General features: G+C 69.2%; 52 protein-coding genes and 1 pseudogene (1 of these 53 cut by a window edge). 29 read left to right on the plus strand and 24 right to left on the minus strand.

Going from position 1 to position 55,558, the window contains the following annotated elements; genetic code table 11:
• The 4 genes and pseudogenes from ACO2SS_RS24675 to ACO2SS_RS24690 form a co-directional block, all read left to right on the plus strand.
• Positions 1–255, plus strand: a pseudogene (locus tag ACO2SS_RS24675) (hypothetical protein); the annotation flags it as partial.
• 53 nt (positions 256–308) lie between these two features.
• Positions 309–572, plus strand: coding sequence for a FitA-like ribbon-helix-helix domain-containing protein (locus ACO2SS_RS24680; RefSeq protein ID WP_423280509.1), 264 nt, complete (start codon positions 309–311; stop codon positions 570–572).
• Complete coding sequence (locus tag ACO2SS_RS24685; protein ID WP_423280510.1) at positions 569–991, plus strand: type II toxin-antitoxin system VapC family toxin; 423 nt, start codon at positions 569–571, stop codon at positions 989–991. Before ACO2SS_RS24680 ends, ACO2SS_RS24685 begins: the two co-directional genes overlap by 4 nt.
• A 64-nt stretch (positions 992–1,055) precedes the next feature.
• Positions 1,056–4,502, plus strand: a complete 3,447-nt coding sequence (locus ACO2SS_RS24690) for an error-prone DNA polymerase (protein WP_423280512.1) — start codon at positions 1,056–1,058, stop codon at positions 4,500–4,502.
• A 2-nt stretch (positions 4,503–4,504) separates the two neighbouring features.
• Here ACO2SS_RS24690 and ACO2SS_RS24695 read toward each other — a convergent pair whose 3' ends face one another.
• The 3 genes from ACO2SS_RS24695 to ACO2SS_RS24705 all read right to left on the minus strand — a co-directional run bounded on the left by ACO2SS_RS24695 (position 4,505) and on the right by ACO2SS_RS24705 (position 7,742).
• A complete protein-coding gene (locus ACO2SS_RS24695) occupies positions 4,505–5,422 on the minus strand; it encodes an amidohydrolase family protein (RefSeq protein ID WP_423280513.1) in 918 nt (305 codons plus the stop codon).
• Entirely contained in the window at positions 5,415–6,725 is a 1,311-nt protein-coding gene (locus tag ACO2SS_RS24700) for an MFS transporter (RefSeq protein ID WP_423280514.1), read from the minus strand. Before ACO2SS_RS24700 ends, ACO2SS_RS24695 begins: the two co-directional genes overlap by 8 nt.
• Positions 6,726–6,845: 120 nt before the next feature.
• Complete coding sequence (locus ACO2SS_RS24705; protein ID WP_423280515.1) at positions 6,846–7,742, minus strand: helix-turn-helix domain-containing protein; 897 nt, start codon at positions 7,740–7,742, stop codon at positions 6,846–6,848.
• 120 nt (positions 7,743–7,862) lie between these two features.
• Here ACO2SS_RS24705 and ACO2SS_RS24710 point away from each other — a divergent pair, with 120 nt between their 5' ends.
• Positions 7,863–8,246, plus strand: coding sequence for a HesB/IscA family protein (locus ACO2SS_RS24710; RefSeq protein ID WP_423280516.1), 384 nt, complete (start codon positions 7,863–7,865; stop codon positions 8,244–8,246).
• Between the two features lie 9 nt (positions 8,247–8,255).
• Here the strand turns inward: ACO2SS_RS24710 and ACO2SS_RS24715 are convergent, their stop codons facing one another.
• A complete protein-coding gene (locus ACO2SS_RS24715) occupies positions 8,256–8,786 on the minus strand; it encodes a YceD family protein (protein WP_423280517.1) in 531 nt (176 codons plus the stop codon).
• Positions 8,783–9,229, minus strand: coding sequence for a ubiquinol-cytochrome C chaperone family protein (locus ACO2SS_RS24720; RefSeq protein WP_423280518.1), 447 nt, complete (start codon positions 9,227–9,229; stop codon positions 8,783–8,785). The genes ACO2SS_RS24715 and ACO2SS_RS24720 overlap by 4 nt, the downstream gene beginning before the upstream one ends.
• 209 nt (positions 9,230–9,438) lie before the next feature.
• On the opposite strand from ACO2SS_RS24720, the gene ACO2SS_RS24725 reads away from it, so the two are divergent.
• On the plus strand, positions 9,439–9,894 hold the full coding sequence (locus tag ACO2SS_RS24725) for an outer membrane protein assembly factor BamE (RefSeq protein ID WP_423280519.1): 456 nt from the start codon (positions 9,439–9,441) through the stop codon (positions 9,892–9,894).
• 131 nt (positions 9,895–10,025) lie between these two features.
• Positions 10,026–10,997: a S1C family serine protease gene (locus tag ACO2SS_RS24730; RefSeq protein WP_423280520.1), complete on the plus strand. Its 972-nt coding sequence runs from the start codon at positions 10,026–10,028 to the stop codon at positions 10,995–10,997.
• A 34-nt stretch (positions 10,998–11,031) separates the two neighbouring features.
• Here the strand turns inward: ACO2SS_RS24730 and pcaF are convergent, their stop codons facing one another.
• The 4 genes from pcaF to ACO2SS_RS24750 all read right to left on the minus strand — a co-directional run bounded on the left by pcaF (position 11,032) and on the right by ACO2SS_RS24750 (position 15,776).
• Positions 11,032–12,234, minus strand: coding sequence for a 3-oxoadipyl-CoA thiolase (gene pcaF, locus ACO2SS_RS24735; RefSeq protein ID WP_423280521.1), 1,203 nt, complete (start codon positions 12,232–12,234; stop codon positions 11,032–11,034).
• Positions 12,235–12,349: 115 nt separating this feature from the next.
• The gene (locus ACO2SS_RS24740; protein ID WP_423280522.1) at positions 12,350–13,477 is read right to left on the minus strand and encodes an NADH:flavin oxidoreductase/NADH oxidase; all 1,128 of its coding nucleotides are present in this window, start codon (positions 13,475–13,477) and stop codon (positions 12,350–12,352) included.
• Positions 13,478–13,529: 52 nt separating this feature from the next.
• A complete protein-coding gene (locus tag ACO2SS_RS24745) occupies positions 13,530–14,276 on the minus strand; it encodes an SDR family oxidoreductase (RefSeq protein ID WP_423280523.1) in 747 nt (248 codons plus the stop codon).
• A gap of 24 nt (positions 14,277–14,300) precedes the next feature.
• Positions 14,301–15,776: an aldehyde dehydrogenase family protein gene (locus ACO2SS_RS24750; protein WP_423280524.1), complete on the minus strand. Its 1,476-nt coding sequence runs from the start codon at positions 15,774–15,776 to the stop codon at positions 14,301–14,303.
• A gap of 194 nt (positions 15,777–15,970) precedes the next feature.
• Here ACO2SS_RS24750 and ACO2SS_RS24755 point away from each other — a divergent pair, with 194 nt between their 5' ends.
• Together ACO2SS_RS24755 and ACO2SS_RS24760 are read left to right on the plus strand one after the other, a co-directional pair.
• On the plus strand, positions 15,971–16,378 hold the full coding sequence (locus tag ACO2SS_RS24755; protein ID WP_423280525.1) for a response regulator: 408 nt from the start codon (positions 15,971–15,973) through the stop codon (positions 16,376–16,378).
• A 311-nt stretch (positions 16,379–16,689) separates the two neighbouring features.
• Complete coding sequence (locus ACO2SS_RS24760) at positions 16,690–17,091, plus strand: response regulator (protein WP_423280526.1); 402 nt, start codon at positions 16,690–16,692, stop codon at positions 17,089–17,091.
• A gap of 15 nt (positions 17,092–17,106) precedes the next feature.
• Here ACO2SS_RS24760 and ACO2SS_RS24765 read toward each other — a convergent pair whose 3' ends face one another.
• Genes ACO2SS_RS24765 through ACO2SS_RS24775 form a run of 3 tightly spaced genes read right to left on the minus strand, consistent with a single transcriptional unit; the run spans position 17,107 to position 19,263 of the window.
• Positions 17,107–17,931 carry an SGNH/GDSL hydrolase family protein gene (locus ACO2SS_RS24765; protein WP_423280527.1) on the minus strand — a complete coding sequence of 275 codons (825 nt, stop codon included), beginning with the start codon at positions 17,929–17,931 and terminating at the stop codon, positions 17,107–17,109.
• Complete coding sequence (locus ACO2SS_RS24770; protein WP_423280528.1) at positions 17,862–18,977, minus strand: OpgC family protein; 1,116 nt, start codon at positions 18,975–18,977, stop codon at positions 17,862–17,864. Before ACO2SS_RS24770 ends, ACO2SS_RS24765 begins: the two co-directional genes overlap by 70 nt.
• Before the next feature lie 25 nt (positions 18,978–19,002).
• Positions 19,003–19,263, minus strand: coding sequence for a hypothetical protein (locus tag ACO2SS_RS24775; RefSeq protein ID WP_423280529.1), 261 nt, complete (start codon positions 19,261–19,263; stop codon positions 19,003–19,005).
• Here ACO2SS_RS24775 and ACO2SS_RS24780 point away from each other — a divergent pair.
• From ACO2SS_RS24780 to ACO2SS_RS24790, 3 genes are read left to right on the plus strand one after another with little or no spacing between them, the layout of a single operon-like run.
• A complete protein-coding gene (locus ACO2SS_RS24780; protein ID WP_423280530.1) occupies positions 19,262–20,140 on the plus strand; it encodes a polyprenyl synthetase family protein in 879 nt (292 codons plus the stop codon). The genes ACO2SS_RS24775 and ACO2SS_RS24780 overlap by 2 nt on opposite strands.
• Positions 20,141–20,167: 27 nt before the next feature.
• Positions 20,168–20,650, plus strand: a complete 483-nt coding sequence (locus tag ACO2SS_RS24785) for a sterol desaturase family protein (RefSeq protein WP_423280531.1) — start codon at positions 20,168–20,170, stop codon at positions 20,648–20,650.
• Positions 20,647–21,402 carry a fatty acid desaturase gene (locus tag ACO2SS_RS24790; protein WP_423280532.1) on the plus strand — a complete coding sequence of 252 codons (756 nt, stop codon included), beginning with the start codon at positions 20,647–20,649 and terminating at the stop codon, positions 21,400–21,402. The genes ACO2SS_RS24785 and ACO2SS_RS24790 overlap by 4 nt, the downstream gene beginning before the upstream one ends.
• Here ACO2SS_RS24790 and ACO2SS_RS24795 read toward each other — a convergent pair.
• The 5 genes from ACO2SS_RS24795 to ACO2SS_RS24815 all read right to left on the minus strand — a co-directional run bounded on the left by ACO2SS_RS24795 (position 21,384) and on the right by ACO2SS_RS24815 (position 27,237).
• Complete coding sequence (locus tag ACO2SS_RS24795) at positions 21,384–22,319, minus strand: phytoene/squalene synthase family protein (RefSeq protein ID WP_423280533.1); 936 nt, start codon at positions 22,317–22,319, stop codon at positions 21,384–21,386. The genes ACO2SS_RS24790 and ACO2SS_RS24795 overlap by 19 nt on opposite strands.
• The gene (locus tag ACO2SS_RS24800; protein WP_423280534.1) at positions 22,316–23,818 is read right to left on the minus strand and encodes a phytoene desaturase; all 1,503 of its coding nucleotides are present in this window, start codon (positions 23,816–23,818) and stop codon (positions 22,316–22,318) included. The genes ACO2SS_RS24795 and ACO2SS_RS24800 overlap by 4 nt, the downstream gene beginning before the upstream one ends.
• Entirely contained in the window at positions 23,815–24,990 is a 1,176-nt protein-coding gene (gene crtY / locus ACO2SS_RS24805; protein ID WP_423280535.1) for a lycopene beta-cyclase CrtY, read from the minus strand. The genes ACO2SS_RS24800 and crtY overlap by 4 nt, the downstream gene beginning before the upstream one ends.
• Positions 24,978–26,297 carry a glycosyltransferase gene (locus tag ACO2SS_RS24810; protein WP_423280536.1) on the minus strand — a complete coding sequence of 440 codons (1,320 nt, stop codon included), beginning with the start codon at positions 26,295–26,297 and terminating at the stop codon, positions 24,978–24,980. Before ACO2SS_RS24810 ends, crtY begins: the two co-directional genes overlap by 13 nt.
• Positions 26,298–26,376: 79 nt before the next feature.
• Complete coding sequence (locus ACO2SS_RS24815; protein ID WP_423280537.1) at positions 26,377–27,237, minus strand: EamA family transporter; 861 nt, start codon at positions 27,235–27,237, stop codon at positions 26,377–26,379.
• Between the two features lie 245 nt (positions 27,238–27,482).
• Between ACO2SS_RS24815 and ACO2SS_RS24820 the strand changes: the two genes are divergently transcribed.
• The 6 genes from ACO2SS_RS24820 (at position 27,483) to ACO2SS_RS24845 (ending at position 32,686) form a co-directional block, all read left to right on the plus strand.
• Positions 27,483–28,292, plus strand: a complete 810-nt coding sequence (locus ACO2SS_RS24820; RefSeq protein ID WP_423280538.1) for a polyphosphate kinase 2 family protein — start codon at positions 27,483–27,485, stop codon at positions 28,290–28,292.
• A 121-nt stretch (positions 28,293–28,413) separates the two neighbouring features.
• Positions 28,414–29,334: an NAD(P)/FAD-dependent oxidoreductase gene (locus ACO2SS_RS24825; protein WP_423280580.1), complete on the plus strand. Its 921-nt coding sequence runs from the start codon at positions 28,414–28,416 to the stop codon at positions 29,332–29,334.
• Positions 29,335–29,338: 4 nt separating this feature from the next.
• Positions 29,339–29,908, plus strand: coding sequence for an NUDIX domain-containing protein (locus tag ACO2SS_RS24830; protein WP_423280539.1), 570 nt, complete (start codon positions 29,339–29,341; stop codon positions 29,906–29,908).
• Positions 29,909–30,067: 159 nt separating this feature from the next.
• Positions 30,068–31,249 carry a transglycosylase SLT domain-containing protein gene (locus ACO2SS_RS24835; RefSeq protein ID WP_423280541.1) on the plus strand — a complete coding sequence of 394 codons (1,182 nt, stop codon included), beginning with the start codon at positions 30,068–30,070 and terminating at the stop codon, positions 31,247–31,249.
• Between the two features lie 100 nt (positions 31,250–31,349).
• The gene (locus ACO2SS_RS24840; RefSeq protein WP_423280542.1) at positions 31,350–32,081 is read left to right on the plus strand and encodes an arginyltransferase; all 732 of its coding nucleotides are present in this window, start codon (positions 31,350–31,352) and stop codon (positions 32,079–32,081) included.
• Between the two features lie 8 nt (positions 32,082–32,089).
• Positions 32,090–32,686 (plus strand): YdeI/OmpD-associated family protein, encoded by a 597-nt coding sequence (locus tag ACO2SS_RS24845; RefSeq protein ID WP_423280543.1) that lies wholly within the window; start codon positions 32,090–32,092, stop codon positions 32,684–32,686.
• An 84-nt stretch (positions 32,687–32,770) separates the two neighbouring features.
• Here ACO2SS_RS24845 and ACO2SS_RS24850 read toward each other — a convergent pair whose 3' ends face one another.
• Positions 32,771–33,868, minus strand: a complete 1,098-nt coding sequence (locus ACO2SS_RS24850) for an FkbM family methyltransferase (protein ID WP_423280544.1) — start codon at positions 33,866–33,868, stop codon at positions 32,771–32,773.
• An 86-nt stretch (positions 33,869–33,954) separates the two neighbouring features.
• On the opposite strand from ACO2SS_RS24850, the gene ACO2SS_RS24855 reads away from it, so the two are divergent.
• Positions 33,955–34,872 (plus strand): DMT family transporter, encoded by a 918-nt coding sequence (locus ACO2SS_RS24855; protein WP_423280545.1) that lies wholly within the window; start codon positions 33,955–33,957, stop codon positions 34,870–34,872.
• A gap of 8 nt (positions 34,873–34,880) precedes the next feature.
• On the opposite strand, the gene ACO2SS_RS24860 is transcribed toward ACO2SS_RS24855, so the two are convergent.
• The 5 genes from ACO2SS_RS24860 to ACO2SS_RS24880 form a co-directional block, all read right to left on the minus strand.
• A complete protein-coding gene (locus ACO2SS_RS24860) occupies positions 34,881–38,657 on the minus strand; it encodes a cadherin-like domain-containing protein (RefSeq protein WP_423280546.1) in 3,777 nt (1,258 codons plus the stop codon).
• Between the two features lie 268 nt (positions 38,658–38,925).
• The gene (locus ACO2SS_RS24865; protein ID WP_423280581.1) at positions 38,926–40,665 is read right to left on the minus strand and encodes a TRAP transporter large permease; all 1,740 of its coding nucleotides are present in this window, start codon (positions 40,663–40,665) and stop codon (positions 38,926–38,928) included.
• On the minus strand, positions 40,665–41,333 hold the full coding sequence (locus ACO2SS_RS24870; protein ID WP_423280547.1) for a TRAP transporter small permease subunit: 669 nt from the start codon (positions 41,331–41,333) through the stop codon (positions 40,665–40,667). Before ACO2SS_RS24870 ends, ACO2SS_RS24865 begins: the two co-directional genes overlap by 1 nt.
• 86 nt (positions 41,334–41,419) lie before the next feature.
• On the minus strand, positions 41,420–42,544 hold the full coding sequence (locus tag ACO2SS_RS24875) for a TRAP transporter substrate-binding protein (protein ID WP_423280548.1): 1,125 nt from the start codon (positions 42,542–42,544) through the stop codon (positions 41,420–41,422).
• Positions 42,545–42,711: 167 nt separating this feature from the next.
• On the minus strand, positions 42,712–43,026 hold the full coding sequence (locus ACO2SS_RS24880) for a hypothetical protein (RefSeq protein WP_423280549.1): 315 nt from the start codon (positions 43,024–43,026) through the stop codon (positions 42,712–42,714).
• 242 nt (positions 43,027–43,268) lie between these two features.
• Here ACO2SS_RS24880 and ACO2SS_RS24885 point away from each other — a divergent pair, with 242 nt between their 5' ends.
• The 9 genes from ACO2SS_RS24885 (at position 43,269) to ACO2SS_RS24925 (ending at position 54,839) form a co-directional block, all read left to right on the plus strand.
• The gene (locus ACO2SS_RS24885; protein WP_423280550.1) at positions 43,269–44,117 is read left to right on the plus strand and encodes an FAD binding domain-containing protein; all 849 of its coding nucleotides are present in this window, start codon (positions 43,269–43,271) and stop codon (positions 44,115–44,117) included.
• Positions 44,107–47,163, plus strand: a complete 3,057-nt coding sequence (locus ACO2SS_RS24890; RefSeq protein ID WP_423280551.1) for a molybdopterin-dependent oxidoreductase — start codon at positions 44,107–44,109, stop codon at positions 47,161–47,163. The genes ACO2SS_RS24885 and ACO2SS_RS24890 overlap by 11 nt, the downstream gene beginning before the upstream one ends.
• On the plus strand, positions 47,160–48,662 hold the full coding sequence (locus ACO2SS_RS24895; protein WP_423280552.1) for a 6-hydroxynicotinate reductase: 1,503 nt from the start codon (positions 47,160–47,162) through the stop codon (positions 48,660–48,662). The genes ACO2SS_RS24890 and ACO2SS_RS24895 overlap by 4 nt, the downstream gene beginning before the upstream one ends.
• Positions 48,659–49,528: a UPF0280 family protein gene (locus ACO2SS_RS24900; RefSeq protein WP_423280553.1), complete on the plus strand. Its 870-nt coding sequence runs from the start codon at positions 48,659–48,661 to the stop codon at positions 49,526–49,528. The genes ACO2SS_RS24895 and ACO2SS_RS24900 overlap by 4 nt, the downstream gene beginning before the upstream one ends.
• Positions 49,528–50,112 carry an amino acid synthesis family protein gene (locus tag ACO2SS_RS24905; RefSeq protein WP_423280554.1) on the plus strand — a complete coding sequence of 195 codons (585 nt, stop codon included), beginning with the start codon at positions 49,528–49,530 and terminating at the stop codon, positions 50,110–50,112. The genes ACO2SS_RS24900 and ACO2SS_RS24905 overlap by 1 nt, the downstream gene beginning before the upstream one ends.
• 48 nt (positions 50,113–50,160) lie before the next feature.
• On the plus strand, positions 50,161–51,369 hold the full coding sequence (locus ACO2SS_RS24910) for an ABC transporter substrate-binding protein (protein ID WP_423280555.1): 1,209 nt from the start codon (positions 50,161–50,163) through the stop codon (positions 51,367–51,369).
• Positions 51,370–51,475: 106 nt separating this feature from the next.
• Positions 51,476–53,359 carry an ABC transporter permease gene (locus tag ACO2SS_RS24915; RefSeq protein ID WP_423280557.1) on the plus strand — a complete coding sequence of 628 codons (1,884 nt, stop codon included), beginning with the start codon at positions 51,476–51,478 and terminating at the stop codon, positions 53,357–53,359.
• A complete protein-coding gene (locus ACO2SS_RS24920; RefSeq protein WP_423280558.1) occupies positions 53,356–54,138 on the plus strand; it encodes an ABC transporter ATP-binding protein in 783 nt (260 codons plus the stop codon). Before ACO2SS_RS24915 ends, ACO2SS_RS24920 begins: the two co-directional genes overlap by 4 nt.
• Positions 54,135–54,839 carry an ABC transporter ATP-binding protein gene (locus tag ACO2SS_RS24925; protein ID WP_423280559.1) on the plus strand — a complete coding sequence of 235 codons (705 nt, stop codon included), beginning with the start codon at positions 54,135–54,137 and terminating at the stop codon, positions 54,837–54,839. Before ACO2SS_RS24920 ends, ACO2SS_RS24925 begins: the two co-directional genes overlap by 4 nt.
• 43 nt (positions 54,840–54,882) lie before the next feature.
• Here the strand turns inward: ACO2SS_RS24925 and ACO2SS_RS24930 are convergent, their stop codons facing one another.
• Complete coding sequence (locus tag ACO2SS_RS24930; RefSeq protein ID WP_423280560.1) at positions 54,883–55,134, minus strand: hypothetical protein; 252 nt, start codon at positions 55,132–55,134, stop codon at positions 54,883–54,885.
• A gap of 268 nt (positions 55,135–55,402) precedes the next feature.
• Between ACO2SS_RS24930 and ACO2SS_RS24935 the strand changes: the two genes are divergently transcribed.
• Positions 55,403–55,558 carry the 5' portion of a hypothetical protein gene (locus ACO2SS_RS24935; protein WP_423280561.1) on the plus strand. The gene runs 87 nt beyond the window's last position, so only the first 156 of its 243 coding nucleotides appear in the window; the start codon lies at positions 55,403–55,405; its stop codon lies beyond the right edge, outside the window.

The following is a 55,558-nucleotide window of genomic DNA, read 5'->3' on the forward strand; positions in this document are numbered from 1 at the left end:
GTGACCTGGCACTTCGAAAAAGACGCGCCGCTCTTTGTCGAAACCCTGGGCTCCACTATTGCGGCACTCCACGCCATCCCGAGGGCAGCAGCCATCGAGGCCGGCATGGCGCCTCATACGGTCTCCGACGCCGAGACCGCCGCGCTGCGCGACTATTACCGCGTGGAGGACGAGAAGGGCCGCCGCTTCTGGCTCTTCCGCAACGCCCCCGCGCCCGAAGGCACGCGCTGGTGGCTGCACGGGCGCTTCGCGTAAGGCGAGCATCCTCCTATGTTAGAGTTGCGTTGGACATTGCAGGAGGGGACGAGGTGGCATCCCTCACCATCGATAATCTCGAAGACGGGGTCCTCTCGCGCCTGCGCTCGCGCGCCGATGCGCATGGCACCTCCGTCGAAGACGAGGCCGCAGCTATTCTTCGCAACAGCTTGGCTGAGCCTTCTCGCCCAACGGGCGCCGATCTGGCCGACGCCATCCACGAGCTGTTCGCGCCTTTCGGCGGAGTCGAGCTCGAGATCCCCCCTCGAGTCCCACTGCGTGATCCGCCCAGGTTCGACGAAAGATACGATCCTTGATCGTTCTCGATACGAATGTCCTCTCGGAATTGATGCGCGAGACGCCGGCACCGGTCGTGCGGAGTTGGATGCACCGCTTCGATCTTCACGATCTTTGGACGACGGCGATCAGCGAAGCAGAGGTGATGGTCGGCATCGAACTCCTGCCCGCCGGACGCCGCAGGCAAGGTCTGGACGATGCAGCCCGGCAATTGTTCGACAGACTGTTCGCCGGTCGCGTGCTGCCCTTCACCGGCGAGGCTGCCCGTCGCTATGCCGAAATCGTTGGATTGCGGACCCGTCGCGGCGCTGGGGTCGCAACCCTCGACCTGATGATCGCAGCAATCGCGAAGGCGAACGGCGCCGCGGTTGCAACGCGCAACATCTCCCATTTCGAGAATTGTGGGGTCGTGCTCCACGATCCCTGGCGAGACGGCTAGGCAAGCGCGCACACGCCCTCCCCCTTGAAGAGGGCTGGGCGCCCCCCCGCGAGGCTCGGCGGCCATGATCCCCGAGCTCCAGGTCACCAGCCATTTCTCCTTCCTGCGCGGGGCGTCCTCGCCGGAGGAGCTGTTTGCGGCGGCGGCGCTGCTCGGCATTCCGGCGCTCGGGATGGTCGATCGCGGCTCGCTCGCCGGGATCGTGCGCTGCTGGGAGGCCGCGAAGACGACCGGCGTGCGCATGATCGTCGGCACGCGGCTGGACCTCATGGAGGGCGCCGCGCTCCTCGTCTACCCGACGGACCGCGCCGCCTATTCGCGCCTGACGCGGCTCCTGTCCCTCGGCAAGGCGCGCGCCGGCAAGGGCGGCTGCACGCTCGGCTGGGACGATGTCGCGGCCTGGAGCGAGGGCCTGCACGCGATCCTGCTGACGGATCTCCCGGACGAGGCGCTCGCGGCCGATCTCGCGCGGCTGCGCCAGGTCTTCGGCCGGCGTGCCTCCTGCGCGCTGGCCCGCCGCTTCCGTCCGGACGACGGGCTCCATCTCGACGCCATCGCCGCCATGGCGGGTGCGGCCCGCGTGAAGACGGTCGCGACCGGCGACGTGCTCTACCATTGCGAGGAGCGGCGCATCCTGCAGGACGTCGTCACCTGCATCCGCCTCGGCCTGAAGATCGAGGAGGCCGGCTTCGCGCTCGAGCACCATGCCGACCGGCACCTCAGGAGCCCGGCCGAGACCGAGCGGCTCTTCGCCCGCTACCCGGAGGCGATCGCGCGCGCCGCCGAGATCGCCGATGCCTGCCGCTTCGACGTCGGGGAGCTCCGCTACCAATACCCGTCCGAGGTCGTGGAAACAGGCCTCTCCGCGCAGGAGACCCTGGAGCGCCTCACCTGGGAGGCCGCCCGCACCCGCCATGGCGGCGATGTGCCGGAACGGCTCGACGCCCAGATCCGGCACGAGCTCAGGCTCATCCGCGAGCTCGACTACGCGCCCTATTTCCTCACCGTCCACGCGATCGTGCGGGCCGCCCGCGCCATGGAGCCACCGATCCTCTGCCAGGGCCGCGGCTCGGCCGCGAATTCGGTCGTCTGCTACATGCTGGGCATCACGTCGATCGACCCGATCGAGCAGGAGCTGCTGTTCGAGCGCTTCGTGAGCCAGGAGCGGCGCGAGCCGCCCGACATCGACGTCGATTTCGAGCACGAGCGGCGCGAGGAGGTGATCCAGTGGGTCTACGAGACCTATGGCCGCCACCGGGCCGCGCTCTGCGCGACCGTGATCCGCTACGGCGCGCGCGGGGCCGTGCGCGAGGTCGGCAAGGTGCTGGGGCTGCCGGAGGACGTGACGGCCGCGCTTGCCGGCCTCGTCTGGGGCTGGAGCCGCGACGGCGTCGGCGAGAAGGAGGCGGCCGCGCTCGGCCTCAACCTCCACGACCGCCGCCTCCGCCTGACGCTGGAGCTCGCCAGGGAACTCATCAACACGCCGCGCCACCTGTCGCAGCATCCGGGCGGCTTCGTGCTCACCGAGGAGCGGCTCGACGACCTCGTCCCGATCGAGCCCGCCGCCATGGAGAACCGGCAGGTCATCGAGTGGGACAAGGACGACATCGACGCGCTCAAGTTCATGAAGGTCGACGTGCTCGGCCTCGGCATGCTCGGCTGCATGCGGCGCGCCTTCGACATCTTGGAGGAGGTCACGGGCGAGACGCACGACCTCTCCACCGTGCCGGGCGACGATCCCGCGACCTACGCCATGATCCAGAAGGCCGACACGCTCGGCACCTTCCAGATCGAGAGCCGGGCACAGATGGCCATGCTGCCGCGCATGAAGCCGCGGAAGCTCTACGACCTCGTCATCCAGGTCGCGATCGTGCGGCCCGGCCCCATCCAGGGCGACATGGTCCACCCCTACCTGCGCCGGCGGGAGGGCCGCGAGCCGGTCGAGTACCCCACGCCCGAGCTGAAGCGGGTGCTGCACAAGACGCTCGGCGTCCCCCTCTTCCAGGAACAGGCGATGCGGGTCGCGATCGAATGCGCGGGCTTCACGGCCGGCGAGGCCGACCAGCTCCGCCGCGCCATGGCGACCTTCAAGCTGACGGGAAAAGTCTCGCTGTTCCGCGACAAGCTCATCAATGGGATGGTCGGCAACGGCTACACGCCCGAATTCGCGGAAAAGACCTTCAAGCAGCTCGAGGGTTTCGGTTCATACGGTTTCCCGGAGAGCCACGCCGCCTCCTTCGCGCTCATCGCCTATGCGTCGGCCTGGGTGAAATGCCACCACCCGGACGTCTTCCTTGCCGCGATCCTCAACTCGCAGCCGATGGGCTTCTACGCGCCCGCCCAGCTCGTCCGGGACGCGCGCGCGCATGGCGTCGAGGTGCTGCCGCCGGACGTGAACCATTCGGGATGGGACACGCGGTTGGAACCCTCCTCTCCCCGTGCAACGGGGAGAGGTCGAGTTGCCCGGGAGGGCAACCGGGTGAGGGGCGGCGACCTGCCCGAGATTTGCCCCTCATCCGGTCGCTCTGACGAGCGACTCGACTTCTCCCCGTTGCACGGGGAGAAGAGACCCCTCCGCCCCGTGCGCCTCGGCCTGCGCCTCGCCCGCGGCCTTTCCAACGAGCATGGCGCCCGCATCGTCGCCGCGCGGGCAGACCAGCCCTATTCCTCGATCGAGGAGCTGTGGCGTCGGGCCGGCGTGCCGGTCGCCGCGCTCACCCGTCTTGCCGAGGCGGATGCCTATGGGTCGCTGGAGCTCAACCGGCGCGATGCGCTCTGGGCCATCAAGGGCCTGTCGGACGAGCCCCTGCCCCTCTTCGCTGCGGCCGACGCGCGCGAAAGCCGCCTCGCCCCGGAGATCGTGGAGAGCCCCGTCGTCCTGAGCCCCATGAGCGAGGCCCGCAACGTCGTCGAGGATTACCGCGCGAGCGGGCTGTCGCTCCGCCGCCATCCGGTCGGGTTCATGCGCGATGACCTCGCCCGAAGCGGCGCCGTGCCCTGCGCGGCGCTGAGGAGGATGCGCAACGGCCGGCGCGTCACGGTGGCGGGGCTCGTGCTGGTGCGGCAGAAGCCCGGCTCGGCCAAGGGCGTCATGTTCATCACGATCGAGGACGAGACGGAGGTCGCGAACCTCGTGATCTGGCCCTCCCTCTTCGAGCGCCAGCGCCGCCTCATCCTCTCGTCCGGCATGATGGCGGTGCGCGGCAAGGTGCAGCGCGAGGGCGACGTCATCCACGTGGTCGCCGACCACCTGATCGATCTCTCGGACATGCTGCGCCGGGTCGGCGACCGTCCGGACGACGAGGCTTTCCCGCTCCGCACCGGGCGCGGGGACGAGGCGAAGCATGGCGGCTCGCCGGACCAGCGGGACGACAAGGCACTGCGCCGCCATCCTCCCGCCGAGCCCGCCTCCGAGCCGGAGGCGGCCTTCGGCCGAAAGGCACGCGACATCTACATCCCGGACCTGCGCCTCGGTTCAGGCATCAAGATCCCGACGCGCGACTTCCGGTGAGCTCAGCCCAGGGCTGCGAGAGGCTTGTGCCCGCCGAAGCCGTAGAGCCGGTGCGGATTGTCGACGAAGAGCTTCTGCCGCCGCTCCTCGTCCGGAACCCAGTCCGCGACGAGGTCGAGCAGCTCGCCCACATTCGGCATCGGCCCCCAATTGGCGACATGCGGCCAATCGGAGCCCCAGACGCAGCGGTCGGGCGCCGCGTCGGAGAGGGCGCGCGCGAACGGGATCGTGTCCGCATAGGGCGGCCCCTCGACGGAGTTGCGGAAGGCGCCCTGCAGCTTCACCCACCCGCCGTCGCGCACCAGGGACACCAGGGTCCGGAAGCCAGGATCGTCGAGGCCGGCCGAGGTCGGGAAATGGCCCATATGGTCCACCACGAAGGGGACGGGCAGCTTCGCGACCTCCGAGGCGATCGGCGGCAGGTCGCGCGCGTCCACCAGGAACTGCAGGTGCCAGCCCATCTCGCGCGCCAGGGCGCCGTAGGATGCGAGCTGGTCGAACCCCACCCCGCCGCCATAGAGCACGTTGAGGCGCAGCCCCACCACGCCGGCGCTCTGCAGCTCCGCGAGTTCACGATCGGAGAGGCCAAGCGGGATCACGGCGATCCCGCGCAGCCGCCCGGGATGGGCCCGCAGCGTCTCGAGCATGCGGCGGTTGTCCGTGCCGTGGACGCTGACCTGGATCAGCACCCCGTAATCGAACCCCGTCGCATCCAGCATGGCCAGGTAGGCCTCGGGGCTCGCCTCCGGCGGCGTGTAGCTCCGCGGCTCGACGAAGGGGTAGTCGGGCGGCAGCCCGATGACATGCGCATGGGTGTCGACCGCGCCCCGCGGCACCGCGTAGCGGGTAGGGCCGCGCGGATCGGGTTGGGGCGCCGGACAAGCCGGCGCCTCCATGCTCGACGGGAAGGCCTCACGCATCGGCGTGCAGCACCTTTCCGCGGGTCTCCGGCAGCGCATAGGCGGCCACGAAGAACAGGGTGTAGGCGCCCGCGGCGAAGATGCAGATCGCGTTCGCCAAGGTCGTCGTCTGCGACAGGTAGCCGACCAGGAACGGGAACAGCGCGCCGATCCCGCGGCCGAAATTGTAGCAGAAGCCCTGGCCCGAGCCGCGCAGCCGGGTCGGATAGAGCTCCGTCAGGAACGCGCCCATGCCGGAGAAATAGCCCGAGGCGAAGAAGCCGAGCGGGAAGCCCAGCACCCACAGCACCGCATTCGAGAGCGGCAGCTGGGTGTAGGCGACCACCACGGCGATCGCGCCGAGCGAGAAGACCAGGAACAGGTTACGGCGCCCGAACCGGTCGGCGTACCAGGCGCCGACGAGGTAGCCGACGAAGGAGCCGATGATGAGGGCGGCGAGGTATCCCGTCGACGACACGATCGAGAGCTGCCGCTCCGTGGTCAGGAACTGCGGCACCCAGAAGGTGACGGCGTAGTACCCGCCCTGGCAGCCGGTTGCGACGAGCGAGGCCAGGACGGTCGTCTTCAGGATGGGGCCCTGGAAGATCTCCCACACGGACGGCTTGTCGCCCGTGCTCGCCGCCTTCGCCATCGTCTTCACGGAGACTTCCGGCTCCTTCACGTAGGCGCGGAGGTAGAGGACGAGCAGCGCCGGCAGGGAGCCGATGACGAACATCCAGCGCCAGGCCTGCTCGGCCGGCAGATAGGAGAAGAGCGCTGCCTGGGCGAGCACGGCCATTCCCCAGCCGATCGCCCAGCCCGACTGGACCGAGCCGACCGCCCGCCCGCGATACTGCGCCCGGATCGTCTCGCCCATCAGGACCGCCCCGGCCGCCCATTCGCCGCCGAAGCCGAAGCCGAGGAGCGCGCGCAGGATCAGGAGCTGCTCGAAATTCTGCGCGAACGCGCAGAGGAGGGAGAAGAACGAGAACCACAGGATGGTCAGCTGGAGCGTGCGCACCCGGCCGATCCGGTCGGCGAGAAAGCCCGCCGCCCAGCCGCCGAGGGCGGAGGACAGGAGCGTCACGGTGCCGGCCAGGCCCGCGGTCCCGGGCTCGACGCTCCACATCTTGATGATCGTGCCGATCACCAAGGGGTAGATCATGAAGTCCATGCCATCGAGCGCCCAACCGGCCCCGCAGGCCCAGAAGGTGCGGCGCTCGGGGACGGTCATGTCGCGGTAGAAGCCGGTGAGGCTCGTGTCCTCGATCGCGACCGTGTCGGGAGCGCCCGAGCCAGGGGGCGCTTGTGTTGAAGCAGACATCAAATCCTCCCCCGTTGCCGCGACAGGGCGGCTGGAGATGCGCGGGAAGATGGTGGGCGGGAAATCCCGCGTCTGTCAGAAATCGCGCGAGCGCCGCCGAGTTCTGTCAGAAAACTGACCTCAGCTGCGCCGAATGCGGCGATATTGGGCAGGACTGGTGCCGATAATCGAGCGGAATGCCGCCCCGAGATGCGACTGGGAGGAAAAGCCGCAGGTCACGGCGATCTCGGCGATCGGCTCGTTCGTCCCCGCCAGAAGCTCCTGCGCCATCGCCACCCTCTCCCGGATCACGAACCGGTGCGGCGTGAGGCCGGTGCTGCGCTTGAAGGCCCGGATGAGATGGGAGGCGCTCAGGCCGCTGATGCGGGCCAGATCATCCGTCGTGATTTCCGCACCCGGCGAGGCCCGCACGAACTCAACGACCTGCTTCAGGGCCCGCGAGGAAAGCTGCGGCGACGAGGGCGGGGCCGTCCGGTGGCCCGTCGCAGCGTAGCGTTGCGTGACGTGGCAGGCGAGCGACAGCGCGAGGGTCTCCGCGAACAGCCTGCGCCCGGGAGGAGCTGTATCGCTCGCCTCCACGAGGCGCTGTGCGGCCTGGGCCAGGAAGGGATCCTCGGCGTCCCAGGCGTGGTCGGCCAGTTCGATCGGCTCAGGCCGGTCGAGGGCCGCGGCCGCCTCGCGACGAAGCCGGTCACCGAGATAGAGCAGGACGAGCTTGCCCGACACTGCGTCCGGAACCGCGTCGACCAGCACGTTCCGGCTCGGCTGCCCGATCCGAAACCGCCCCGCACGCACGCTCCCGTCCCGCCGGACCCGGCCGTCCTCGATCAGGACATGGCGGCGGACATTGTAGAGCGTGATCGCGACCGTCGGGACCGAAAGGGCGCCGAACTCGTAGACATGCGGGCCCGTGACCTCGCTGAGGGCCGCAGCGAAATTCCAGTCCGGCCAGAGATCGAGCAGGGCCGATTGCTTTCGGCCGGTCACATGTTCGGCGTGTTCGCCAGGATCCAGCATGGCCGGATGAGGTCCTCACTTCCGGGCCATATGCGGGCCCGCGTCTTCAAAACAGCCCTCGGCGGGGCTACATTGCAGCAAACGGGGCGTTCTTGCCCCCATCTGCAAGGATCACGCTTCATGGCCCTGCCGCGCATGAAGGTCATCACCCTGACGGATGCGGCCGCTAGCCGCGTGAGGGACATCATGTCCCGCTCCGAAAAGCCGATCGCCGGGCTTCGCGTGGGCGTGAAGAACGGCGGCTGCGCCGGCATGTCCTACACGATGGAATATGCCGACGAGGTCCGGCCGAGCGACGAGGTCGTGGAGGACAAGGGCGTCAGGGTCCTGATCGACCCGAAGGCCATCCTGTTCCTTCTCGGGACGGAGATGGACTTCCAGACGACGAAGATGTCGTCCACCTTCGTGTTCAACAACCCGAACCAGACCTCCGCCTGCGGCTGCGGCGAGTCGGTCGCGATCACGCCCGCCGCCCCTCCGGCACAGGGCGCAGCGGCGGCCTGAAGCCGCCGCTCAATCCTTTCGCAGGCGCGCGAGCCCGGCGAAGGGCGAACCGGCCGCCTCGTCCTCTTGCGACGAGGGCCCCTCCTCGAACGCGACTCCCGGCTTGCGCGGATAGGGATCGAGCCCGAGCGCCAGGAACTCGGCCGTGATCGCGCCGAGATCGATGCGATCGCCGACGAGTTCGTCCGGCGCGTCGAGATCGGCCTCGATCTCCTCACCCGGGTCGAATTCCTTCTCCCCCGCGACAGGCGCCCGGAAGGTCACGGCGACATCCTCCTCCAGGCCGGACTCGAACTCCTCCAGCGTCACCACGCAGGTCTGGACGATCGCGGCCTTCACGCGGCCGGTCACATGGACCCGCGCGGGGCTCCCCTTGATGTGGAGATGGGCCGAAAGCGTCCGGATCGCCGGCAGGTGCAGATCCTTCGCCAGGGCCGCGAGTTCCTCGGCGTTGGCCTCCACGGTCACATCGGTCCCACGCGGCGGCAGATGGGCGACCGAGAAGGGACGGGAAAGCGGCCCGACGCTGTCGGCGATCACGTGTTCGTCTCCACTGTCAAAATCCGGCGCGATTCGGCGACGCTCGCGAAGGCGGGACCTTTGAGGATGCCTTCCAGGTCCGCATCGGCGAGCTTGTCCTCGCTGGCGATGACGACCGCCGCGAACGGCCGCAGCGATGCCGGATCGGCGGCGAGTCGCTGCGCCACTTCCGCCGCCAGGCCGTCGACATCCCCCCTCGCGATCAGCGCATCGTATTTCGATGTACGGTCGAAGAAGGCACCGGCGAGCTTCTTCATGCGTTTCGGCACGCCGAAATCGCCGATGCCCATTTCCCGCAGGGCGATTTCCAGATGCGCGAAGACGGAATCGACGAGTTCCTGCGCGACGTCCTCGGCCGGCAACGGCAATTGCCGCAGCCGCCGCAGCACGACCAGCACATGGAGGGTCAGCGCTTCGAAGCGGCCCTCCATGGTGTCCGGCACGCCTGCCCCTTCGTAGAGCTCCGGCCGGCGCGACGCTTCCACAACCCGCGTGTGGAGCGCCTCGACCAGTTCGCGCCCCGATCTCTTTTTACCGAACCCAAACATGCGCTCCACCGAGCCTGAACCGCGGCGCCTTGTCAAAGCCATAACCGGCCGGTAGCTGACGCCTCGGCGCAGAATTGCGGCGACGGCCGCGACAAGGGGGTTTCATGCGGCTTGCCCGGACAGGCTTCTTCGGACGGATTGCAGGAGCGGCAATCCTGGGCCTGGCCCTCTCGGGCTGCATGGTCGGCGAGGACCTTCACCACGGCTATGTGGTGGACGAGCGCGCCCTTGCCCAGGTCAAGCCCGGGATGGCGGCCGAGCAGGTGCTGCAGATCCTCGGCACGCCCTCGACCGTTTCCACCGTGGGCAACAAGAGCTGGTACTATATCAGCCAGGTCCAGAGCCGGACGCTGCACTTCCTCGGCGAGAAGGTGACGGACCAGCGCGTGACGGCCGTGTACTTCAACAACGGCCTCCGTGTTGAGCGCGTCGCCCTCTACGGTCTCCAGGACGGCAAGGTGTTCGACTTCATCTCCCGCAAGACGGAAGCGGGCGGCCAGGAAGCGAACTTCGTCAGCCAGCTCTTCCGCGGCCTCGGGACCTTCATCCCGAACAGCTGAGGCGCACGTCCCTGCGCCGCGAGGCGCATGGCTGCTGCTTCAGGTTTTCGCAGGAGGGCGGTGGAACGCCACGGCGCGGCTTAAGTTCGTGGTGTGAACCCAAGGCTTGGCCGTGGAGAACTGTTCAATTGATGCCGGCTGCCGAATGGAAGATCCCGAAGGGCGCTCAGCCCCGGCCTGACGACTACGCATATGACATGGACCGCGTGCTTGATGCGGTCCTGGCCCTGACCTCGACCGTCCCGTCCGACGCCTTCACGGCCGATACCCTCGGAACGGAGCGGGCCGGGAACGGGGTCCTGATCGGGGAAAACGGCCTCGTCCTGACGATCGGCTACCTGATCGCCGAGGCCAGCACGATCTGGCTCACCCTCAACGACGGCCGCGTCGTGCCGGGCGACGTGCTCGGGGTCGACCACGAGAGCGGCCTCGGCCTCGTCCAGGCCTTGGGCCGGCTCGACGTGCCGCCGGTTCCGATCGGCGATTCCGGCAAGGTCAAGGTGGGAGACAGCGTCGTGGTCGCGGGCGCGGGCGGGCGGCAGCGCTCGGTCGCCGCGCGGGTGATCGCGAAGCAGGAATTCGCCGGCTACTGGGAATATCTCCTCGACGAGGCGATTTTCACCAGCCCTCCCCACCCGCATTGGGGCGGAACGGCCCTGATCGGGGCCAGCGGGGAGCTTCTCGGCATCGGCTCGCTGCAACTCCAACAGGAGCGGGGCGGCACCGAGGAAAACCTCAACATGATCGTGCCGATCGATCTGCTGAAGCCTGTCCTGCCGTCCCTGCTCGCGACGGGTTCACCCGGCCCAACGGCCCGCCCGTGGCTGGGGTTCTACGCGACCGAGGTCGATGGCCGCGTCGTGACGGCTGGGATCGCCGATGGCGGCCCGTCGGACGGCGCCGGGCTGCAGGTCGGGGATGTGATCCTGGCGATCGCGGGCGAGGAGATCGAAACCCTCGCCGATCTCTACCGCCGGATCTGGGCGCTCGGCGAAGCCGGCGTCGTGGTGCCGCTCCGCATCCACCGCACCGGGCGGAGCTACGAGATCAACATCCCGTCCGTCGACCGGACACGGTTGCTGAAGCGCAAGGTCCTGCACTGACGCGCAGGACCCCGCCGTAGGTTTTCCGGCTGCGCTATTCCACGCGCTCGAGCGCCATCGCGACGCCCTGCCCCACGCCGACGCACATCGTGGCGAGGCCGAGCTTGCCGCCGCGGCGGTTCAGCTCCTGCACGACATCCGTCGCGATCCGCGCGCCCGACATGCCGAGCGGATGGCCGAGGGCGATCCCGCCGCCATTCGGGTTCACGTGCTCGGCGTCGTCCGGCACCCCGAGCTGACGCAGCGAGGCGAGCACCTGCGAGGCGAAGGCTTCGTTCAGCTCGATGAGGTCGAAGTCGGAGATCTTGAGCCCGAGCCGCTCCATCAGCTTCTGGGTAGCCGGGACGGGCCCGATACCCATGATGCGCGGCGGAACGCCGGCGGAGGCGAGCCCGAGGATGCGGGCGCGCGGGGTCAGCCCATGCCGCCGCACCGCCGCTTCCGAGGCCAGGATGACGGCAGCCGCGCCATCGTTCACGCCCGACGCGTTCCCGGCGGTGACGCTGCCGCCCGCGCGGATCGGCTTGAGCTTGGCGAGCGCCTCGGCCGTCGTGTCCGGGCGAAGGTGCTCGTCCTTCTCCACCCGGGTCACCTCGCCCTTGCGGCCGGCGATCTCGACCGCCACGATCTGGGCGGCGAAGATCCCCTCCGCCTGGGCCCGGCCTGCGCGCTGCTGCGAACGCAGCGCGAAGGCATCCTGGTCCGCGCGGCTGACCTGGAACTCCTCGGCCACGTTCTCGGCCGTGTCGGGCATCGAATCGACCCCGTATTGCTGCTTCATCAGCGGATTGATGAAGCGCCACCCGATCGTGGTGTCGTAGGTCTCCGCCGAGCGCTGGAAGGCCTGCGTGGCCTTGCCCATGACGAAGGGCGCCCGCGTCATCGACTCGACGCCGCCCGCGATGCACAGGTCCGCTTCGCCGGCCTTGATGGCCCGTGCGGCCGCCCCGATGGCGTCCATGCCGGACGCGCAGAGGCGGTTGATCGTGGCGGCAGGCGTGCTTTCCGGCAGCCCGGCCAGCAGGGCCGCCATGCGGGCGACATTGCGGTTGTCCTCGCCGGCCTGGTTGGCGCAGCCGAACACGACCTCGTCGACCGCCTCCGCGATCCCGGGCTGGCGCTTCACCAGCTCCCGGATCGGGATCGCGGCGAGATCGTCCGTCCGGACGGATGCGAGGCCCCCGCCATAGCGCCCAACCGGGGTGCGGACGGCGTCGCAGACAAACACTTCAGCCATAATCAGATCCTCAGTCGCGGTCCCAGCCGCGCTCGCGCGCCAAGTCGCGCGTCGTCGTTCGTCGTTCCTCGCGGCGCGTCGAGGCCCAACCTAGCCGTTGGGCCCTCGCCGCGCATCACTCCGCCGCCACGGGCTGCGGCGGCCGGGGCTGCTTGTAGGAGGCGCCAGGCCAGAGCCTGGGTGCGGCCCGCTGGTATTGCGGCGGCCGCGCCACGTCGGCGCCGAGCACCTGGGCGGCCTTCCAGGGCCAGTGCGGCTCGTCCAGGATCGTCCGCCCGAGGGCCACCATGTCGGAGCGGCCGGAGGCGACCACGTCCTCGGCCTGCTCGGGCGTGACGATCAAGCCGACGCTCCAGACCGGGATGCCGACGCGCCGCTTCACCTCGGCCGCGAAGGGCACCTGGTAGCCGGGCCCGATCTCGATCTTGGCCTTGAGGGCGATGCCGCCGCTCGTCACGTCCACGTAGTGGCAGCCGCGCCGCTTCAGCTCCGACGCGAAAGCCACCGCCTCCTCGATATCGATCCCGCCCTCGATCCAGTCGGAGCCCGTGATCCGGACCCCGAGGGCCACCTCGGGCGTGCAGACGGCCTTGACGGCATCGAACACGCGCAGCGGAAACCGCATCCGGTTCTCCAGGCTGCCGCCATACTGGTCGGTCCGCTGGTTCGAGACGGCCGACAGGAACTGGTGGAGCAGGTAGCCATGCGCGGCGTGCAGTTCGATCACCTCGAAGCCGAGCCGGATGGCCCGCTCGGCCGTCTCCGCGAAGGCGGCGACGATCCGCTCGATGTCCTCCTCGCTCGCCTCGCGGGGCGTGTGCCAGTCATCCGCGAAGGGGAGCGCCGAGGCCGACACGGTTTCCCACGGATCGCCGTCCGGACCGAGGGCGCGCCCGCCCTCCCAGGGAGCCTGGGCGGATCCTTTCCGGCCCGCATGGGCGATCTGGACGCCGAACTTGGCCGAGCCGTGCTTCCGGCAGAAGCCGAGGACGCGATGCAGCGCGGCCTCGTTCTCGTCGTTGTAGAGCCCGAGATCGCCGTGGCTGATCCGGCCGATCTCCTCCACGGCGGTGGCCTCGAGCACGAGGAGCGCGGCTCCCGACATCGACAGCGTCCCGAGATGGACCAGATGCCAGTCGTTGGCGTCGCCATGGATGGCGCTGTACTGGCACATGGGCGAGATCACGATCCGGTTCGGGAACTCCTGGTTCCCGAGCCTGATCGGCGAGAAAAGCTGGCTCATTGCGTCTCCTGGCGAGCCGGCTCAGCGAGCCGGCTCCTTGGCGTTGTCCGGATCAGATGCAGCGTCCGCCATCGACCGCGAGGACCGTCCCGGTCACCATCTCCGCCTCGTCCGAGCAGAGGAAGAGGGCGGAGTTGGCGATGTCCTCCGGGGTCGAGAGCCGGCCCCAGGGAATGGTGGCCCGGAAGGCGGCGCGCTTCTCGGGCGTGTCCTCGCCCATGAAGCTCGCGAGCAGCGGCGTCTCCCCCGCGACGGGTGCGATCGCGTTCACGCGGATCCTGTCGGGCGCGAGTTCCACCGCCATCGACTTCGACATCAGGTTCACGGCGCCCTTCGAGGCATTGTACCACGTCAGCCCCGGCCGCGGCCGGACGCCGGCCGTGGACCCGATATTCAGGATCACCCCGCCCCCGCGCTGGCGGAAATGCGGCACGACCGAAAGCGCGAAGAGGTAGATCGACTTCACGTTGACCGCGAAGACCCGGTCGAACTCCGCCTCTCCGACGTCCAGCATCGGCTGGTTGCGGTGCGTGATCCCGGCATTGTTGACCAGGATGTCGAGCCCGCCGAGCGCGTCGATGGCCTTCCGGGTGACCTCGGCGACGTTCGCGCTGTCCGCAACGTCGCAGCGGAACGCGACCGCCCCGGATCCGAGCGTCTCGGCCGCCTTCTGGGCGGCATCGCCGTTGATGTCGAGCAGCGCCACGCGCGCTCCCTCGCGAAGAAAGGTCTCCGCAATGCCGTAGCCGAAGCCCTGGGCGGCTCCGGTCACGATGGCGGTCTTGTTTTGAAGCCTCAAGGCAGTTCCTCCCCTTCGTGCAACTTAGCCGTGGTTGAGCACGATCGTCTTCGAAGCCGAGAACTCGTACAGAGCCTCGAAGCCCTTTTCACGTCCGTGGCCGGACTTCTTCACTCCTCCGAACGGCAGCTCGATCCCGCCGCCCGCGCCGTACCCGTTCACGAAGACCTGGCCGCAGCGCATGGCCCGAGCCACGCGCATCGAGCGCTTCGCGTCGTTCGTCCAAACCCCCGCGACGAGGCCGTATGGCGTGCCGTTGGCCAGCCGGACCGCGTCCGCCTCGTCATCGAAGGGCAGCAGCGACAGGACCGGCCCGAACACCTCCTCGCCGGCAAGGTCGTTGGCGCGCGGCACCGGGCCGAACAAGGCCGGCTTCACGTAGAAGCCCCCGGCGGGCGCGCCGTCCACGATCCGGCCCTCGGCGAGGACGGGTACGCCGGCCTCGCGGGCGGCGGCGACGAACCGCTCCACCCGCGCCTTCTGGCCGGCATTGACCATCGGGCCGAGGTCGAGATCCCGGTCATGCGGGCCGGCCTGGACCTTGCCGAAGAGCTCGGCGACGCGCGCCGCCACCTCGTCGTAGGCGCGCCGCTCGACCAGCACGCGGCTTCCCGCCGAGCAGGTCTGGCCGCCGTTCTGGATGATCGCCTTCACGAGCACGGGGGCCGCGGCCTCCAGGTCGGCATCCGCGAAGACGAGCTGAGGCGATTTCCCGCCGAGCTCGAGCGTGCAGCCGATGTGGTTGCGCGCCGCGGCAGCCTGGACGAGCGTGCCCACTTCGGGGCTGCCCGTGAACGAGACGAAGTCGATGCCCGGATGGCCCGCGAGGGCGGCGCCCGCCTCCTCCCCGAGGCCCGACACGACGTTCAGGGCGCCTTCCGGGAATCCGACCTCCAGGGCGAGTTCGGCGATGCGGATCAGGCTGAGGCCCGCATCCTCGGCCGGCTTCGCCACGCAGGCATTGCCGCAGGCGAGCGAGGCGCCGACGGAGCGGCCGAAGATCTGCATCGGGTAGTTCCACGGCACGATGTGGCCCGTGACACCGTGCGGATCGCGGATCACGGCGACCGTGTAGCCGTTCAGGAAGGGGATGGTTTCCCCATGCAGCTTGTCGGCCGAGGTGCCGTAGAATTCGAAATAGCGCGCCGCCGCGACGGCATCCGCCCTCCCCTGGGACAGCGGCTTGCCCGTATCCCGGGACTCGAGCTCGCCGAGTTCGTCGGCGCGCGCCAGGACCGCCTCTCCGAGCCGCACCAGCAGGCGCCCGCGCTCCGTCGCGGTGAGGCGTCCCCAGGCGCCCTCGAAGGCGGCCCGCGCGACCCGGACGGCAAGATCCACCTCTCCCTGGCCGGAGCGGGCGATGGCGGCGAAGGGCAGACCGTCGGACGGGCACAGCACGTCGAGCGTGCGTCCATCCGCAGCGCCACGGCGCTCGGCGCCGATCAGGTTCAGCCAGAGCGGCCGGGCTTGCGTGGCGATGCCGGGCGAAAGCTGGTTCATGTGCGCCTCCCCGCGCTGCTGGACCGGGGCGTTCTGAGATCGATGGATCGGCGCGTCAATGTCGGCCCGATCCTCCCGGGGTTGATCCGGGCAGCCGGATGCGGCACTTTGGCCTAAATCGGACAATGTCGGGGTAGCCGACCCGAGCCGGCAGAAGCTGGCCATCGCTTTCCGGGGGGCGCGGAGGCGGACCGATGACGCATGCGCAGGAAGCGAGGCCCATCGCCCTCATCGTCGAAGACGACGCAGCCCAGCGCGAACTCGGCGCGGTGATGCTCGAGGAGTTCGACCTCGACGTCTTCAGGGTCGCCAACGCCGAAGACGCGATCGAGCGCCTCCGCGACAGTAGTGGAAAGGTGACGGTGGTCGTCGCCGACGTGAACCTGCCTGGGGCCATGGACGGCGTCTCGCTCGCGCGCAGCGTGTCGATCCTCTGGCCGGGAATCAGCGTCATCGTGACGTCCGGAAACCCGGGCCAGCGCCTCAGCGACCTCCCGGAAGGCTGCGTCTACGTCCCGAAGCCGTGGTGTCCTCTCGACATCGTGACCGCTGCCGAGCGGGCCGCGCGCTGCGGCCATTCCGTCCACGCCCTGCCCCTCTGACCGCCTCGGGCGGGCGGCAAAACAAGCCCGAGAAGCGCAGTGCCCCACAAGGCGATGCGCGGCCGCGCCTGCGCGCAGCGCGGCCTTCCACAGCCGCCCCCAGCCTGTGGATATTCCGTCGAAGTTGCAGTGGGGATCCTGTGCAACATCTCGGGTAGTATTGGTACGGACCGGCGGTTCTTTACGAATCGTTAGAAATTGAGTGGTCGAGTTGAGAAATCGTCAACGATTGGAGCGATCGCCTGCGCCCTAGCTCATCCTAGCCGCCTGGCACCCGCATTGCTTCGAGCAAATGGTTTCGAGGTTCGACCGTGAGCAAACCTGTCACCGTTCTCCTCGTCGCGAACGATGGCCTGACCCGCCAGATCACCGCGAACGGCCTCATCATGTATGGCTTCGAGCCCCTGCTCGCCCGGGACGGCGCCGAGGCCATGAAGATCCTGGAGGGCGAGCGCCGCATCAACGTCCTTGTGGTGGATGCCGATCTCGGCGGCGACGTGAGCGGCCTTGCCGTCGCGAAGGCCGCCCGCCTGATCCATCCGCGCATCGACGTGATCTATGCCTCGCGTGCTCCGCACCGCATTCCGGACGAGGCGAAGGTCAAGGGCGCGCCGAGCATCCGCACGCCCTACCAGCCGCAGCAGATCGTCGGGATGATCGGCGAGCTGCGCTACCGCATGCCGGCCGACGGCAGCGAACGCCGCGTCGCCTAGAGCGGCGGCGGAACGCTACTTGGCGGCCGAGGGCTGCGGCGCAGGAGCAAGGACCGCCTTGGGAAAGGCGCTGACCACCATGGCGCGGGCGATGTGCTCCGCCATGCAGCGATAGCCGAGGTCGTTCAGGTCCGTCATGTCGATCGGATCGATCTCGCCCCTCCGGCTCCGCTCGATCAGCTCCATGGCCGCGTAGCGCCGGACGAGCGGCACGTTCTCGGCAGCGGCCGCATTCCTCAAGGCGCCCCGGATGGCGGCATAGTTCTCGTCCGCCGCGAGCTTCGGGTTGTACTGGAGCCCGACCAGGATCACGTCGACGCCGTGCTGCTTGAGCCAGCCGACCGCCTCCCGCACGGATTGCTCGAATTCTTCCGCGGGCACCCGGGCCAGCGCATCGTTCGTGCCGACCTGCCAGAGCACCACGTCCGGCTTCTCGAGGGCCACCAGCAGCTTCAGGCGCTCTGCCGTGAGCGAGGCGACCTCGCCTGACACGCCGCGGTTCACCATCACGACGTTCACGCCCTTGAAGGCCTTCTCGAGGATGGCCTCGATCTTCGCCTGGTAGTTCTTGGGCGCCCCCGTCCCGCCTCCGACGGCGGAGGTGCCCATCGCCAGGACCCGCAACTCGCCCCGGCTCCGCAGCTTCTCCACCGTGCGCGGCAGCGGGGCGGAGGTCGAGATGTCGGCGCTCGGCGCCTCGCACAGGCGGCTGAGCTGGGGAGGCGGTGCGTCGGCCGTCTGCGCGCCGGCCGCGCTCGGGATCAGCAGGATCAGCTGTGCGCAGGCGGCGGCAAGGGCGAACTTCGCTCCTGAAGCCGTGCGCGCAACTCCGACAGCCATGCCGTGAACCCCAGAATAGCGATCCCGATCAATAGGATGGGGACCTCGACGATCATATCACTGCCAAAGGCGAAACGCAGAATCTGGCCCGCGATGCTGAGGAGCGAGCCGACGCAGAACACGTTGAGCGAGTTCCGGCCCAGCATCGACAGGAACCGCCCGAGCGGCGGCGCATAGCGGATGATAAGGGGGAAGCTGCCGCCGAAGGCCGCGACGAGCGCCAGGAAGTGGATCAGCCGGGCCGGCGTGTCGTAGGTCTTGTCGAACACGAAGAACAATGGCGGCCACGGCACCCGCGTGGGGTCGGGCGCCCAGCCCGTCTTCACCACGACGAGGCAGACCGCGAGCACGAGGCCGGCGACGATCCGGACCGCCAGACGATGCCGCCGCACGAGGATGCGGGCCGGCGTGGCGCGCCCGGCGAGAACGAAGCCGAGGACGAAGACGAGCTGCCAGGCGAGCGGGTTGAAGTACCAGCTCCCTTCCACCGGCCAGGTCGGGAAGTTGATCTCGAAGGCGAGCGCGCCCGCATAGAGGAGCAGCGACAGCGGGAGGACGAGGCCAGGCCGCACGTAATGGATGACCGCCAGCACGGGCGAGCCGAGCATCAGCGTCACGTAGAGCGGGAGGATGTCGAAGAAGCCGAGCTGGTGGCTCAGCAGCACGAGCCCCACATGGGCCGGAACGGGATCCTGGAAGACCGCCGCCGCATTGTGCCACTCGAGCAGCAGCGGATTCTCGAGGATGAGCGCCGCACTGGCGATCATGGCGATCGCGATCATCGTGATGAGGATCTGCGCTGCGTAGAGCGTCACGGCGCGCGCCCCGAGCCGCAGGACGAGCCGCCCGAGGCCGAGATTCTCGCTGACATTGTCCGCAAGGCGCCGGAGCGACCAGCCCGCCAGGAAGACGAAGAGCTCGGCCGAGTCCGAGAGCCCGAGATTCCGGTGCGTCAGCTGCTCGAAGCTGAAGCCCGGGATGTGGTTGATGAAGATCGTGACGAGGGCGAGCCCCCGCCAGAAATCGACCTCGTTCGCCTTTCGCATCCGCCCTGCCGCGCTTGGCCGCTTCTCACTGCCGGCATGCCGACCCCCGATGCCGGAAGGTTTGGCGTGCCCCCGGTTCGTCCGCCACCGGCATATCATCGACCAGCCCCGGCGCCACCCGTTCACGTTTTCGAGGGTTGCCTTGCCAGCTGGCGAGCCGGTGCCCACCGTTCGAGGCGGCGAAGTGCGGTCGATCTTTGGTCCCGGGAGGAGAGACGTTGGGTTCTAAACCGAGCGCGGCAGCGATCGCCGCGACGACGGCGCGGCGTTGCTCAAGGAAGGACATGCGCGTGCTCCGCGCGGCCATCGACAGGCGCCTGAATGCGCTGTTTCCCCGTGTGGCCGGCGACACCACGCTCGAACAGGCGATCCGCTACGCCGTGCTGAGCCCGGGCAAGCGTATCCGGCCCGCGCTCGCGGTGCTGGCATCCTGGGAACTCGGCCGCGACGACCTGCGGGCGCTAGATCCGGGCTGCGCGCTGGAGATGGTCCACGCGGCGTCACTCATCCTCGACGATCTTCCCTGCATGGACGACGCTCCCTTGCGCCGGGGCGAGCCCGCGACGCACCGCGCCTTCGGCGAAGACGTCGCCATGCTGGCCGCCATCACGCTCCTCAGCCGGGCTTTCTCCACGGCGTCCTCCGCCCCCGGCCTGACAGCGGAGCAGCGGACCAAGCTGGTCGCCATCCTGTCACGGGCGATCGGGTCCGAAGGGCTCGCGGGCGGCCAGTACCGGGATCTCCGCGCCGGCGGCACCTTCAGCGCCATGGACAGCGTGAGCGATGCAAACCACCGCAAGACGGGGGCGCTCTTCGTCGCCGCCGTAGAGATGGCCGGCGTGGTCGCCGAGGCGAGCGATGCCCGCATGGCGGAGCTTCGCGGCTTCGCCACCGATCTCGGCCAGGCCTTCCAGATCCTGGACGACCTGGATGACGGCGAGGGTGGCTCGGACGGGCTGGGCGAGGACGGGGACAAGGTCACCATCCTGTCCTTCATGGGCCGGCAGAGCGCGCGCGATCATCTGAACCGCCACCTGACCCAGGCGCGGGCCGCATTGCGCCCGGAAGGCGAACTCGCCATGTTTCTCGGAGCGATCTTCGCGGACAAGGCCGGCCAGCACGCCGGCCACGCAGCGACGATCCAGGCCCAGGTCCAGGCCTAGCTCAAGGCGCAACAGCAGAGAGCGCCGATGCTTCTGAACACAACGATCCTGGTCTCGACGGTCCTCGTGATGGAGGCTGTCGCCTGGGCGATCCACAAATACGTCATGCACGGCCCGGGCTGGGGCTGGCACCGCTCGCACCATGTCGAGCATGACGAAGTGCTCGAGAAGAACGACCTCTACGCTGTCATCTTTGCTGGGCTGGCGCTGCTGCTGATCGTCTTCTCACCCGGCCGCGGCCCGCTCTATTGGGTCGGGATCGGGATGACCGTCTACGGCTTCCTCTACTTCGTCGTGCACGATGGGCTGGTGCATCAGCGCTGGCCGTTCCGCTACGTGCCGCGCAACGGCTACCTGAAGCGGCTCGTCCAGGCGCACCGGCTGCACCATGCCGTGGACGGCCGGGATGGCTGCGTGTCCTTCGGGTTTCTCTACGCTCCGCCGGTCAGGCGCCTGAAGGAGGATCTTCGGCGCGGTGGCGCTCCGCTTTCCCGGGATGCGGAGACATGAGCGCCGCGCTCACCGGCACCAGGCCGCGCACGGTCGCCAACCAGGCCGCGATCGGCCTCGCCCTGGCGGCGGGGCTGATCTGCGCCTGGCTCACCTGCCATGTCTATGCGGTGTTCTTCCACCGCTGGACGCCGCTCGGCATCGCGGTGGCCCCGCTCCTGATCGCCGTCCAGTGCTGGCTGAATGTCGGGCTCTTCATCGTCGCGCATGACTGCATGCACGGCTCGCTCGCCCCGTACCGGCCGGGCCTCAACCGGGCCGTCGGCCGGCTCTGCCTCGCCCTCTATGCGGGCTTCTCCTACGACCGGCTGATCGGGAAGCACTTCGCCCATCACCGCCATTCCGGCACGCCGGACGACCCCGATTTCCACGCCGACGAGCCGCGCCGGTTCTGGCCCTGGTACGTGGCGTTCTTCCGCCGCTATTTCGGCTGGCGGGAATTCGGCATCCTGGCGCTGCTTCTCGCCACCTATCTCCTCGTGCTCCGGGCCGATCCCGTGAACGCCCTCGTGCTCTGGGGCGTCCCGGCGATCCTGTCCTCGGTGCAGCTCTTCTATTTCGGCACCTACCTGCCGCATCGGCACGAGGACGAGGCGTTCGGGGACGGGCACAATGCGCGCAGCAACGATTTCCATCCGCTCCTGTCGCTGCTGACCTGCTTCCATTTCGGCTACCACCACGAGCACCATGACATGCCGCACGTGCCGTGGTGGCGCCTTCCCTCGGTCAGGGTTCAGGCCGGGCGCCGATAGAGGCCGCGGCGGGGCTGGGCCGAGGGACGCGGAACGCGGGTGAGCAGGGCCTCGAGGCCGCCCGTTCCCACGTGACGCAGCTTCTGCAGCTTGGAGGTGGAGACCCGCTCGTCCCAGGCGGCGGCGCCGCGGCGGCGAACCTCGATCCCGATCTGGCGGTAGACGCCGTGCGCGGTCGCGATGGCCCAGGCGGACCGGGGCGGCAGCGCTGCGATCCCGATGCGGGCGGAAGCGTAATAGGGCTCCGCCGCTTCCACGAGCCGCGACGCGACGCCGGCCAGGGCCGGGCGATGCCGGGGCTCCGCCACCTCCTCCGGAGGGATTCCCGCCTCGCGGAGCCAGGCCTCGGGCACATAGACCCGGCCGATCCCGGCATCCTCGACGATGTCGCGGGCGATGTTGGTGAGCTGGAAGGCGAGCCCCAGGTCGGAGGCGCGGTCGAGCACGGCGGGGTCACGCACGCCCATGACATGCGCCATCATCACGCCCACGACACCGGCGACATGGTAGGCGTAGTCCAGCGTGTCCCCGATCGTCTCGTAGCGGCGACCCTCGATATCCATCCGGAAGCCGGCGAGGTGCTGCAGCGGCAGCCGCTCCGGAATCGCATGGCGCCGCGCGACCGCCTGCAGGGCCGCGAAGGCGGGCTCCGCCTGCGCCTCGCCGGCCAGGGCCGACCTCGTCCTGGCCTCCAGTTGGGAGAGACGATCTCGCGCCGAACTCGCGGCGACCTCGCCATCGCCCCGCGCGAAGCCGAGTTCCTGTTCGTCGACGACATCGTCGCAATGCCGGCACCAGGCGTAGAGCATGACCGCGCCCTCGCGGGTCTCGCGGCCGAACAGCCTGGAGGCTGCCGCGAAGCTCTTCGAGCCCCGGGCGATGGTCTCGGTCGCCGCCCTGACGAGATCCTCGCTCATCCGCGCACCAGCCCCGCATCGGAGAGCATCAGCCCGGCGGTCGCCTTGGCCGAGCCGACGACGCCCGGCACGCCCGCGCCCGGATGGGTGCCGGCCCCGACGATGTAGAGGTTCGGGATCACGTCGTCCCGATTGTGCGGCCGGAACCAGGCGCTCTGGGTCAGGATCGGCTCCAGCGAAAAAGCCGAGCCGAGATGTGCGTTCAGCTCGTCGCGGAAATCGTAGGGCGTGAAGGTCCGGACGGTGACGAGGTCCTCGCGCAGGCCGGGAATGCACCGGGCCTCCAGGTAGTCGAGGATGCGGTCGCGGTAGATCGGCGCCATGCGCTCCCAGTCGATCGGCGCCGTGCCGAGATGCGGCACGGGCGCCAGCACGTAGAACGCCCCCGCACCGGGCGGAGCGAGCGAGGGATCCGTGGCGCAGGGCGAATGGAGGTAGAGCGAGAAATCGTCGGCCAGCGTCTCGCGGTTGAAGATGTCGTCGATCAGCCCGCGATAGCGCGGCCCGAAGAGGACGGTGTGGTGCTGCAGTTCCGGCCGGTGTCGCCGGAGCCCGAAATAGATCACGAAGAGCGACATGGAGGAGCGCTTCGCGGCCAGCTTGCGGGCGAAGCTCCGGCCATGCTCGCTGCCGCCGAGGAGCGCGCGATAGGTGTGCACGACGTCGGCATTGGAGGCGACCGCGTCGAACTCGCCGCGCCAGCCGTCCTTGGTGGCGACCGCCTTCGCCCTCCCCTCGCCCAGCTCGATGCCGGCAACCTCGGCATTCAGCCGGACGGTCCCGCCGAGATCCTCGAACAGGCGGACCATGCCCCGGATCAGGGCGCCGGTGCCGCCGCGCGGGAACCACACGCCCCAGCGGCGCTCCAGCGCATGGATCAGCGCGTAGATGGACGAGGTCGCGAAGGGATTTCCGCCGACCAGGAGGGAGTGGAAGGAGAAGGCCTGCCGCAGCTCCTCGTCCCGGATGAAGCGGGACACGATCGAGTAGACGCTGCGCCACGCCTGCAGCCGCGCGAGCTGCGGCGCCACGCGGACCATATCGGAGAAATGCAGGAACGGCACCGCGCCGAGCTTGAGATAGCCCTCGTCGAACACAGCCTTGGAATAGTCGAGGAAGCGCCGGTAGCCCTCGACATCCGCGGGGCTCTTGGCCGCGATCTGCCGGTCGAGCTCGGCCTGGTCGTTCACGTAGTCGAAACTGTAGCCGCTCTCCCATTCCAGCCGGTAGAAGGGGCTGACCGGAAGCAGCTCGACATAATCGGAGAGCTTGCGGCCGGCCGTCTCGAACAGCTCCTCCAGGGCCGAGGGATCGGTGATCACGGTCGGCCCGGCATCGAAGGTGAAGCCCTCGTCCTCGTAGACGTAGGCCCGGCCGCCCGGCTTGTCCCGCTTCTCCAGCAGGGTCACGTCGTAGCCGCCGGCCTGCAGCCGGATCGCGAGCGCGATCCCGCCGAACCCGGCCCCGACCACGGCGGCTTTCGGACGAGCTCCGTTCATCGCGCCGGGCCCGCGAGGTTGAGGGCGACGCGCGCAGCGCCGAGGACCGGGACCGGCGGGCGGCCCACGAAGAGGCGCGCCTTGTCGGCTCCCGTCAGCCGCCCGGCATAGAACCGGCCGATCGTCGGCTCGGGCAGTCCGTAGAAGCGTTGCAGCATTCGGTATCGCTCGTCGGGTGGGCCGGCCCTGAACAGCATCCGGTTCAGGAGGCGAAAGAAGCTCTGGCGCCGCCACTGCTCCTGCGAGGCGGCGCGGGTGGCGGCGAAGAGCGCGGGCGCGGAGAGATCCGCAAGGCCCGCGATCCTGTCGGCGAGGCGCACCGCATCGGGCAGCGAATAGCCGGTCGTCGGATGGAAGAGCCCCGCACGCAGCCCCGAGCGCGGCAGCTCCGGCCCCTCCCAGAAGGCCTCGATGTCGCCATCCAGCGTGATCGGCAGGATCCCGCGCTCCTCGCGCAGCACCTCGGCGACGGAAAAGCCTTTCCCGGTCACATAGGCGAGCAGCCGCGCCCGCAGGGCGGCATCGTCGAGCTCCGGGCCGTCCGCGTAATAGGTGTCCTCGACGAGGGCGGTGTCGGGTCCGAAGGGCAGCACGTAGACGAAGCGGTAGCCGTCCTCCTGCGCGACCGTCGCGTCCATCAGGATCGGCACGTCGAGCCCGTGCGGCCGCGCGAAGCGCAGCTCCAGGCCGAGGAATTTCTGCCAGGCGAAGCTCAGATGCGGTGTGGCCATGGCGCCGCGCCCGTCGATCACGGCCGCCGCCCGGAGGTGCTCACCGTCGTCGAGAGCCACGGAGGTCGGCCCGACCTCGCGGGCCCTGACCCCGAAACGGATCGCCCCGCCGAGTGCTGCCGACAGCACGTCGTGGAAGCGCTCCGAGGTGGCGGACCGATAGCCGATTGCAACGCGCCGCCGGCGCTCGGGAAAGGCGACGTCGTAGGCGGGCCAGCGGTGGACCACGAAAGGGTCGACCCACTCCGCCGCCTCGCGCGAGAGGTCCGTCTCGTGGAAGGACCAGGTATGGTTGCCGCCGAGCCGGCCGGCGGCTTCGAGGACGAGCACCCGAAGTTCGGGCCTGACCTGCCTGAGCCGGTAGGCGATCAGGCCGTTCGCCAGCCCGCCGCCCACCAGGATCAGGTCCCAATCCTGTTCCGGCCGGCTCACGCGGCGCATCCCGGCCTGACCGCCCGGCCCTGAAGGCGGCTCGCCTCCTCCCGCGTGACCGGCCCGCCCCTCGCGGCGACCGCCTCGACGATATCGGCGGCGAGCCTCACGCCGCCCGCGGCCGAGATTTCCGCCCGCAGCCGCCTTGCGGCCGCGGCGTATGAAGGCTCCTCGAGCACCGATCGAGCGACGCGGGCGAGCCGGTCCGCGGAGAGGAAGCGGCGCGACACTGCCCTCCCCGCGCCCGCGCGCTCGACCCGTGCCGCGATCGCACCCTGCTCGAAGGCGATCGGGACGACGACGAGCGGCACACCCGCGGCGAGCGCGTCCAGGACGGTGTTCAGCCCGCCATTGAGGATCGCGAGCCGCGCCTCGCGCAGCACCTCCGGCTGCGGCACGAAGGCGAAGGCCGCCGGACGATCGGGCAGCCCGCGGACCTGATCGGGCGTGAGGCCGCCGCCATGCGCCAGCACCAGCTGCAGGCCTGCACGGCTTCCGGCTTCCGCAATGCGCCGGAACAGCCGGACCCGGCTGCCCTGGAGCGTGCCGAGCGACGCATAGGCCAGCGGGCGGCCGTCGCCGGACGGCATCGTGAAATCGGCGGGAACCGGCTCCCCGCCGCGCAGGGGGCCGACATAGTGGAAGCTCTCCGGCAGCTCGCTCCGGGGAAAGTCGAGGCCGGCCACGAGCTGGCTGATCTGCGCGAAGGGAGAGGCGCAATCCTCGATGCTGCGCAGCGGCCCGAGCTTCCACTCGGCGGCCCGCGCCTCGATCACGGCGCGGAGCCGGCGCATCAGGAGGTCGCTGACGCGGTAGCCGCCGAGATTGCGCTCCCGGCCCCAGCGAGACGGGTCGTAGCGCCAGGACGTGAAGGGAGGCGGCACTCCCGGCTCGCGGTTCAGCGGCAATGCGTTCGCGACCGAGACGTACGGCATCCCGAGATGCCGCGCGATGAGCCCGCCGGCCGCCTCCGTCTGGTCGCAGACCAGGATGTCCGCCCCGATCTCCCGCAGAGCGCCGGGCAGTTCGCGGCACAGCATGTCAGTCGCGGCCGCGACGTCCCGGATGACGCCGCCGAGCCCGAACGGGAAGCGGATCCTCGCCATCCGGCGCAGCACCTGCGCAAGGGTGCCGGGCGGATGCGAGCCGGAGCCGACGGGTCGGAAATCGAAGCCTCGTTCGGCGACCAGCGCCGCCGCGTCCGGCATGTGCAGGAACGTGACCCGGTTGCCGCGGGAGACGAGTTCGCGCGCGAGCGCCGCCATCGGGTTCAGATGGCCGAGCAGGGGCGGTACGACGACGGCGTAATTGGCCAAGGCGAGCGGTCAGGGTTCGGCGCTTGCTAGTGTGGGCAACGCCCCGACGCCACCCGGGCTCCCGGAAACGTGAGCGGGCTCAGCCCTTCGCGAGCAGAAGGATCACGCCCGCCACCGTCGCGCCGATTCCGACGAGGAGGCGCGGATGGAGCACCTCGCCCCGCAGCAGCACGGCGCTGAAGGCGAGCGTGAAGAGCGGGTAGATCGCGACGAGCGGGGCAACCAGGCTGACGCGCCCCATGCTGAGCGCGGAATAGAGCAGAAGCACCGAGGCGCCGTTCAGCAGCCCCACGATCGCGAAGACCGGCATGGCGCGAGGCGCGGGGAGAAGCGGGCGGCCGCGGCCGAGGGCCACCGAGATCGCGACCATGACGGAAGCGGAAGCCGCGTAGCTGATGACGGTCGCGGCGAGCGGCTGCGGCCAGAAGCCGAGGCCGAGCTTCATCACCGGCTGGACGGTGCCCCGGATCACGGCCGCGACGAGCGGTATGGCGAGGGCCGCGAGGGTCCAGCGCCGTGTCTCGAGCCGGCCCGGAACGGAGAGGAGCGCCACCCCGGCAAGGATGCTGGCGAGCCCGAACGCCCCCTGCAGGGTGAGGTGATCGCCGAGGATCAGGATCCCGAACGCGACCGCGAAGAGCGGGGTCGCATTGCCGAGCGCGCCGGCGAGATTGGGCCCCAGCAGCCGGTTGCCCTGGAACGAGAGCAGCGTCACGGCCACCGGAAAGAAGAGGCCCGTTCCGGCGAAGATCGCCGCCGCGCGGGCGTCGAAGCCCGCCGTGTCGAGCTGCACGAGGCCGATCAGCCCCAGCACGATGGCCGTGGTGGGCAGGCTAACCGTGGCGCCGGCCAGCACCGCCTGGCCGCGCAGGCCGATCTGCGCCAGCACCAGCGCGAGCGCGTAGCATCCGGCCGATGCGAGCGCCGTCAGCGCGACCATGCCCGCCGATTCTTGATCTCAGCCACGGAATTCCCGACACTCGGCCTTGCCTCGTCCGCAGAAGCGCGGCGCGGCCCTGGAGGCAAGCCGGTCCGATCATGGGCGCCATGCCGGAAGCGCGGGGCACGACGGGCAGCCTTCCCTTTCCGTCGATGGGAAAAGCCGCCCGGGGCGCGCAGCCAAAACGGCGCTATCCGCGTTGCCGGCATGCTCGGCTGTGACGGCAACGGAGAATTCGGCTCGCGATGGGTGACCTCAGGAAACTTCTCGTGGTGGAGCCCGGCCGCAAGGTCGATCTCAGCCACTTCGACCCGCGCGAGACCAAGCATGTCGGGAACAAGGAGGAGGCGAAGGCGCGCCTCCTCGAGGACGCGGTCGCGATCGATCACCTCCAGGATCGCCTCTATGCCGAGCGGCAGCACGCCCTCCTGATCATCCTCCAGGGCATGGACACGAGCGGCAAGGACGGGACGATCCGCGCCGTGTTCCAGGCGACGAGCCCGCTCGGTGTCACGGTCACGGCCTTCAACCGGCCGACGGAGGAAGAGCTCGCCCATGACTTCCTGTGGCGCGTCCACAAGGCCTGCCCGCGGCGCGGCACGATCGGCATCTTCAACCGCTCGCAATACGAGGACGTGCTGGTCGGCCGCGTCCGGAAGCTCGCGCCCGCCGCGGTGATCGAGCACCGCTACGACCAGATCAATGCCTTCGAGGACATGATCGCGAGCTCCACCAAGGTGTTGAAGTTCATGCTTCACATCTCGAAGGAGGAACAGGCGGAGCGGCTGCGGGCACGGCTGGAGGACCCGAACAAGCACTGGAAGTTCGATCCGGGCGACCTCGAGGACCGGAGCCTCTGGCAGGACTACATGCAGGCCTACGAGCGCGTGCTCGCGCGCTGCTCGACGAAGATCGCGCCCTGGTACGTCATTCCGGCCGACAAGAAATGGGCCCGGAACGCGGCCATCGCGGCCATCGTGCGGCGCACGCTCGAAGACATGGACCCGCAATTCCCCGAACCGCGTTCGGACCTGAAGCATTTCACGGTGGTGTGACGGCCCGGCGCCCGATCAGCGCCGGCGAACGCCCCTCGCCCGGGAACGGACGCCGCTGCCGCCGCTTGTTTCCGGCGGGGAGCCGGCACGGCTCAGTTCGGGGTGATGCATTTTGTATGATGTGGTGATCGTGGGCGGCGGCCCGGCAGGGCTGAACGCCGCCCTCTTTCTCGGGCGCTGCCGCCGGTCGGTCCTGGTCGTGGATGCCGGCGCGCCGCGCAACGCCCGTTCGCGCTGGGTCAGCGGGTTCCTCACGCGGGACGGCATGGAGCCGGGCCAGCTCCGCGACCTCGCGCGAGCGGAGATCGCCGAATATCCGAGCGTGGAATTCCGGGACGGCGAGGTCACCGAGGCGGGGCGCGCGGAGGGCGGCTTCGAAATCCTGCTCCGAGGCGGCGAGCGCATCCGCGGCCGCAAGTTCATCCTCGCACCCGGGCTGATGAACGACGTCCCCGACGTCCCCGGCTTCCGCGAATTCTTCGGCCGGGGGGTCTATCCCTGCCCCTATTGCGACGGCTGGGAGCACCGGGACCAGCCGGTGGCGGCCTTCGGGCTCGGGGAGGAGGTCCGCGGGATGGCGCTCGAGCTGACGGTCTGGACGCAGAATGTTGTCGCCGTGACCAACGGGAAAGGTCAGGTGCCCGAGAAGGACCGGCGCGATCTCGCCGAGCGGGGCATCGAGATCATCGAGGAGCCGATCGCGGCGCTCGACGGCGATCCGGAGGGCGAGGGCCTCTCCCGGATCCACTTCGCCAGCGGCCGGACGATCGAGCGGACGGCCCTGTTCTACGCCTTCCAGGAATGCCGGCAGTCGCCGCTCGTCGAGCAACTCGGCTGCGAGATGAGCGACAAGGGCGCAGTCGATACCCGCAGCTGCGAGAAGACCAACGTGCCCGGCCTGTTCGTCCCGGGCGACGCCTCCCGGCGGGTCAAGTTCGCCATCGTGGCCGCCGCCGAAGGGGCGATGGCCGCCTTCGCGGCCAATACCGAGCTCTTGCAGGAAGACCTGGCACGGAGCAGGAGCGGGCGTCAGCAAGGCTAGCCGGATGCCCTATTCCATTCTCGCCCTCCAGCCGCGTCACCAGGGCTGGTCGAGCCTCTACGTCGCGCGTGTGCAGACGCCGCGGGGCGACGAGATCCGCCGCGAGGTCGAGTCGCACGGGGACGCGGTGGCCGTGCTGCCCTACGATCCTGGTCGGCGCGTCGCGATGCTGGGCCGTCAGCTCCGCACGCCCGTCCTGCACGCATCCGGGCAGCAGGACCTGCTGGAATGCCCGGCCGGCCTCCTCGACGGAGCCGACCCGGAGGAGGATGCGCGGCGCGAGGTGGCCGAGGAGGTCGGGCTGCGCCTGCGCGGGCTGGAGAAGGTCTCGACCGTCTGGTCGATGCCCGGCCTCTCGACCGAGCGCATGCACCTGTTCCTCGCGGAATACAGGCAGGCCGATATCGAGGGCGAGGGCGGCGGGCTGGCCGAGGAGCACGAGCAGATCGAGGCCACCGAGCTGCCGCTCGCCGAGCTCGCCCGGATGGCGGATGCCGGCACGTTGGACGATTCCAAGACGCTGATCCTGGTGCAGACCCTGCGGCTGCGCCGGCCCGACCTGTTCGCCGCCTGATTCTGTCCACAAGGTGACGAAGCTCGCGTGGCAAATCGGCCACGCCGCAAAGTAAATGCACTCTTATCCCCAGGGGCATCCGGAGTGTGCCCGCCATCTCGCCCCTTTCCGGCCCGATTCTGCCCTGACGTGTGGCAGCGCACGCCTTAAGGTGAGTGAATGGTTCGTTACGCCCTCATCGGTTGCGCGGCTGCCGGCCTCGCGCTGTCCAGCCCGGCCCAGGCCGAAGACATCGACGCCTCCTCCGCGGTTGCGGAGAGCGGCCCGGTCCCGGCCGCCCCCAAGGTAAGGCGCGCGCCCCGCAAGATCGCGGTGCTGCCGCCCTCCCGTCCCGCGGAGGAGATCGACGGCGTCGCCGCCATCGTCGAGGCGGCCCCGGAGGTATCCGGCCCGCCCGTCCTCGCCGGGACGGCGGCTCCCCTTCCGGCTCAGTTCCAGGCCGCACCGGCCCAGCCTCCTGCCCCTGCCCCGGCGGCCGCTGCCGCCCCTGCTCCGACGCCCGCTCCCGTGCAGGTGGCGTCGATCGCCACCCTCCCGCCGCTCCGGCCCTCCTTCCCGACCGATGTGCCGGCCCCGGCCGAGCCCGCGCCGTCCGAGGAAGCGGCCGCCGCGAGCGAAACCCAGACGGGGCCGGTGCCGCCGGCCCGTCCCGAGGTGGCGGAGGCGCCAGCGCCCGCACCCACACTGGCCGTGACGGCCGTGCTGCCGCCCGAACGCCCCGCCGCGCTGGCGACGGACGGCGCGGCCGTCCAGAACGCTGCCCTCCACGACCCGCAGCCCGCGCCCCCGGCGCAGCCCGAGCAGCCCCGCTCGCTCTTCGGGGCGCTGTTCGGAGGCTTCCCCCAGCAGGCGCCCGCGGCCCCCGCGGAGGAGCCGATGATCCGCACCGGCCGCGACTTCCTGGACCAGCGGATCGCCCACCACGCCAGAATCAACAACGTGCCCGCCGCCCTCGTGCATCGGGTGGTCGTGCGCGAGAGCCGGTACAACCCCCGCGCGATCGGGCGCGGCGGCGCGATGGGCCTCATGCAGATCAAGCACGCGACGGCGCGCGGCATGGGCTATGACGGCCCGGCCTCCGGCCTGCTCGACGCCGAGACCAACCTCACCTACGCGGTGAAGTACCTCGCCGGCGCCTACCGCCTGTCCGACGGCAGCTTCGACCGCGCCGTGCAGCATTACGCCCGCGGCTACTATTACGAGGCCAAGCGGCGGAACGCCCGCCTCGCGCTCCGGAACCGGAGCGAGCGGATGCAGCGCCAGGCCGATGCGGCGGCCGCGATCGAGCAGGCGGCCGTTCCGGTCCAGCCGAACCGCTCGCTGTTCAACAACGCCCGCTGATTCGGGACAGGAAACGGACGGGGTGCGGCACCGACCGGCTTGCCGCGAAGGGTGCTCCGGGATGATGATCAGGTCCGTGAAGCCCGGTGCCTGATCAGACGTGACGTCCCATCCCCGCGACGCGCCGCAATTCTACCTCACCGCGCCATCGGCCTGCCCGTATCTGCCCGGGCAGCGCGAGCGGAAGGTCTTCACCCACATCGTCGGGAAGCGTGCGCGGGAGATCAACGACATCCTGACCCAGGGCGGGTTCAGGCGCTCGCAGACGATCGCGTATCGGCCCGCCTGCGAGGGTTGCCGCGCCTGCGTGTCGGTTCGGGTGATCGTGGACGAGTTCGCGCCCTCCGAGAACATGCGCCGCGTCGCCAAGCTCAACGCGGACCTCGTCGGCGCGCCGACGCCCAACCAGCCGACGGCGGAGCAATATGCCCTCTTCCGCCGCTACCTCGACGCGCGGCACGGCGAGGGCGGCATGGTGGACATGACGGTGCTGGACTACGCCATGATGGTGGAGGACAGCCACGTCGAGACCGGGATCATCGAATACCGGATGGCGAGCCCGGCGGGCGGGACCGAGCCGCTCGCCGCCGTCTGCCTGACGGACTTCCTGCCCGACGGCCTCTCGATGGTCTATTCCTTCTTCGATCCCGCCCTGTCGAAGCGCAGCGTCGGAACCTTCGTCATCCTCGACCACATCGCCCGGGCGCGGGCGCTCGGCCTGCCCTACCTGTATCTCGGCTATTGGGTGCAGGGATCGCGCAAGATGGAATACAAGTCGCGGTTCCTGCCGCAGGAGCGGCTCCTGCCCATGGGCTGGATGAGGCACGGCTGAGCAACCGGATGGCGCCCGTCCATGTGGAGCCGACGCGGATCCGCGAATTCGCGGATGCGGCCGCGTTCGAGACCTGGCTCACCGCGCATCACGCGAGGGAGCCCGAGCTCTGGATCAAGATCCACAAGAAGGGCTCGGGACGCGCCACGATCACGCCCGCCGAGGCGGTCGAGACATGCCTCCGCTGGGGCTGGATCGACGCGATCCGGAAGAGCCTCGACGCGGCGAGCTTCCTCCAGCGCTACACGCCGCGAGGTGCCCGCAGTTCCTGGTCCCAGGTCAACGTGGCGATCGTCGAGCGGCTGATCGGCGAAGGCCGGATGACCGAACACGGGCTCCGCCACGTGGAGGCCGCGAAGGCCGACGGGCGCTGGGCGCGCGCCTATCGGATCAAGGGCGCGGAGGTGCCGGCCGATCTCCAGGCGGCGATCGATTCGGATCCCGCCGCGAAGGCGATGTTCGGCCGACTTTCCGCCCAGAACCGCTTCGCGCTGATCCTACGCACGGAAGCGCTGAAGACCGAAGCAGGCCGCCGCCGCCGGATCGCGGCCTTCGTCGAGATGCTGAGGCGGGGCGAAACCATCCATCCCCAAGGCCGCTCCTAGGGGATTCACCGCTCCTTCCGAAGGAGTGAAAGAGCCAGCCGGGCAGATCGCCCGCCTGTTCCGATCGCTCTCCCACCTCCGTCGCTAGTGGAATGCTCCCGAACGGGGCGACCGGAATGAATTGGCCCAGCGATAGAGCGGCTTGACCAGCCTGACCATCTGATCGGCCGTGTCGCGCGGCAATATCCCGGCCCCTCGATCCTCGCCGAAGAAGAGGATGAGGTCCTCCTCGTCGGGAGGGGACAGCACGGACGCTCTTGTGATCTCGCCCAGCGTACTGTCCTTGCGGAGCTCGCGCACCGAGCCGTAGACGGCCAGCATCTGGTCGAGCGCGCGGGCCGGGTCCCGCAGCCGCAATGCGTTGAATTCGAGGATGACGGCGGGCTTGAACCGAGCCAGGACGTCCGACATTCCGGCGATGACCTCTCCCTCGGCGCCTTCGACGTCGATCTTGATCAGATCGACCCGATCCAGACCTTCACATATCGCGTCCGCAGTCGTGATCGGCACCTCGATGACGTCCCGGTTGCCGCGAAGCTCCTCGCCGACCACCCGGCCGTTCTTCGGGTCTCCTTGAGGAACCAGGAAGTTCATGTGGCCCTCCGGCCGGTCGCTCAGCGCGGATTCGATGACTTTCGCGCGAGACGAATGGCCGTTCAGCGCGAAGCTCCTGCGAAGCAGCGCCGCAAGGGCCGGGTTGGGCTCCACGGCGATGACAGAGCCGGTCGGCCCGACGGCCTGGGCGGCCAGGAGACTGAAGTATCCGACATTTGCGCCCGCATCGATGAAGCTCATGCCCGGACGCAGCCAGCGAGACATGAAGAGCGTGAGCCAGATCTCCCAGTATCCGTCCAGCAGAAGGTGGCTGCTCAGCCCGACATCGTCCGTCGGAAGGAAGATCTTCGGCCTGCCGAGGATGCGAGCCAGGCTGACGCCGTTGCCGAGATAGGCCGTCTGCGTCCTTGCCCGAATGGCTGTCTCGGCTCTGCGCGAACTGAGCCGCCCGAGGCGGCCACGAGGAAGCAGATGCACGCCGATCTCCCCGGTCGGGGCAAGCACGCGAGACCTGCCTCCCGGCTGCCCGGCGGAATTGTAGGTCCCGGAACGCTGCCGGTCACCCTCGGCGGTCGCGCCGCCCGCCGCGCGGCTTCCCGGCTGCCGAGTATACCGCACCCCGCTCATTCCGCTTTCCAGACGGCGGTGGTCCCGGTAGTCCCGGCATCTCCTTTCGCCCTCGGCCGAATCCGCCAGACCTGATTGGGACCTCCGTGACCACGATCCTGCGCGCGAGCAGCGGGCGGACAGGAGCCGCTGCCGGCATCGCCATGATGCTCCTCGGCGTATTGCTGTTCGCCGTGAACGACACGCTCGGAAAGTGGCTGGTCGGGACCTATGCGGTCGGGCAACTGCTCCTGGTGCGCAGCATCTCAGGCCTGTGCGCCATGGCGCCGTTCATCGCCCGGACCGAGCGCAGCAGCTTCGTCCGGGTACCCCGCCCGCGCCTGCAGCTGCTCCGCATTCTCTTCTCGACGATGGAGACCGCGCTCTTCTTCTGGGCGGTCGCCGAACTCCCGCTCGCGGAAGTCATCGCCTATTACATGGCGGGCCCGATCTACGTGACCGCCCTCTCGCCCTTCCTCCTCGGCGAGCGGGTCGGCTGGCGCCGATGGACGGCCGTCGCGGTCGGCTTCGTGGGCGTGGTCCTGGCCCTGCATCCCTCGCCGGAGACGATCTCGATCGGGACGATCTGCGCTCTGACCGGCAGCTTCAGCTACGCCCTGTTCCTCGTCACCACCCGCAAGCTCGCCGGCACGTCCGGGACGGTGCTGATGACCGCCCAGCTTCTGGCGGCGCTCGTGTTCGGCGGTGCCCTGGTGCTCTTCCAGGGCTGGGTTCAACCGGGACCGGTGGACCTTGCGCTGATGCTCCTCCTCGGCATCGGCTCGCTCGGCGGCAATCTCTGCGTCAACCAATCGCTCCGGCTCGCGCCGGCATCCGTGGTGGTGCCCTTCCAGTACACGCTGATCGTCTGGGGGCTGATCTTCGGTTACGTCTTCTTCGGCGAGGTGATCGGGCCCCTGACCATGCTCGGAACCGTGATCATCGTCGGGGCCGGATTGTTCATCTTCGTCCGCGAGCGACGCCTCCACGCGGACCAGATCACGCAATCCGCCACGGGAGGCTGAGGGGCGGGCTAGAGGAACAGGAAGTCGCTCGCCTGGAGCATCGAGGCCGTCACGCCCGTGAGCGTCACGGAGTGACCCGGCTCGACCGTGACCACGGCATCGGCTCCCGAACTCGCGATATGTGTCTGGCGCCAGGTGGCGAAGTCGCCGACGTTCAGGGCGAGCGAACGGAAGTCGAGAACATCCTCGCCGCGCGTGAAATCCGTGATCGTGTCCTGGCCGAAGCCGGGCCCGAAGCTGAAGACATCGCGCCCGGCACCGCCGGTCAGGAGGTCGTCGCCGCCCTCCCCCCTGATCCAGTCGACCCCGGCGCCCCCGCTGATCCGGTTCGCGCGGCCGTCCCCGATCAGGAGGTCGTTGAACGCGCTCCCGGTGATGCCGGTCGCGGCGGGATCGATGGAGGTCACCGCCTCGGAGAGGGGCGGATCGGCCAGGAAGGTGGAAGCCCAGTGCCCGGCCATCTTCCGATAGCCGACATCGTTCGGGTGGATGCCGTCCCAGAGATCGGACAGCGCGACGCTCGGCATCTCGACGAGGCTCACGTCCTGGCCGCGAGCCGCGGCATCCGCCACGACGCTTCGGATGGCGGCGTTCACGTTGGCGACCTGCGTGGCGTATCCCGCGAGAGGCAGCAGGGTCGACACGTAGACATGCGTCGACGGGCTCGCCTGCGCGACGTGGTCGAGCATGCCGACGATCTCGGCCCGCACCGCGTCCTGCGGGTTGCTCTTGTAGAAGATGTCGTTGGTGCCGGCCATGAGGAGGATGGCACTCGGCGTGTAGGTCGCGAGCAGGCCCGGAAGGAGGGCCTGGATGTCGTCCCCGGTCTCCCCCGGATAGCCCGCATGCTGGGGATCGGGCACCTGGCCATTGCTGTTCGGCCCCACGAGATCGATCAGGCGCCCCTCCCGGACCACGTTCTCGTAGAAGAAGCCGCGATAGCCGTGCTCGTCCTGGCCGGGAGGCGCGTCGCCGTTCGTGATCGAGTCGCCGAGCGCCATCACCTTCGTCGAGAGCGACCAGTTCCCGCTCCCGAGATCGGCCCTGACGCCGCGGGCGGCGCCCGACAGGTCGAGCGCGCTCCCGCCGCTCCCGCCGCCTACCGTGAAAAGGAAGCTCTGCGCCACGGGCGTGGAGCCATCCTCGTTGCCGTCCTCGACCGAGACGGAGAACGACGGGGCTGCCGACGAGCCGTCATGGCGGAAGGAGACCTGCCCGTTCGAAAGCTGCTGCGGCGTGAAGGTCGTGGCCGAAGCCCCCGCCACCAGCACGCTCCCGCCAACGGCGGCCGAGACCCTGAAGGACACGCCTGTCGCGCTGTCGTCCGGGTCGGAATAGAAGAGGTCCGCGCTCGTCAGCACGTAAGTGCCGCCGCTGGAGACGGTTGCCCTCAGGTCGCCCGTGAGGCTCGGCGGGGTGTTGGACGGGGCGCCTCCGACGTTGAACACGAAGTTGCGCACGATGGGGGCGGAGCCATCCTCGTTGCCGTCCTCGACAAAGATCGTGAAGCCGCCGACCGGCTCGGAGCCATCGTGCCGATAGGTGAGCTGGCCCGAGGCGAATTGCGCAGCCGTGAAGGTGAAGACGCGCGAGCCGTTCAGGAAGATGTCGCCGTTGTTGATGTCGTCCACCTCGAAGGTGATGCCGGCAGGCCCGTCGTCGGGGTCGGTGTAGAAGAAGTCGCTCGTCGTGAACTGGTAGGTGCCGCCATCGGCGATGTTGGCCTGAAGGTCGCCGGTCAGGGTGGGCGCCACGTTGCCGCCCGCACCCGCCACCGTGAGTGCAAAGCTGCGCGCGACCGGCGCGGAGCCGTCCTCGTTCCCGTCCTCGACGGAGACGGAGAACGACGGGGCAATGGATGAACCGTCGTGGCGGAACGAGACCTGCCCGCTCGAGAGCTGCTGCGGTGTGAAGCTCGCGGCGGACGCCCCCGCCACCAGGAGGCTGCCGCCCGCGACTGCCGAAACCGCGAAGGACACGCCGGTCGCGCTGTCGTCCGGGTCGGAATAGAAGAGATCGGCGGTCGTCAGCACGTAGCTGCCGCCGCTGGAAACGGTCGCCCGCAGGTCGCCCGTGAGGCTCGGTGGCGTGTTCACCTGTCCGGTCGTCACGTTGAACACGAAGGTCTGCGCCACCGGCGCAGAGCCGTCTTCGTTCCCGTCCTCGACGAAGATCCGGAAGCTGCCGACGGGCTCCGTCCCGTCATGCCAGTATGAGATCTGGCCGGCCGCAAGCTGCTCGGCCGTGAAGCTCGAAACCGCCGAGCCGTTGCGCAGCACGAAGCCGTTATCGAGGTTGCTCACCCCGAAGGTGATGCCGGCCGGGCCGTCATCCGGGTCGGTGTAGAAGAAGTCGCTGGTCGTGAACTGGTAGGTCGTCCCGTTCGCGATGGTCGCCTGGAGATCGCCCGTGAGTGTCGGGGCGACGTTGCCCTGGCCGGCCGTGAGTTGGACCGAAGCGAGCGCGCTCGCGATCGCCTGGCCGCCATTTGCGGTGCCGTCGCCGTCATTGAGCGTGAAGGTGATCTGGCGGGGCGATGTTGGGCTGCCGGTTCCGGTCGCAAAGCCGATATGCTGGAGCAGCGTCTGGACGTTCGCGGGCGTGGCGCTCGTGTTCAGGCTGACGACAAGGTCCGCGCCGTTCGTCCCGCCGGATACCGTCCCGATGCTCGTCCCACCGACGCGGACGGTCCCGCTCGAGAGCGTCACGGTCGTGTCCGTGACGATGCGGAGTTGGTCTCCGGCCGAGCCGTTCTCCGTGAAGCCGACGCGAAGCGATCCCCCGCCGAAATTCGCGGAGTCGATGTCCGCGACGAGGGCAGCCGGGGCGATCTTCGCGAGGGCGCCGCCGGTCTGGTAGGAGAGCGCGGCGCCCGTGCCTGCAGCGGCGCCATTCAGGTCCATGCTCGGGGCGTCGTTGACGCGCGTGATGGACAGGCTCGCATCGCGCGAGAGGCTCGCCTCCGTCCCGTCGCTCGCCACCACGCGGACCGTTCGCGCCGCGGTGGACGGCTGGTCGCTCCCGTTCTCGTAGACGATGCCGCGGAGGATCGCTTGGTACGTCGCGGCAGACGCGCTGCCCGCGATGCTCAGCACGCCGGTGCTCGCGGCGTAGGAGACGGCGAGCCCGGCAGCTGTCGCGGCGCTCGCGGCGGCGGCGTCGAGGCTCAGCCGCTCGAGCGCATTGCCGTCCGGGCGGGACAGGAGCGTCGCCGTGAGCGAACCAAGGCTGGTCGTATCGGGATCGGTCAGCGTCGCGGCCGGCGCCACGAGGGTGGAGCGGTTCTCGATGAACGTTGCGGAGGCGCCCGTTCCCGAGGCGCTTCCGTTCAGGTCCAGCACCGGCCGGTCGTTCACGGGCGTGACCGAGACGGCGTCCGTCCGCACGGTGCCGGCGAGATCGACCGTGATCGTCTGGCTCGTCGCCGGCGTGTCGCTCAGATCGGAATAGGTGAGGTTCCGCAGCACGGTCTGCACCCGGGCCGCCGTCGCGTTGCTGTTGAACGCGATCACGAGGTCGGCGCCGTTGCTGCCGCCTGAGACCGAGCCGACCGTGACGCCGCCGACCCGGACGCTCGTGCCCGAGAGGCTCACGCCGCTGCCGAAGCCGATCAGCGCCTCCGGAAGCAGTCCGGACAAGCGCAGCGCCTGGCCGTTGAAATTGCCGCTCGCGCTCAGCGTCGCGCTCGGCGCGAGGAGAATGGCGGATGCCCCCTCCTGGTAGCTCCTGCTCTCGTTGAGCCCGGCGCCGGAGCCGTTCAGATCGAAGGTCGTGACGGTGGCCATCTCGCGCCCCCAGGACCGAAGGTGCTCGGCACCTCAGCGGATCAGAGAGGGCTCCTCGATCGCATGGATCCTTCGATTCGAGGCGAGTGCTTTGGTAGTAAGCTGAGGCAAATCCGATCTATCAGCCGGATACCAGGTCGCAAAACCGGATATCAGGAGATCACGCCGCAGTTGTTCTCCGCTCTTCGACCTAGATAGTCTTGGTATCAACCTCGAACTACGCAGCCCCAGACTGCCCCGATCCGGCTGGACCGGACAGGGCCGGTCCCTATTTCCCGTACAGGTATTCCGGCAGCCAGAGAGCCATGCCGGGCCAGAGATAAATGATGATCATGCAGAGCACGACGACGGCCATGTAGGGCATCATGCCAGCGAAGATCTGGTTCAGCGTGACGTGCGGCGGCGCGACGCCGCGGAGATAGAAGGCCGACATTGCCACGGGAGGCGACAGGAAGGCCGCTTGCAGGTTCACGAAGACGAGGACGCCCCACAGGATCGGATCGATGCCGAAATGCTGAAGCAGCGGCAGGAAGATCGGAACGAAGATGATGATGATCTCCGTCCATTCCAGCGGCCATCCGAGTATGAAGATGATCGCCTGGGACAGGAGCATGAACTGCGTCGGCGTGAGGTCGAGGGACAGGACCCAGCGCTCCAGGAGCGCCTGGCCGCCAAGGAGCGCGAATACGGCGGAAAAGAGTGCCGAGCCGACAAAGAGCCAGCACACCATCGCCGTCGTCTTGGCGGTCAGAAAAACGGCCTCTTTCGTCCGCTTCCAGTTCAGCGTGCGGGCGAAGAGGGCGAGCAAGAAGGCGCCGGCTGCACCGATCGCGGCCGACTCCGTCGCGGTGGTGATTCCGAGAAGGATCGCGCCGAGCACCAGCGCGATGAGGATCGCCATCGGCAGGACGGAGCTCGAGAGCAGCTTCACGACCTGCAGCTTCTCGGCCGTCATCCGGGCGTAGTAGCGAGCGAGCGCGAGGACGGCGACGACCGCCAGGACCCCGAACGTCACGTAGAATGTGGTGGAGACGCTGACCTCGGCGGCGACGGGAGCCGCGGCGGGCGCTCCGAGTTGTTCGAGGCCTTCCGGCACTTCCTCGACGCGCGCGAACGGATAGACGACGACGTACCACCACCAGAGGCTCAGAATGCCGGCCACGAGCCCTAGCGGAATGAGGCTGGCGGCGAAGTTCCCCACGATGTGCCGATAACGGATCGGGCCCGCATCCGTGCTGATCGACAAGGCCTTCGCGGGGGAGGCCAGCGCGGCTGCGAGTCCGCGCACCATGTTCATCGGATAGACCGTCTGGAAGCGGCGGATCCAGTCGGGGACCGGAATGCGCGTCGCTTCCTCCGGCAGCGCCGGAGCGAGCGACGGGTTCAGCATCGTCCGGCCGATCACGTAGAGAATGTAGAGGAAGGCCAGGAACAGGCCGGGAAACATCGCGGCCGCATAGAGCTTCACGACGGACTGGCCGGCGACCGCGGCGTAGACGATGATCATCACCGAGGGCGGGATCAGGATGCCGAGCGTCCCGCCGGCCGTGATAACCCCCGCCGCGATCCGCGTATCGTAGCCCGCGCGCAGCATCGGCTGGAGCGCGACCACCCCCATCAGGACCACGACGGCGCCGACCAGACCCGTCGCCATGCCCCAGAATGCGCAGACGGCCAACGTGGTGACGGCAAGCGAGGCCGGCACTCGCCGAAAGGCGAGTTGCACGGAGTAAAACATCTTGTCGACGAGGGCCCCGCGTTCCATCACGTAGCCCATCAGCACGAAGAGCGGGATCGCGATCAGGACGTCGTTCGTCATCGCACCGTAGGTGCGCTGGACCATCAGATCGAAGATGCGGTTGTCGAGTAGCGCCTGCCCCGGGACATAGAAGGCGTAGAAGCCGAACATCATCCCGAGGCCCATCAGCGTGAAGGCCGTCGGGAACCCCATCATGATCGCGACCACGATGAGGCCGAGCATCACAAGCCCGAGCGCGGGATCGCCGATCATGACTGGAGCTCGCTGCCCATGCCGCGTTGACGGGCGGTTTCGTCGATCTTCTGTGCGCGAGCGATCGCCGCACGGCGGGTGTCGTCATCGACCAGGGTCGATTGGGAAAGCTGCTCCTCGATCACGTCCATCTCGGCGGCATCCTTCAGCCTCGATGGCCAGACGCCAGTCTTGAGCGTGACGAGACAACGGACGATCTCGGCCGCGCCCTGGAGCAGGATCAGGGCACCCGAGATCGGGATCATCGCTTTGAAGTGATAGATGGGCGGCCCGTCCGCGGTCGTCGTCGAGTGCTCGCCGATGCGCCAGGACAAGGCTGCATAATCGTAGCCGGCCCAGAGCAGGGCCAGGATCCCAGGCACGAAGAAGACGAGATACAGCACGAGGTCGAGCGCTGCCTGAGTGCGGGGACGCATCGACGAATAGAGGAAGTCGCCCCGAACATGGGCGTTCTGCGCCAGCGTGTAGGCCCCGGCCAGCATGAAGAGCGTGCCGTAGAGGATGTTCATGGCGTCGAAGATCCACGCCGTGGGCATGTTCAAGATGTACCGCTTGAACACTTCCGCGCAGACCAGCAGCATCAGGGCGATGATGAGCCAGGCCGCGGCCTTGCCCACGAAGGTGCTGACGGCATCGACGCCATGGATCAGTCGCTGAACATTCATCCGGGCTGTCGCACTGCTGAGGCTTCCGTAGCGAAAGACGCCGCCCGACCATCGGCCGAGCGGCGCCCGCCATCCCGAAACCTGGCTTAGATCTTCTTGGCGGCGGCGTTCTGGCCGAAGTAGTGGTCGTAGGCCATCCGCCGGTTGACGACCGTGTCCTGCTCCCACTTCGTCGCCCGCTGCGCGAAGGCGAGCTGCGACTGCAGGATCTCCTTGAACAGCGCGTTCTCGCCCGCCTTCTTCTTCACGACGTCGTCATAGACCTCGAGCTGCTTCTTCAGGATCGCATCCGGCGTCTTGTAGAAGCGCACGCCGCCCTGGGCGAGCTCGGCATAATCCTTCGAATAGCGGTCGATGGCCTTCCAGGCCATGTCCTGCGAGGCCGCCTCGGTCGCGTTCAGGATGATCGCCCGCATCTTCTCGGGCATGGCGTCGAATTTCGCCTTGCTCCACAGCACCTCGAAGCTTTCGGCGTTCTGATGGTAGCTCTGCAGCATCGAGACCTTCGACACGTCCGGGAAGCCCAGCGCGCGGTCGGAGGAGGCGTTGTTGAACTCGGCCGCGTCGAGCAGGCCGCGATCCATGGCGGAGACGATCTCGCCGCCCGGCAGGGCGTTCACGGCCGAGCCCATGCCCTGGAACACGTCGATCGAGATGCCGACGGTGCGGAACTTGAGGCCCTGCAGGTCCTCCGCCTTGGCGACCGGCTTCTTGAACCAGCCGAGCGGCTGCGTCGGCATCGGACCGTAGGGCATCGACACGACGTTCGCGCCGATCGAGCTGTAGAGCTTCTCGAGAAGCTCCTTGCCGCCGCCGTATTTGTGCCAGGCGAGCAGCATGTTGGCGTCCATCGCGAAGCCTGGGCCCGAGCCCCAGAGCGCGAGCGCCGTCTGCTTCCCGTAGTGATAGACCATCACGCCATGGCCGCCATCGAGCGTGCCCTTGGACACGGCGTCGAGCAGGCCGAAGGCGGGGACGACCGCGCCGGCAGGCAGGACCTCGATCTTCAGGTCGCCGCCGGTCATGTCGTTGATCTTCTTCGCGTAATCCAACGCGAATTCGTGGAAGATGTCCTTGGAGGGCCAGGTGCTCTGGAAGCGCATGCTGATCGGGCCCTGCGCCTTGGCGACCGTCGGCGCCGCCAAGCCGGCCGCCGTTGCGACCGCTGCCCCCGTCAGAAACTTGCGTCTACTGCCCTTCTGCTCGGTCATCCGTTTCCTCCTGATCTCCGGCAGTTATTTCCGCCGGTTATCGGAGCAACTAAGGACCAATATCACCGCATGACAAGCGCGATTGCGGTCATCGAGCCTAGGCTTTTGGTCTTGGTACCTGCAGTTTCGGGGCCGGACTTGCGGTCCGGCCCCGAGTGGAAATCGGCCTAGTCGCAGATCTCGCGCGGGCGCACGTCCCAACCCCAGCCGGGTACCCAGACGCGGCGATGCACGACGTAGCACTCGCCATAGACGGGCACCGGCGGCGGCGGGGCGTAATAGGCCGGCGGCGGCCCGTAGGCCGGACGCGCAGCCGAGGCGATCGCGGCACCGGCGGCCACGCCGCCGAGGATGCCGACCGCAGCGGCGGCGCCGGGGCTCCAGCCGCGGCCGTAATAGCCGCCGGCCTCGGCCGGGATGCTAGCAGCAATCGTGACCGCGGCGATGCCTGCGGCCGCGGCGGCGATCTTCAGGGAAGCCATGGCGAACACTCCTCCTGGTCAGCCCCAGGGGCTATGCGGGCTTCGAGACGGCAGGATCGCACGGCCGGGCTAACGGCTTGGTGAATGCGCCTTCGGCGGAGAGTTCAGGATTGGGACGCGCCGGGCGGGACTGCCCCAAGAGGCAGCACGTCGCCCGAAAGTCGGGCTGCCGGGTCGCTTGACACCGCCCCAAGGCGGCGGAAGATTGTTAGTGTACAAATGAAATTCGGGGCCGGCCGGTCATGTATCTTCGACCGAGTACGCTGAGCGAAGCCTGCGAGGTCCTCGCGCAGCGGCCTGTGCAGATCCTGTCCGGAGGCACCGACGTGTTTCCGGCCCTCGTCGACCGTCCCGCCCCGGAGACGGTGCTCGACATCTCGGGCGTGGAGGAGCTGCGAGGCATCGTCCAGACCGAGAGCGAGATCCGCATCGGCGCCCGGACGACCTGGTCCGAGCTCGCCCGGGCCGAATTGCCCCCGGCTTTCGACGCATTGCGGGCGGCCGCGCGGGAAGTCGGCTCGGTCCAGATCCAGAACGTGGCGACGATCGCGGGCAATCTCTGCAACGCTTCCCCGGCCGCGGACGGCGTGCCGCCGCTCCTAATCCTCGATGCCGAGGTGGAGCTCGCCAGCCGCGCCGGCCTTCGCCGGCTGCCCCTCGGGGAGTTCGTGCTCGGCAATCGCCGGACGGCGCGCAACCCGGACGAGATCCTGTCGGCCGTGATCGTCTCGCGTGCGCGGACGGGCGGCCGCTCCGCCTTCGTGAAGCTCGGCGCGCGACGCTACCTCGTCATCTCGATCGCCATGGTGGCCGCGAGGCTGGCGACGGATGGGGAACGCCGTATCCGGGAGGCCGCCTTTGCGGTCGGTTCCTGCTCGGCCGTGGCCCAGCGGCTGCCGGCCCTCGAGGCGGAGCTCGTGGGCCGGCTCGCCGGACCCGGGCTCGTGTCGCTTGTCCGGGCGGAGCATCTCTCCGGGCTCTCCCCCATCGACGACGTGCGCGGCAGCGCCTCCTACCGCCTCGATGCCGCGCACGAACTGGTCGGCCGCGCGCTCGACCTCTGCCTGCAGGAGCGCGCCCATGCGGCATGAGGGCAAACCGATCGGATTCGTGCTGAACGGCCGGCCCGTCGCGAGCGCCTCGCCGCCCATCGCCCGGCTGACACGGGTGCTGCGGGACGAACTCGGGCTCACCGGCACCAAGGTCGGATGCGATGCCGGCGATTGCGGCGCCTGCACAGTGCTGCTGGATGGCGAGCCCGTCTGCGGCTGCCTCGTCGCCTGCGGCCAGGCCGACGGGCGAAACGTCACGACGATCGAGGGCCTCACCGAGGCCAGCGAAACGGCTCAATCGCTGCAGCGGGCTTTCCTGCGCCACGGCGCGGCGCAATGCGGGATGTGCACGCCCGGCATGATCGTGGCCGGGACGGCGCTGCTGGAGCGCAACGCCTCTCCGTCCGAGGCGGAGGTCGCCGACGCGATCGGCGGGGTGCTCTGCCGCTGCACCGGCTATCGCAAGATCATCGACGCCGTTCTCGACCATGCAGGCAGCCCTGCCTGCCCCGCCCCGGATGCCGGCGCGGCGGTCGGCGCGCGGATCGAGCGCCTCGACGGTGTCCGCAAGGTGGAGGGCCGCGACCCGTTCGGCGCCGATGCCTGTCCGGCCGACGCGCTCGTGCTCCGGGTCATCCGCAGCCCCCATCACCGCGCATCCTTCGCATTCGAGGACCTCGAAGCCTATGCGGCCGCGAACGGCATCGCAGCGGTTCTCATTGCCCGGGACGTCCCCGGCCGCAATCGCTACGGGGTCATCCCGCCCTTCGCCGACCAGCCCGCCTTCGCCGAGCGCGAGGCGCGGTTCCGCGGCGAGGCGGTCGCCGCGATCGTCGGAGACGCGAAGACCGTCGAGGCTCTCGACCTCGCCGCCTTCCCGGTGACCTGGACGGCGCTCCCGGCCCACACGACGCTGGATTCAGCGCTCGCGCCCGGCGCCGACCTCGTCCATCCGGAGCGGGCCGGGAACGTGCTCGTCCGGGGCCGGGTCGTCCGCGGCGACGTGGAGGAGGGCCTGGCCGCCGCCGATGCGATCGTCGAGGGCGAGTTCGAGACCGGCTTCGTCGAACATGCGCCGATCGAGCCGGAGGCGGGCTGGGCGCGCCGGGTCGGCGACCGGGTCGAGATCGCGGCCTGCACGCAATCGCCCTACATGGACCGCGACGACGTCGCGCTGATCCTCGGGATCGAACCGGAGCAGGTGCGCGTCATCCCGACCGCGGTGGGCGGCGGGTTCGGCACCAAGCTCGACCTTTCCGTGCAGCCCTTCCTGGCACTCGCGGCCTGGACGCTGGGCGCGCCCGTGCGGATGACCTATTCCCGACCCGAATCCATGATGACGACCACCAAGCGCCACCCTGGCCGCATGCAGGTCCGGGCCGCCGCCAGGAAGGATGGCCGGATCGTCGCGCTCGACTTCGCCGGCGACTTCAACACGGGCGCCTATTCATCCTGGGGCCCGACGGTCGCGAACCGCGTGCCCGTCCACGCCTCCGGCCCCTATCTCGTGCCGAACTACCGCGCCCTCACCCGGGCCGTGCACACGCACCTCGTCCCGGCCGGCGCCTTCCGCGGCTTCGGCGTGCCGCAGGCCTCGGTCGCCGTCGAGCAGCTCTATGACGAGCTCGCCGACGGGATCGGCATGGACCGGCTCGAATTCCGGATCCTGAACGCCCTCACGGGCGACCAGCCGACCGTCACCGGGCAGATCCTCGGGGAAGGCGTCGGCATCCGGGCCTGCCTCGAGGCGCTCCGCCCGCACTGGGAGCGGGCGCGGCGCGAGGCGGCGGCGTGGAATGACTTGGCTGCCGTCAACGACCAGCTCGCGACCTCCCCTCCCCCTCGTGGGGAGGGGTCAGGGGGTGGGGGGCCGGAAGACGCCCGCTGCCGGTCTTCATCCGGCTCGCCCCCCACCCCGGATCGCGCTTCGCGCGACTCGGCCCTCCCCACGAGGGGGAGGGCAAGCCACCTTCGCCGCGGCGTCGGCGTCGCGGGCATGTGGTACGGCTGCGGCAACACCTCCATGTCGAACCCTTCCACGATGCGCATCGGCATCCGGCCCGATGGACGCATCGCCCTGCATCAGGGGGCGGTCGATATCGGCCAGGGCTCGAACACCATCATCCCGCAGATCGCCGCCGACGCGCTCGGCGTGTCGCTCGATGCTTTCGACATCGTGTCGGCCGATACGGACCTGACGCCGGATTGCGGCAAGACCTCCGCCTCGCGCCAGACCTTCATCACCGGCAAGGCGACCGAGCTCGCCGGACGGGCGCTCCGGGCCGAGATCCTGCGGCTCGCCAATGCCGGCGAGGAGGCCCGCATCGTTCCGGGCGCAGGCGAGATCTGCGTGCAGGACGGCGACCATACGCGCCGCATTCCCATGGCGGAGCTCGAGACCGACGAGCATGGCTACGTCCTCTCTGCCGAGCGCAGCTTCGATCCGCCGACCACCCCGCTCGATGCCGACGGACAGGGCGAGCCCTACGGGCTCTACGGCTTTGGCGCCCACCTGGCCGAGATCGAGGTCGATACCCGGCTCGGCACCGTGAAGGTGCTCAAGATCACGGCCGCGCACGATGTCGGGCGTGCCATCAACCCGACCCTCGTCGAAGGCCAGATCGAGGGCGGCGTAGCCCAGGGGCTCGGCCTCGCCCTGATGGAGGAGTTCCATCCCGGCCGCGGCGAGAACCTGCACGACTACCTGATCCCGAGCGCCGGCGACGTGCCGCCGGTCGAATCCATCCTCGTCGAGGAGGCCTCGCCTGCCGGACCGTTCGGCGCCAAGGGGATCGGCGAGCAGGCCCTCATCCCGACCGCGCCGGCGATCCTCAACGCCATCCACGACGCGACCGGGGCCCGCATCCGCCGGGTCCCGGCGACCCCGGACCGCGTGCTCGCGGCGATCAGGGCCGCGATGTCCTCCCCCTCGAGGGGAGGACCGAGTCGCGCCGAAGGCGCGAACCGAGGTGGGGGGCGGGACGAGGACGCCCCGGCCGTCGCGCCAAGTCCGGCACTCCCCCCACCCGGCTCGGCTTCGCCGAGTCCGCCCTCCCCTCGAGGGGGAGGGATGGTGTCGCCATGAGCGCCGAACTCAGCCCCCCTGCCCCGAAGCCTGCGGACGACCGCATCCGCTGCGACGCGTGCCCGGTCATGTGCTACATCCGGCCTGGCCAGGCCGGGGCGTGCGACCGCTACGCCAACCAGGATGGCGAGCTGATCCGCGTCGACCCGCACGTGGTGCTGGAGCGTGTCGTCGAGGCCGGCGGCAACATCGTGCCCTTCTCGGCCAATGCCGATGCCTGGGACGGTCGCGTCGTCGGCGAGCCCACCACCTTCGTGACGGCGATCGGCGCGGGCACGACCTATCCGGACTACAAGCCCGCACCCTTCATCGTCGCCTCCGAGGTGGACGGCGTCGACATGGTCACGGTCGTGACCGAAGGGATCTTCTCGTATTGCGGCGTGAAGGTGAAGATCGACACCGACCGCCATCTCGGCCCCGAGCGCTCCCTCGTGCGGGCCGCCGGCGAGCCGGTCGGGCATGTGACGACGGGCGAATACGGCTCGCAGATGCTGTCGCTCGGCGGCGTCAATCACCTGACCGGCGGCTCGAAGAAGGAAGGCCGGGTCACCTGCGACACGCTGCTGGCGCTCTGCAACGGCCAGGCGGTCGAGCTCACGATCGACGGCGGCTCGAACCTCACCGTCCAGGCCGGGAAGCCGCCTCTCGTCAACGGCCAGCTCGAGGAGCGGATGCGGGTCGGGTGCGGCTCGGCCACGATCGGGATGTTCGCCAAGCAGTGGGAAGGCTTCGTGGACGAGGTGGTGGTGGTCGACGACCACATCACCGGCATCCTGTCCGAGCACCAGGCGGGCAAGGTGCTCGGCATTCCGGATACGGGCATCAAGATCAAGGGGCGGCGCTCGACACCCGGCCGCTACTTCCAGGTGGCGGAGCCCGGGACGGGCTGGGGCGGCACGGACATCTCCGACCCGCTCTCGATCCTCCAGCCCTTCGACCCCAAGGTCGCGAGGCCCGGGCTGACCATGCTGATGACCTCCACCACGGGCGAGCATTCGGCCTATTTCGTCCTCGACGAGGCGCTTCGCCCGGTCGAAACCGAGATGCCGGACCAGCTGCGCCGCTCCGTCGAGCTGATCCGGGAGAATTGCGAGCCCGCTCTCTCGACGGTCCTCTTCATGGCCGGGGCCGGCGGCTCGCTGCGCTCCGGCGTGACGGAAAATCCCGTGCGGCTGACGCGCTCGGTGAAGGACACGCTGACGCTCGTCACCTGCGGCGGCGCGCCGACCTATGTCTGGCCGGGCGGTGGGATCACCTTCATGGTCGACGTCACGCGCGTGCCGGAGAACGCCTTCGGCTACGTGCCGACACCGGCGCTGGTCGCCCCGATCGAATTCACGCTGCGGCTGGAGGATTACGAGCGCCTGGGCGGCCACATGAGCGAGGTGCGGCGGCTCTCGGAGGCGCACGGGCTCTCCCCCGAGCGCCGTTCGGTGCGGCCGCGGAGCGACAATCCCTGGCCGCTCGGCCCGTCGGACCCGCGCAGGCTCGCCGGATGAGAGCGCAGGCCCGCATGCTCCCGGACGGTCGCCGCCTGCACCTGCAGGACGGCCCGATCGATCTCGTCCTGGAGGCCGTCGGGTCGCCGGCCGGGGTGCAGGCCGCCTATGCGGCAGCAATCCGGCGGTTCGAGACGGTGCTCGACGAGCTCTGCGCCGAGCTCGGTGAGTTGCGAGCTCCCTTCCATCGCAGCCGTCGCTTTTCGGGCCCGGTTGCGCGCCGCATGCAGGCGGCGGTGTCGCCCTATGGCGAGGGATGCTTCATCACGCCGATGGCGGCCGTGGCGGGGAGCGTCGCGGAGGAGATCCTGGGCGCGATGGTCGCGGCGGCGCCGCTCGCACGCGCATCGGTGAACAATGGCGGCGACATCGCCCTTCATCTGGCAACCGGCGAAAGCCTGCGGATCGGCCTCGTCGACCGGCCGGACCGCCCGGGCCTGTTCGGCTCGGCCACGATCCGGTCCGGCGATCCGGTACGCGGGATCGCGACGAGCGGCTGGCGCGGCCGCTCCTTCTCGCTCGGGATCGCGGACGCCGTCACGATCCTGGCCGACCCGGCCGCGCAGGCCGATGCCGCCGCGACGATCGTGGCGAACGCCGTGGACCTGCCCGGCCATCCGGCCGTCGCCCGCCTCCCGGCCCGTGAGGTGCAGAACGATTCCGACCTCGGCGACCTCCCAGTGACGCGCGGCGTCGGCGCCCTCGCCCCGGGCGAGACCGACGAGGCGCTGGCGCGCGGCCTCGCCCGTGCCGAGCAGCTGATCGGGCGCGGCCTCATCCGGGCGGCGGCGCTGCACCTTCAGGGAAGAACCGCACTCACCAGTGACGTGCATTCGGGCGCGACACAGGCATTGGAAGCAGCGTGATGAAAGCCAGGATCCGCAAGATCGTGACCGTGGTCGAGGAGACGCTCACCGAGATGGGCCAGCCCGTCTCGCCCCCGACGCGGCGGGCCGCGGCAGTCGCGGTGGTCGAGAACCCCTATGCCGGCCGCTACGTCGAGGACCTGTCCGAGCTGGTCGATGTCGGCGAGGAGCTCGGACAGCTTCTGACCGAGCGCGCCGTGGCCGCGCTCGGCATCGAGGGCGCGAAGGCGCAGAGCTACGGCAAGGCGGCTGCGGTCGGAGAGAACGGCGAGCTGGAGCATGCGGCCGCGATCCTTCACCCGAAGCTCGGCGCCCCGGCCCGGAAAGTGCTTGGGAAAGGTGCTGCGCTGATCCCGTCGTCCAAGAAGCGCGGCGGACCCGGGGTGCCGTTCGACGTGCCGCTCGGCCATAAGGATGCGGCCTTCGTGCGCAGCCACTTCGACGGCATGGAAATCCGGGTCGCGGATGCGCCGCGGGCGAACGAGATCGTGGTCGCGGTCGCGGTGACGGATTCGGGGCGCCCGCTGCCGCGTGTGGGCGGGCTGACGGTGGCTGAGGTAAAGGGCGAGGACGGGTTGCGGTAACAGCCCTCACGGGCTCCAATCGGCATCTAACCAGAAGGAAACAGGGGCATGAAGACAGGATCAGTATGGCTGGCGGCCTTCGCCGCCTCCGCCACGCTCGGGGCCGCGGCTCCCGCGCTCGCCCAGCAGGGCGAGATCAAGATCGGCGAGATCAACTCCTATTCCGGCCTGCCTGCCTTCACGGAGCCCTATCGCAAGGGCTGGCAGCTCGCCGTCGAGGAGATCAACAAGGCCGGCGGCGTTCTCGGCAAGAAGCTCGTCGTCATCTCGAAGGACGATGCCGGCAAGCCGGCGGATGCCTTGACGGCCGCCAACGAGCTCGTCTCGCGCGAGAAGGTCGACATGCTGGCCGGCGCGTTCTTCTCGCATGTCGGCCTCGCCCTTGCCGACTACGCCAAGCAGAAGCAGGTCTTCTATCTCGCGGGCGAGCCGCTGACGGATGCGATGGTCTGGTCGGCCGGCAACAAGTACACGTTCCGGCTGCGGCCCTCGAACTACATGCAGGCCGCGATGCTGGCCGAGGAGGCCGCAAAGCTCCCGGCCAAGAAGTGGGCGACGATCGCGCCGAACTACGAGTACGGCCAGTCGGCGGTCGCGGTCTTCAAGCAGCTCCTCTCGGCCAAGCGCCCGGATATCGAGTGGGTCGGCGAGCAATGGCCGCCGCAGGGCAAGATCGATGCTGGCCCGGTCGTCCAGGCCATCGCCGCCCTGAAGCCCGACGCGATCCTCAACGTCACCTTCGGGCCCGACCTCGTGAAGCTCGTGCGCGAGGGCAATTCCCGCGGGCTGTTCAAGGACCGCTCCGTCGTCTCGTTCCTGACGGGCGAGCCGGAATATATCGACCCGCTGAAGGAGGAGACGCCGGAGGGCTGGATCGTCACGGGCTATCCCTGGGATAGCGTGAAGACGCCCGAGCACGACACCTTCCTCAAGGCGTATCAGGCGAAGTTCAACGACTATCCGCGCCTCGGCTCGATCGTCGGCTACGCCCTGATCAAGTCGGCTGCCGCGATCATCGCAAAGGCGGGCTCGACCGATACCGAGAAGATGATCGAGGCCGCGCGCGGGGTCGAGTTCGACACGCCCTTCGGCAAGTCGATGTTCCGGGCCGCCGACCACCAGGCGACGCTCGGCGCCTTCGTCGGCAAGACCGCGGTGAAGAACGGCCGGGGCGTCATGGTCGACAGCATTTACCGCAACGGCGCCGACTACCTCCCGAGCGAGGAGGAAGTGAAGAAGATGCGGCCGCAGAGCTGACGCAACGCTGTCCTCGCCGGGCTTGTCCCGGCGACCCCGATCGGAACGGCAACACGCATCGGGATGGCCGGGCCAAGCCCGGCCATGACAAGCCTGGGAGTAGTTCGTGGACTTTATCGTCGTCCAGTTCCTGACCGGCCTCGCGGGCGCCTCGTCGCTCTTCCTGGTCGCGTCCGGCCTGTCGATCATCTTCGGCGTGACGCGCATCGTGAACTTCGCTCACGGCGCGTTCTACATGCTGGGCGCCTACATCGCGTACACGCTGACCGAACGCTGGTCGGGCGCGCTCGGGTTCTGGGGCGGGCTGCTCGCCGCGGCGCTGGCCGTCGCCGTCATTGGTGCCATCGTCGAGATCGTGCTCCTGCGCAGGATCTACCGTGCGCCGGAGCTGTTCCAGCTGCTCGCGACCTTCGGCGTAACCCTGATCGTCCAGGATCTCTCCGTGCTGATCTGGGGGCCGGAGGACCTGGTCGGCCGCCGTGCGCCGGGGTTCCGGCAATCGGTCGAGATCATGGGCCAGTCCGTCCCGAGCTACGACCTGCTGCTGATCGCCCTCGGGCCCATCGTGCTCGGCGGGCTCTGGCTCCTCTTCCACAAGACCCGCTTCGGCGTGCTCGTGCGGGCCGCGACGCAGGACCGCGACATGGTCGCGGCGCTCGGCGTGAACCAGCGCTGGCTGTTCACCGGCGTCTTCGCGCTGGGCGTGTTCCTGGCCGCGCTCGGCGGCGCACTCCAGCTTCCGCGCGACGCCGTCAGCCACACGATGGACCTGCGCATCATCGTGGAGGTCTTCGTCGTCGTCGTCATCGGCGGGCTCGGCAGCGTCGGCGGGGCCTATCTCGCCGCCCTCCTCGTCTCCGAACTCAACGCCTTCGGCATCCTCATCATGCCGACGATCTCGCTCGTGCTCGTCTTCCTGGTGATGGCCGTGGTGCTGGTGGTCCGGCCCTACGGGCTGTTCGGGAAACCCGAGGGTCCGCAGCGCACGGCCGTCGGCGGGCTGATCCGGCCCTGGCGCCCCTTCTCGCGCAATGAGCAGATCGGCGTTGCGGCTCTGGTCGCCGTCGCGGCGCTGCTGCCGCTCGTCACCGGGAGCTACCTCCTGTCGGTCGGGACGGAGATCCTCATCTTCGCGCTCTTCGCCGCGAGCCTGCAGCTCATCATGAGCGCGGGCGGCATCGCGTCCTTCGGGCATGCGGCCTATTTCGGCCTCGGCGCCTATGGGGCGGCCCTGGCGGCGAAATCGCTCGCCCTGCCCTTCCCGGCCGCGCTCGCGTCCGGGGTCGCGCTCGGCACGCTCGGCGCGGCCATCTTCGGCTGGTTCTGCGTCCGGCTCTCCGGCGTCTACTTCGCCATGCTGACGCTCGCCTTCGCGCAGATCGCCTGGTCGATCGCCTTCCAGTGGACGAGCGTGACCGGCGGCGACAACGGCCTCCTCGGCATCTGGCCGCCGAGCTGGGCCTCCAGCCCGGCCGTGTTCTACTGGATCGCCCTGGCGGTCGCGGTGATCGGCGTTGCGGCCATCCGCGCGGTCATCTTCTCGCCCTTCGGCTACGCCCTCCGTGCCGTACGGGATTCGGCCCTGAGGGCCGAGGCGATCGGCATCGGCCGGCGCCGCGTGCAATGGACGGCCTTCGTGATCGCGGGCGGCTTCGCGGCGCTTGCGGGCGCGCTCTTCGCCTACCTCAAGGGCAGCGTCTTCCCCGACAATCTCGGCATTCCGCTCTCCGTCGACGGCCTCGTCATGGTGCTGCTCGGCGGCGTCGAGACGGTGTCCGGCGCCGTCGTCGGCGCGGCCGTCTACCGGGCGCTCAGCGTGCTCCTGATGAGCCAGACCGACTATTCGAAGCTCGTCCTCGGGATGCTGATCGTGATCCTCGTCGTGGCCTTCCCGCGCGGCATCGTCGGCTCGCTCCAGGCGATCCTGCCGCGGCTCCGCGCCAGCCGCCCTGCGCCGCTCGCGAAGGCCGCCCTGGGGCCAGCCGAATGACTGCCTCTCTCCTCTCCGTCGAGCACCTCTCGAAGGCCTATGGCGGCGTGAAGGCCGTCCAGGACGTCTCGCTCACGCTGGAGCGGGGCGAGCTCCTGGCGCTGATCGGACCGAACGGCGCGGGCAAGTCCACTTGCTTCAACATGCTCAACGGGCAGGTGAAGGCCGATTCCGGGCGCATCCGCATCGAAGGCCAGGATACGACGGGGCTCGATCCGCGCCGGGTCTGGAAGCTCGGCGTCGGGCGCACCTTCCAGATCACGGCGACCTTCGGGTCCATGACGGTGCGCGAGAACGTCCAGGTCGGGCTTCTCGCCCGCCATGGCGCCCTCGGCAGGATGGTGGGCTTCGCGACCCGCTCCTACGCCCGGGAGGCGGACGAGTTGCTGGCCCTCGTCGGCATGCAGGAGGCCGCCGATCGCCCCTCCGGCGAACTCGCCTATGGCGACCTGAAGCGCCTCGAGCTCGCCGTCGCGCTGACGAACGACCCGTCGCTTCTCCTGATGGACGAGCCGACGGCCGGCATGGCGCCGGGCGACCGTGTCGAGCTGATGCGGCTCGCCGCCGAGATCGCGAGGGCGCGCCGCATCGGCATCCTCTTCACCGAGCACGACATGGACGTCGTCTTCGAGCATGCCGACCGCATCATGGTGCTCGACCGCGGGCGCATCATCGCCACCGGCACGCCGGAGACCGTCCGGCGCGACCCGAAGGTCCGGGCCGTCTATCTCGGCGAGGGCCACCTCTACCACGACGCGCCGGCGGGAGCGGCGGCATGAAGCTCCAGGTTTCCAATCTCAACGCCTGGTACGGCCCGGCGCACATCCTGTTCGACCTCGACCTGAACGTCGGCGACGGCGAGGTGGTGGCGCTGCTCGGGCGCAACGGCGCGGGCAAGTCGACCACGTTCAAGTCGCTCGTGGGACTGCTGGAGCGACGCTCCGGCCGCATCGTCTACGAGGGCCACGACCTCTCGGGCAGGCCAACTCACGAGATCGTCCGGGCCGGGCTCGGCTATGTTCCGGAAGACCGGCGCATCTTCACCGAGCTGACCGTCGAGGAGAACCTGGAGGTCGGGCGCCAGCCGCCGCGCAAGGGTGCGCCGACCTGGACGGCCGAGAAGCTCTACGAGCTCTTTCCGAACCTGGGCGCCATGCGCGAGCGGCCCGGCGGGCGGATGAGCGGCGGCGAGCAGCAGATGCTGACGATCGCCCGCACCCTCATGGGCAATCCCGGGCTCGTGCTGCTCGACGAGCCGTCGGAGGGCCTCGCGCCCAAGATCGTCGAGGACATGGCGGCCGCGATCCTGGCCATGAAGCGCGAGGGGCTGAGCCTCGTCATCTCCGAGCAGAACCTGCACTTCGCCCGCCTGATCTCCGACCGGGCGGTGATCATCGAACGGGGCCGTGTGCGGTTTTCGGGAACGATCGCCGAGCTGGAGGCGAAGCCCGAGGTGAAGGAAGCCTATCTCGCCGTGTAGGCCGATCCACGGTGCCGCTTCGGCGGCAGATCCTTCCGTGGACTCAGCCGAATGCGGCCCGCCTGCGCTCGATGCGCGGCTCGCTCTCGATAGTCCTTCGACGCGCGCCGCGTGTCTTCAGGATGTAATGGGTGGCTTCCTGCAGCCCATAGAGCTCGTCGAGATCCGCCAGCGCTACGCTCATCATCGTCTCGGCGACCGCCGAACGAGCATAGCCGCAAGTGATGAGCCGGTCTGAAACCGCGCGCCACGCGGCGTGGAGCTCGCTGCGAATTTCAGGGTTGTCCGACGCCATCTCACCTGTCCAGATCCACGCAACCATAACAACTTCGATGCGAGGTTGAAGTTCGCCGTTAAGACTTGGTTAATCTGCTATCGTTGCTGCTTCATTTCTCGCGCGGGATGGCGGCCCGGGGATCAACTGATTTTCGACTTCGACGGCGCGGGTAAACACACCGGATCTTGCCTCCGAAGACCATATCGAAGCGCTTCAACAGCATCGCACCGCCCTGCGGCCGGACGCTCCCGACGCAGTTTGCCGGCGGGCCGATGAGGATTAAGAGATGAGGACGATTCCTGCTCTGAAGGCACCCATGCGCATCCTCACCATCGCCGGCCTGCTGCTCGCGGGCTCTCTGCTCGCCGGGTGCCAGTCGAACTCCAATGACGCCCTCGGGGATATCAGCTCCAGCATGAGCGGCAGCCTGGGTCGGGACACC

Origin of the sequence: Enterovirga sp. CN4-39 (assembly GCF_049446235.1) — a bacterium.
Lineage (GTDB): Bacteria > Pseudomonadota > Alphaproteobacteria > Rhizobiales > Beijerinckiaceae > Enterovirga.

Bases quoted from the DNA above. Each gene is read 5' to 3' on its own strand.
- ACO2SS_RS24845 (WP_423280543.1), top strand. From the start codon at position 32,090: ATGGCGCCCGTCCATGTGGAGCCGACGCGGATCCGCGAATTCGCGGAT.
- ACO2SS_RS24755 (WP_423280525.1), top strand. From the start codon at position 15,971: ATGACGCATGCGCAGGAAGCGAGGCCCATCGCCCTCATCGTCGAAGAC.
- ACO2SS_RS24700 (WP_423280514.1), bottom strand. From the start codon at position 6,725: ATGTCTGCTTCAACACAAGCGCCCCCTGGCTCGGGCGCTCCCGACACG.
- ACO2SS_RS24695 (WP_423280513.1), bottom strand. From the start codon at position 5,422: ATGCGTGAGGCCTTCCCGTCGAGCATGGAGGCGCCGGCTTGTCCGGCG.
- ACO2SS_RS24870 (WP_423280547.1), bottom strand. From the start codon at position 41,333: ATGAATGTTCAGCGACTGATCCATGGCGTCGATGCCGTCAGCACCTTC.
- ACO2SS_RS24835 (WP_423280541.1), top strand. From the start codon at position 30,068: ATGGTTCGTTACGCCCTCATCGGTTGCGCGGCTGCCGGCCTCGCGCTG.
- ACO2SS_RS24725 (WP_423280519.1), top strand. From the start codon at position 9,439: ATGCGGCTTGCCCGGACAGGCTTCTTCGGACGGATTGCAGGAGCGGCA.
- ACO2SS_RS24750 (WP_423280524.1), bottom strand. From the start codon at position 15,776: ATGAACCAGCTTTCGCCCGGCATCGCCACGCAAGCCCGGCCGCTCTGG.
- ACO2SS_RS24730 (WP_423280520.1), top strand. From the start codon at position 10,026: ATGCCGGCTGCCGAATGGAAGATCCCGAAGGGCGCTCAGCCCCGGCCT.
- ACO2SS_RS24800 (WP_423280534.1), bottom strand. From the start codon at position 23,818: ATGAACGGAGCTCGTCCGAAAGCCGCCGTGGTCGGGGCCGGGTTCGGC.
- ACO2SS_RS24770 (WP_423280528.1), bottom strand. From the start codon at position 18,977: ATGCGAAAGGCGAACGAGGTCGATTTCTGGCGGGGGCTCGCCCTCGTC.
- ACO2SS_RS24775 (WP_423280529.1), bottom strand. From the start codon at position 19,263: ATGTCCTTCCTTGAGCAACGCCGCGCCGTCGTCGCGGCGATCGCTGCC.
- ACO2SS_RS24795 (WP_423280533.1), bottom strand. From the start codon at position 22,319: ATGAGCGAGGATCTCGTCAGGGCGGCGACCGAGACCATCGCCCGGGGC.
- ACO2SS_RS24905 (WP_423280554.1), top strand. From the start codon at position 49,528: ATGAAAGCCAGGATCCGCAAGATCGTGACCGTGGTCGAGGAGACGCTC.
- ACO2SS_RS24690 (WP_423280512.1), top strand. From the start codon at position 1,056: ATGATCCCCGAGCTCCAGGTCACCAGCCATTTCTCCTTCCTGCGCGGG.
- ACO2SS_RS24705 (WP_423280515.1), bottom strand. From the start codon at position 7,742: ATGCTGGATCCTGGCGAACACGCCGAACATGTGACCGGCCGAAAGCAA.
- crtY (WP_423280535.1), bottom strand. From the start codon at position 24,990: ATGCGCCGCGTGAGCCGGCCGGAACAGGATTGGGACCTGATCCTGGTG.
- ACO2SS_RS24815 (WP_423280537.1), bottom strand. From the start codon at position 27,237: ATGGTCGCGCTGACGGCGCTCGCATCGGCCGGATGCTACGCGCTCGCG.
- ACO2SS_RS24740 (WP_423280522.1), bottom strand. From the start codon at position 13,477: ATGAGCCAGCTTTTCTCGCCGATCAGGCTCGGGAACCAGGAGTTCCCG.
- ACO2SS_RS24780 (WP_423280530.1), top strand. From the start codon at position 19,262: ATGCGCGTGCTCCGCGCGGCCATCGACAGGCGCCTGAATGCGCTGTTT.
- ACO2SS_RS24860 (WP_423280546.1), bottom strand. From the start codon at position 38,657: ATGGCCACCGTCACGACCTTCGATCTGAACGGCTCCGGCGCCGGGCTC.
- ACO2SS_RS24910 (WP_423280555.1), top strand. From the start codon at position 50,161: ATGAAGACAGGATCAGTATGGCTGGCGGCCTTCGCCGCCTCCGCCACG.
- ACO2SS_RS24920 (WP_423280558.1), top strand. From the start codon at position 53,356: ATGACTGCCTCTCTCCTCTCCGTCGAGCACCTCTCGAAGGCCTATGGC.
- ACO2SS_RS24790 (WP_423280532.1), top strand. From the start codon at position 20,647: ATGAGCGCCGCGCTCACCGGCACCAGGCCGCGCACGGTCGCCAACCAG.
- pcaF (WP_423280521.1), bottom strand. From the start codon at position 12,234: ATGGCTGAAGTGTTTGTCTGCGACGCCGTCCGCACCCCGGTTGGGCGC.
- ACO2SS_RS24890 (WP_423280551.1), top strand. From the start codon at position 44,107: ATGCGGCATGAGGGCAAACCGATCGGATTCGTGCTGAACGGCCGGCCC.
- ACO2SS_RS24925 (WP_423280559.1), top strand. From the start codon at position 54,135: ATGAAGCTCCAGGTTTCCAATCTCAACGCCTGGTACGGCCCGGCGCAC.
- ACO2SS_RS24785 (WP_423280531.1), top strand. From the start codon at position 20,168: ATGCTTCTGAACACAACGATCCTGGTCTCGACGGTCCTCGTGATGGAG.
- ACO2SS_RS24765 (WP_423280527.1), bottom strand. From the start codon at position 17,931: ATGGCTGTCGGAGTTGCGCGCACGGCTTCAGGAGCGAAGTTCGCCCTT.
- ACO2SS_RS24820 (WP_423280538.1), top strand. From the start codon at position 27,483: ATGGGTGACCTCAGGAAACTTCTCGTGGTGGAGCCCGGCCGCAAGGTC.
- ACO2SS_RS24710 (WP_423280516.1), top strand. From the start codon at position 7,863: ATGGCCCTGCCGCGCATGAAGGTCATCACCCTGACGGATGCGGCCGCT.
- ACO2SS_RS24880 (WP_423280549.1), bottom strand. From the start codon at position 43,026: ATGGCTTCCCTGAAGATCGCCGCCGCGGCCGCAGGCATCGCCGCGGTC.
- ACO2SS_RS24875 (WP_423280548.1), bottom strand. From the start codon at position 42,544: ATGACCGAGCAGAAGGGCAGTAGACGCAAGTTTCTGACGGGGGCAGCG.
- ACO2SS_RS24830 (WP_423280539.1), top strand. From the start codon at position 29,339: ATGCCCTATTCCATTCTCGCCCTCCAGCCGCGTCACCAGGGCTGGTCG.
- ACO2SS_RS24900 (WP_423280553.1), top strand. From the start codon at position 48,659: ATGAGAGCGCAGGCCCGCATGCTCCCGGACGGTCGCCGCCTGCACCTG.
- ACO2SS_RS24885 (WP_423280550.1), top strand. From the start codon at position 43,269: ATGTATCTTCGACCGAGTACGCTGAGCGAAGCCTGCGAGGTCCTCGCG.
- ACO2SS_RS24850 (WP_423280544.1), bottom strand. From the start codon at position 33,868: ATGAGCGGGGTGCGGTATACTCGGCAGCCGGGAAGCCGCGCGGCGGGC.
- ACO2SS_RS24930 (WP_423280560.1), bottom strand. From the start codon at position 55,134: ATGGCGTCGGACAACCCTGAAATTCGCAGCGAGCTCCACGCCGCGTGG.
- ACO2SS_RS24895 (WP_423280552.1), top strand. From the start codon at position 47,160: ATGAGCGCCGAACTCAGCCCCCCTGCCCCGAAGCCTGCGGACGACCGC.